Origin of the sequence: Lysinibacillus sp. VIII_CA (genome assembly GCF_049943995.1) — a bacterium.
Classification (GTDB): Bacteria; Bacillota; Bacilli; order Bacillales_A; family Planococcaceae; genus Lysinibacillus; species Lysinibacillus pinottii.
Genome location: NZ_JBNFXM010000011.1, coordinates 57672 through 115342 on the forward strand (window position 1 = coordinate 57672; position 57671 = coordinate 115342).

Consider the following 57671-nt stretch of genomic DNA (forward strand, 5'->3'; position numbering starts at 1 on the left):
ACAGGAACATTTACTAAATTTGTTGGACTTAGACCACCTGTATATTGTGCCCACCAAGATTTATTGGAGAAGTGCGCCCATGTTTTAGGGTCCTCCAATATCTCTATATCCTCCATAGCTTGATCAGCTAAGCCGGGATTTGAAAGTAAAATATGATAATGCCATAGTAAATAGCCAAAGAAATTTTCCCAAATAGTAAGAGGGGAGATTGAAGTCACTTTTCGAAGTTGTTGTACAATCACATGACCGTCGTATAGGATTTTCTCAATGACCGTCTGACGTTCATCCTCTTCAACATAGCGCCAATCATTTGGATTAACAAACATAGCGACTGTAAAGCTGTTGAATTCCTTGGCAGCATCGAAGCGTAATTCAATTGGCTTGCCATCCCACACCTCGTCATAAGCGGCGAGCATATAAAGCTGCATAGCAAAAAACATCCCATAGCGACGTGCGAAGTGAGAAATTGCGGCAGTCTCCGTAGCGGCGTCTGTGATACCCATCATGAGATTTAAAAAATCGGGATGGTAAAAGTCTTTATGTATATCAGCTAAAGTAAATAACGTTCGTTTTGGTTCTGTTGTATAAATACTATAGGAATTTAATTGTTGAACTTGATCCATCGTTAAAGCTGGCATGATGATCCCCTTTTCTTAAGAGCTTTCTTAATACAATTATAAAGTAATCATTTTTGCTTCACAAATGGAATGCCATATAGTAAAATACATTAAACATATAAGAAAGGTGGGTTTTAGAATGTCATTGCCTCATGCGATTCCAAGACCACTGGTACGACTTAATCAATGGACGATTCTATTAAGTGTGTTTGTCACATGGATAACAGGAGCCATATGGGTTTTAGCCATCCCATTGGTTGCGAATTTAATGGGAGTATTCTGTAACTATAATCCTATTATTCGTTTTGGGAGGTTGTTTCTTAAAAAAGCTCCATCTACCTATATACCAGAGGATGCGCAGCAACAAAAATTTAATGCCAGTATAGCTAGCTTTTGTTTATCTGGTGGCTTGTTAGGCTATCTATTAAATTGGCATGTAGTAGGTCATATCTTTACGGCAATGGTAGCGATAGCTTCTTCCATTGCTATAGCTGGTTTCTGTATAGGCTGTTTTTTATATTTTCAACTGAAGCAATGGCAGTATCGCCGCTCGTTAAAAAAATCTTTTTAAAAAAATTATTAGATTATTGTTGACAATTTAATTGATAATGATTATCATTATCGTATAAAGATTATTCCTCCACTACAATACAGTGTAGAGAGGATGAACTTTAGCTACTTTTCTCCAGAAGTTTGCTAGTTCATGATTACGCTCCTAAAACCCCCCTCATTTTTTGGGAACGTGAAAATCTCAGACGACTCTTTCTATTATAGAATGGAGTCGTCTTTTTTTATCTTTTATTTTAATGCAGCTACGGAGCTGTTAGGCAGAAGGCGTTTGTTGGACCGACCTTTTTTTTCCTAGAATCATTGTGTAATAACTGTGCAGTAGCATTCCGACAATAATGACGCCTAGACCTGCGAGAGCAATTGAGTTAGGGAATGGTATACCTAATAGTATTACTTCACCAATAATGACAAAAAGAATTTCTGTTGACTGTGTCGCTTCAACAGCAGCTAGTTTGCCCTGATGATCTCTCACACGATCTGTTGCAATGAAAAATAAAATAGTTGCAATGACGCCTGAACTAATACCAACAAGTAATGATTGGAATAACTGGCTTGTGGAGGGAAGGCCGACTGTGAACAGGGCATAAATAGCCATGATAATCCATGCTGGCATCGATGCGATTGTCATACCAAGAACGCGTTGGAAGGTATCAATACGCCCTCCACAGACGTGCATCATTTTACGATTGCCGAGAGGATAAGCAAATGCAGCGACGATGACAGGTAAAATTCCAAGCATTAAACTTTTAAACGAAACTGATTGTGCCTGAGGTATTTGGATTAGTAAAATACCTACTAATATGACGCAAGAGATTAGAAGTGAAATGAAGGGTATTTTTTGACGTACTTTTCTCTTTGCAATAACGGTCATAAAGAGTGGAGCTAATAATACACCAGCAACAATGGTAAATTGCCAAGTGCCAGAAACCAGCCAGCCTGGACCAAATGCTGCTGCATAAGTTAACGGTGCATAGAATAAAACAAATCCTACAAAGCTCCAAAGAAGCCAAGCTGTAGGTTGTGCTTTTATTTCGCTAGATAATTGTGAAAAGCCTTTGCGATAAAACACAATGATAAGTAAAAAGGGTAGCATAAAAAAATACCGTAATGATGCACTCCATAGCCAGCTACCTCCTTGCATTTCCATGGCATGATTTAAAATAAATGTTACAGCAAAGAAAAGGGAAGCTACTATGCCTATAGCAATTTCTTTCATAATGATCACCTCAATTTGACTCATAATTCAAATTATTTATGTAATTAGAATATTCAGTAATTAATAGTGAGAAAATGACGAAGAAAGGATAGTACCTTCCTCCGTTATCTTTCAATTCTGTTTAAAAACTTCTTGGGCACAAGGTAAATTATTTTGCCCGTTGTTCAAATAGCTGAACGATTTCAATGATGACTTGTGTTGCCTTTTCCATTGTTTCAGCGGATACATATTCAAATTTACCATGCATATTTTCGCCACCGGCAAAAATATTTGGTGTTGGTAAGCCCATATAAGATAATTGTGATCCGTCAGTACCACCACGTATAGGTAAGGTAATTGGTGTAATATCTAATTTTTCCATTGCCTCACGAGCGATGTCCACGATTTCTTTTACAGGTTCTATTTTTTCACCCATATTATAGTATTGATCTTCAATAGTAATGCTTAAAGCATCCTCACCAAATTGAGCTTGAATTTTGGCTGCAGCAGCTTGCATTAACTGTTTCTTCTCTTCGAACTTTTGACGATCATGGTCACGAACGATATATGATAGCTCTGCATGCTCGATAGCCCCTTTAAAGCCCATTAAATGAATGAAACCTTCATAACCTTCAGTCTTTTCAGGAACCGCCTCTGTAGGCATTTCATTTTGGAAGGCAATAGCCATTGTAATCGCGTTGACCATTTTATTTTTTGCAGATCCAGGATGGACGCTTGTTCCTTTTGTTATCACTTTTACCCCAGCAGCATTGAAGCTTTCGTATTGTAGTTCACCTAATGGTCCGCCATCCATTGTATAGGCATAGTCTGCTCCAAATGCAGCCACATCAAATTTATGTGGGCCACGGCCGATTTCCTCATCAGGTGTAAACGCCACACGTAATTTACCATGCTTAATACTTGGGTTTTGGATAAGGTACTCCATAGCTGTTATAATTTCTGCAATACCAGCCTTATCATCTGCTCCTAACAATGTCGTACCATCTGTCGTAATAAGTGTTTGACCAATGTAATTTTGAAGCTCAGGGAAATCAGCTGGTGACATTACTAAGTTTTCGTTTAGCTGAATATCTCCACCATCATAATTATCTAAGCGCTGCGGATTTACATTTGTTCCTGTAAAATCCGTAGTTGTGTCCACGTGTGCTAAAAAACCGATAGTTGGAACGTCTTTATCTGTATTTGCTTCTAGCGTCGCAAATAAATAGCCATTTTCATCTAATGTAATGTCTGTTAAACCTATAGTAGCAAGTTCATCTTTCAAAACATGTAACAGATCAAATTGTTTTGGTGTAGAAGGTGTAGTTTCACTTGTGAAGTCTGATTGTGTATCAATTTTTGCATAACGTATTAACCGCTCAATTACTTGTTCTTTCATAAGTATGGCCCCCTAATGTGTATGTGTAATTATTGTAACACTTTACTTCGGATTTCGGAATATTGAAGAATACTTAAAGCTATTAGTAATTGGGCACTATAGTAAGTCAGCATAATTACTTCATGAGAAAGAGGTAGTGGCATTACAAATTTATTAATAGATAAATAGGAATCTGAGGCAATAAATAACAAAGCACCTATTGTTGCGAATTTAGAGCCAGTTTTAATTGCTGTCCATCCCATCGTTAAAATGACTGCGATATAGGCGATTACTGCGATAGCTAGAATCGTTTCACCAGTTTTGAAAACTGATCCTGCAATCCAAATGGCCATCCCTGCTCCGTAAAGTAATAAGATTATTTTGGCCCATCTGGGTATCGGTCGCTCGTTTGCAGATGAGAAGGCAAAAATATAAAAGATATGACCGATTAGAAAACTAGTTAGGCCAACTAAAAACCATTGCAGTGTATAGTCACCAACCATACAAAATACTAGACCTATGATAATCAGCAGTTGATATTTTTTTATATGTGCTGGTTTTTGAATAGCTGCTAAAATAATTATCAACAACATAGGGATGACTTTAAAGATTAGTTGTAAACTTTCTGGAATATGGTAAAAAAGAAAAATATAATACAACCCAAATAAAATAATGAATGCCATGAATAATTTCTTAACCAATATATTCAGCTCCTTTTCTATTGAAATTCTTTCTTTCTGATAGAATTCCTTTATTTAACTATGCAGCAAATGTTTTGTGAGGCGAAGGGACTCCTTCTGCGAGGTTGAAATAATCTGAACATAATGACGCCGACATGTATTTTAATATACCCTATGTATGAAACTTTTTTAGTATGTAACCGTAAATAAGAAGACAGAAAGCTTTAGGAGAGGATGAACCAAATGACTAAGCTACTACTAGCTTCTGCAGTCATTGCAATAATCGCGAGTGTGTTAGTAACACCGCTTATTACTAAGAAGCGAGAAGATGGAAAATCTAGAAAGGTGATTGGATACTTTTTTATTGGTGTCTTTGTGTTAGGGTTTTTAGCAACAGGACTCACTTTGTATGTAACAAAAATTGACGTCAATTGGCTTGTTTTCTGGCCAGTTATTATTTTATTAACGTTAATTGGTGCAATGCTAGCAAGTGGCATTGAACGAAAAATAAAAGGTGTTTTATTTTTAGCAAGCTTAGGTGTTGCAGTCTATGTTCTATCAGCACCATTATGGAACGCGAATGAGAAATTTAAGTCTTCAGAGATGAAGGAAGAAGTGGAGCTAAAGCCGTTTGATGAGACACAGACACCTGCAAGTGTTCCACCAAAATTTGCTCGTAATAAAATGAAAAAGGCATTCGGGCAAGTACCGAATACAAGCTATTATGAATTAGGTCGTTTACAAATTCAAAAAGTAAAAGGTGAATATGTTTATATCGCTCCAGTTGAATTTTCTGGATTCTTTAAATGGATGAATGGTGATACAACACCTGGTTACTTTATTATGAGTGCTACAGATTCAGCAGATAATCCTAAATTTGTAAAAGAGGAAATGAAATATGTTCCTTCAGCCTATTTAAATGCCAATTTAGAACGTCATATTCGTTTACAACATCCATTCCTTATATTCTACGGAGATGTACAACTTGAAGTAGATGATGAAGGGAAGCCTTATTACATTCGCTCATATGGTGAATTTATTTCGGGGCGTAATGGCTTTGATGTAAAAGGTATTGTCTTGGTCGATGCACTTACAGGGAAGTCGGAAGTGGTTAAGCTTAATGCTATACCTGAGTTTATTGATGGTGCAGTTTCACCAGAGACTGTAAGCTTACAGAACAGTTATTTCGGTAATTATGTTCATGGTTTTTGGAACAGTATGTTTGGTAAAAAAGATGTAAAAATTCCTTCGGACGAAGGGACAGAATCGAATGTCAGTCCTATTTTTGATGAAAAAGGCGATATGTATTACTTCACAGATTTTACAAGTCCTAAAGAGGGCGTAGATTCTATGTTAGGTTATTCCTTAACGAATGCAAGAACAGGGGAAGCAACCTATTACACAGGTAATCTAGATTCAAGCTATATGGACTCACAGGGGAATTTGCAAATTATCGAAAAGAAATTTATTGAGAAAAAATGGGCTGGTGAAATGCCAGTACTCTACAATTTTTATGGAGAAGCTAGCTGGCTGACGGCGGTGCTTGATTCAAATGGATTTTTACAAAATTATTTCATCGTGTCAGCAGCCAATCCGGAAATTTCTGTTTACGCTACTACTCCAAGAGAAGCGCTGAAGCTATATAAAACTGCTTTAAGTCGTGGAGGAAATACGGTAGATGGTAGTTCAAATGCAGAAGAGAAACAGGCTAGCGGAAAAGTTGTCCGAGTTTACAAGGAACGACTTGGTGATTTTACAACGATTTCTTTCTTATTAAGCAATGGTGAAAATTACTTAGTAAGTGCCGAAACAGAACCTTTAGCTATTTATTTACAAGAAGGTGACGAGGTTATTATCAAATATGGTGAAACAGGGGAGCAATTCCTGCCAGTCCGTTCTTTAATTATTAAAGGCTTACAATAAAAAAGTAAAAGACGATCTTGTTCGTATTTCAAGGTCGTCTTTTTTATGTTTCTTCGTTTTGAATATAGCTAAGCATTTTTTCTCGATGGTTTATAAAGAGTGTTTTTGCATGATCGTTTAATGTGAAAGTATCTTGTATGTATCCTTTTAGCAATTTTTCCTCGTATGCAAAAGACTGGTTGCCCTCAGTTTCTAAAATATAGGATAGTAGAAGAGCGTGTAATACTAACACCTCTAAATTTTGCGTATTAGTAATAAATTTTAAATTGAGGATAGAGGTATGGGCAACAAATTGATTGACATAATCTATCGCATATTTATAAACGGTTATATCTGTTTCACGTTCAAGTCGTTTTCGTAGTTGGGTGCAAGCAGCATTAAGCTCTTCAATTTTTAAAAATAAACCTCTTACACTTCTCTTATGTTGTTGTTCTAAGGTACGAGCAAGATGTTTATTGATATAGGACATTGCTTGTATAACTCCTTTCGTAAATACATAATCATTTATTAATATGAATGGAATTGTTGGAAAATGGAAGAGTCTTTTCGTTTAATTTAATATTGTACTTAATAGATATATCGAGACATAATGACTAGAGTTAATACAAAGAGGTAACGAAATTATGAAAAAAATGGGGTTATTATCATCCGATAGTAACCCCATTTCAGTGGAAGTGATTTATTTCCAGTTAAATCCTTTAGTAGCTAAAAACTCTTTTATATGTGGACGACGTTGTTCGATTAAAAAATCAGCCATTTGCTTTGTCCAATTATCGATTTTTCTGTTAGATGATCGACTATTATAATACGCTTCCATTGTCTCATTATACGCTGGTAAAAGTTCATCATACTTTTCTGAATTGTATTCATTTTCATGTAGTACAGCAGACACAGGCAACCGTGGCTTTACCTCATTACGGCGAACAGGTATGCCGATTGTTAGACCGAACAACGGGAAAACGTGGTCTGGTAGATTAAATAATTCACTTATTTCTGAAGGGTTATTACGGACTCCTCCAATATAGCAAATACCATATCCCATTGATTCTGCAGCAATAACAAAATTTTGCGCAAACAATGATACATCAGCAACTCCAACAAGGACATTTTCTGCTGAATCAGCCACGATGTCTACTCCCTCTAATTTACCAGCCATTTGTAGGCGCTTGAAATCAACGCAAAAAACAAATGCTCCACCAGAAGTATCATACTGACGGGGATTTCCAGAGAGTAATCCCAATTTTTCTTTTTTATCTGCATCTGTTACCCATATAACACTATATGCTTGTACAAAATGTGACGTTGCAGCCATTTGAGCTGTTGCGATTAATTCTTCAATAATTTCTTTTGAGATTGGATTTCCATCATAGATTCTTACTGAAGAATGGTTTCGTAATAATTCTTTAACCATTTGTCTACTCTCCTTTGTCACTTATATATTAAGAGCATAGCACGCTTTCTAATCAAAATCGATGAAGAGGGGCATATAACTATATTTAAATAGTTTGAAATGTAGAATTTATCTCGGAAAGTTAAATATTTCTTTTAATATAGATTAAATATTCTAAATAGTATAAAATTATATAATCGGCTGTTTATTTGGTTGTGCTACCAAAAATTAGAATATCCTTATGCTGAAGAGGAGTGGGGTAGCTCTTTTGATTAAGGATAAAGCCTCCTGCAGATTTGTTTGAAGCAGAGGTAATTTTGATGACAGAGATCATGGAACCAAATACTAGTTGAACAAAAATAAAGTGGGATGGAGGAATAAGGAATGGAAGAAAAGTTAGCGAAAAAGCTTCGCCATGAGCAATTACAGGGCAAGGTTGTAACAGCAGAAGAAGCAGCATCTTGGATTAAGGATGGTATGGTATTAGGGATGAGCGGTTTCACTCGTGCTGGGGATGTAAAAGTCGTACCTCTTGCGCTTGTAGAGAAAGCAAAAAAAGAGAGCTTCCAGGTAGATATATATACAGGCGCATCTCTTGGCCCTGAGGTAGACCAATACCTAGCGGAAGCTGGCGTTATTCGCAAACGAGGACCTTTCCAGGCAGATGCTGGTATTCGTAATAAAATTAATAGTGGTGATATCACATTTGTGGATGCGCATTTATCTCATAATGCGGAGTTAGTTCGTCAAGGCATTATAGGACCTATTGATTTTGCAATTATTGAAGCGGCTGCTATTACAGAAGATGGCTTATTAATTCCTACAACTTCAGTTGGTAACTCTCCGATTTTTGTGCAAGAGGCAGATCAAATCATCATAGAATTAAACGTAGCACAGCTAGATGCATTAGAGGGCGTACATGATATTTTCGTTCCTGCACAACAAGGGAAACGTGACCCAATTCCTTTACAAAATGTGTCTGATCGTCTTGGTACAATTGGTATTCCATTAGACTTGAATAAAGTAAAAGGTATTGTAGTTTCTGACATTTTAGATGCCCCATCAACAATTGTTCCTGCTGACGAGGAAACAGATATTATGGCTAATCACCTGTTAAACTTCCTGCGTGAAGAGATTAAAGTGGGCCGTTTAACAACAAGCCTGCGTCCAATTCAATCTGGGGTTGGATCAGTGGCGAATGCGGTATTACTTGGATTTAAAGATTCTGAGTTTGAGAACTTAGAAGTATTCTCAGAAGTACTTCAGGATGCAGTATTTGAATTAATCGATGCAGGAAAAGTGAATTTTGCTTCTGCTACTTCCATTACCCTCTCTGAACAAGTAGGAAACCGTGTTTATGGGAACTTTGAAAAGTATGCGGATAAATTAGTATTGCGTCCGCAAGAAATTTCAAACCAGCCAGAAATCATTCGTCGACTCGGTTTGATTTCAGTGAATACAGCATTAGAAGTTGATATCTACGGAAATGTTAATTCTACGCATGTTTCTGGTACTAAAATGATGAATGGTATAGGGGGGTCTGGTGACTTTGCTCGCAATGCACGTTTGGGAATTTTTGTAACTAAATCCTATGCAAAGGGTGGCAATATTTCGAGCATTGTCCCAATGGTATCGCATGTGGATCATACAGAGCATGATGTTGATGTTATCGTAACAGAGCAGGGAGTAGCTGATTTACGAGGGCTTGCTCCAAAGGAACGTGTGGGACTAATTATTGATCATTGTGCACACCCTGATTATCGTGAGCAGCTATGGCAATACTTTAATGACGCTAATGAGACAACTGGTGGACATCATACACCGCATGATCTTGAAAAAGCGCTGTCATGGCATGTCAATTACGCAAAAAGTGGAACAATGAAAGACCCAGCTTTATCAAAATAGAGTTCTAATACAAAAGGCCTTGAAGGACAGCTGCTCCCTCAAGGCCTTTTAGTTAATAAATCTATCTAAGACGATTAAAGCTTTACAATAGGCCAATCCATTTCCAATAAGTTGCAGAGAACAGCAGAATTAGGAGGAAGCCGAGAATCGTTAATGGAATACCTGATTTCAGGAAATCCTTTGTTGTAAATGCTCCTGTACCGTAGGCAAGCATATTTTGTGGTGCGCTAATTGGCAATAGGAAACCAAAGCTAATAACAAATTGTTGGACGATAACAAAACCAACCTGATCTACATTAGCAGTTAATGTGGAAGCTAACACGATAAACACAGGTATAAGTGCAGAGGCTAGGCTTGTTGCACTGGCAAAACCTAAATGAATAAGAATATTAAATAATGTTACGATAGCAATGGTAGCAAGAATTGGCATTGTATCTAGACCGAGTGAACCAAAAACTTTATCTGATAACCATGATGCACCTTTTGTATTCAGTAAAATAGTTCCGAGCATAATACCAACTGCAAAGACAATGATTGTTCCCCAAGGAATATGAGGTTCAACTTCCTTCCACGAATAAACGCCGATTTTAGGCATTAGTAGAACAGCAATGGCGATAATTGTAACCGTTGTTGTATCAAATGGATGGAGCTTGCCTTCCGTAGCCCAGAAAAATAGTAAAATTAATGATGTAATGATCAATCGAATTTCAGGTGCTTTTAATGGTCCAAGCTCAGCAAGCTGTTTCTTGATGACTTCTTTACCACCATCAATATTGCTCGTCTCAGGCTTAATAAGCGTAATCATAATGAAAAATAAGGCTACTGACATAATAATCGAGAATGGGGCAGCATAAAGTAACCAAGCACCCCATGAAATATTTACATTAAATTGCTCTTGGATGAAATTTAAAGCAACCATATTTTGCGCTGCCGCAGTTTTAATACCGATATTCCAAATGGAAACAGCTTGTACAGAAGTAATAACAAGCAAAGCAGCAAGTCGACTATCACGCGGTAAACCAAATGCTGCGACCATTCCAAGAAGTATAGGGACTACTGCGCCAGCACGTGCAGTAGCTGAAGGAACAAAAAATGCAAGGGCAATGGAAACTAATATAGCACCGAAAACAATAGCTTTTGTTTTTGTTCCTACAAGTGAAAGAATCCAGAGAGCAAGTCGTTTATGCAAATTGGTAATTTGCATAGCTGCTGCTAGAAAAAGAGCAGCTGCTACTAGGGCGACAGCAGAATTACTAAAACCACTTAATGATAGTTTTAAGGCGCTAGCGGTACCTAGTTGTGCTGTGGGATCATCCATGGAGGGGGCAAGACCTAGTAAAACGGTGACGAGTGCAATAATCATTGCAGAGCTAACAGGATATGAAACGGCCTCAGTTACCCAAAGGATGACCGCGAAAGCTAAGATGGCTAAAGCGCGCTGCCCAGCTACAGGTAACTCACCGTTATTAGGTAAAAAAATAATAATAATTAATAAAGCAAAAGCCAACCCAATCCATAAAGGCTTTAGATTACGCTTCGTTGCTGCTTGTTTAGGTGAAGACATATTTTCTCATCCCTTCTACGTCTACGTAAAAATGACGGTTATTATCCTTAACATCGGTCAACAAAATGTTTTTTTAAGATAAGAATTCATCCATTTATTATATAGAATGAAAGGAAGAAAAATATGTCAGTTTACAGCTTTAATAGTAATTAAAGAGAAAATTTGTGGTCATAAAAAATACAAATCTCTCTCGGGAAATACTATTTCTTTTTCTTGAAGGCAGAAGTAACTTTAGGCTCTGTTCCATTGGTTAAACGTTTAATATTTTCAAAGTGCAAAATAATAGCAATACCAAAAAGTAGAATGGCAATAATGGTTGGGCCTAATCCAGGAATCCATAAATAAGTAGCTGTACAAAAAACGAGGTAAAACTCTAATACACCAACAATTAAATAGTTCGTTGCGAAAGATAAAATAACAAATAGAATAAGTGCAAATAAACCAATCTTCCAATCAACCGCAAGTAAAATTCCAATGATGGAGGCAGTTCCTTTTCCACCGTTGAAGCCCATATAAAAAGGGAAATTATGCCCCAAAATAACCCCTGCAGCTATCAAGTAGGTGAGGAGCCATATTTGTTCTGCTGTTAAATGTGTTGCATCTGCTAAATAAAAATGTGCACCGACGATGGCTACGACGCCTTTTCCAATATCGATAAGAGCTACTAAAACGCCATATTTCCAGCCGAGTGAAAGCGTAGCATTAGAGGCACCAGCATTGCCATGGCCAGCTTTTTTTAAATCAACCCCGGATAAAAATTGTGCCACTTTAGAGCCGTGAATACAGCCAATCAAATAGCCAACAACTAGAAAAAAGATCACGGCTTTTACCATAAAAATACTCCTTTCAAATTTTTTTCTAAAATAGTGTATGCGTTCATATTACGTAAAAGAGCAGACAGAAGTTTCGGAAAAAATAAAATTTAGATGTTGACAGAAAAAAACTCTATGCTTATACTTTGTAACAACGATGGAAATTGAATCTCATACTCTTATCAAGAGCGGCGGAGGGATAGGCCCTATGATGCCCGGCAACCAGTAGGTGATGAACTTACTAAGGTGCTAATTCCTACAGATTCTTACTTGGATCTGGCAGATAAGGGGAGGAAAACTTGCAACCGCAACCCTCTTCTTAGCTGAAGAGGGTTTTTGTTTTCTACAGAAAAATCCTCCTCATCTCCGGTACCATCGTAAAAAAAATAACCAAATGGAGGTACACAATGACAAATTTTAAACCAGAAACACTGCTGTTACATGGTGGTCAAGAGCCCGACCCTGTGACAGGTTCTAGAACAGTTCCTGTCTACCGTTCAACTGCTTTCGTTTTTAAAGACACTGCTCATGCGCAACGTCTTTTTGCCTTAGAGGAAGCTGGAAACATTTACACACGAATTACGAATCCGACAGTGGATGTTTTTGAAAAGCGTGTGGCTTTACTAGAAGGTGGAACAGCAGCAGTAGCACTTTCATCTGGTGCAGCAGCTATTGCATTTTCTATTTTAAATTTAGCTAGAGCAGGTGATGAAATTGTAGCTGCTAGTTCTTTATATGGTGGTACGTATAATTTATTCGCTAATACATTACCAAACTATGGTATTAAAACGATTTTTGTAGATGAAACAAACCCAGAAAATTTTAAGGCTGCCATTACCGATAAAACAAAAGCTGTCTTCGCTGAAATTTACGGTAACCCAAGCTTAAAGGTTTTAGATATTGAAGCAGTAGCTAAGATAGCACATGACCACAGCTTGCCATTAATTATTGATAGTACATTTGCTTCTCCTTATGGTTCCACACCTATTGATTATGGTGCAGATGTGGTAGTTCACTCAGCAACTAAATGGATAGGTGGTCATGGTACAACTTTAGGTGGTGTTGTTGTAGACGCTGGTAAGTTTGATTGGACTAGTGGTCGATTCCCAGGCTTTACAGAGCCGGACGCTTCTTACCATGGTTTACGCTATGGAATCGATACAGCCTCTGCAGCTTTTGCTACAAAGCTACGTGTACAGTTGTTACGTGATTTTGGCCCAACATTAAGTGCAGATGCAGCTTTCAATCTATTACAAGGTTTAGAGACGCTTCATTTGCGTATCCCTAAACATAATGAAAATGCTTTAGCTGTAGCTGAATATTTACGCAACCACCCATCTGTGGAGTATGTAAATTATAATGGCCTTGAAGATTTTCCAACACATGAGTTGGCGAAAAAATATTTAAAAAATGGCTTCGGTTCAGTGCTTACCTTTGGCATTAAAGGTGGACGTGAAGCAGGACGAAAGCTTATTGATCATGTAAAGCTGTTTTCACATGTGGCAAATGTAGGTGATGCTAAGTCGCTAATTATCCATCCAGCATCTACTACGCACCAACAATTATCAGCAGATGAACTAATTCAAGCTGGTGTAACCGAATCGCTCATTCGCCTATCAATCGGTTTAGAGGCAGTGGAGGACATCATTGCAGATTTAGAGCAGGCTATTACTCAGGCAACAGCAGTAGCTGAACAAACAATAGAAGCTTAATATAGAATAGAGCGGTGAATGTTGTAGCGTTTACGTATTTTCTCATTCGAATAGCCTCATTTGGTATATGTTAAACGTTGCTACATCCACCAATTATTGCACCCGTTCATTGTCAGAACCTTTCAAAAAATAATACCGAGTATTTTTATATGCATTATTGACTTTGTTAAAACCTTGTTATATACTTGGAAATAAGTTAAGTGTACGGAAAAACCTCTTGGAAAAGGTAACTGTTTTCATAAGTGCTCCCCCACTTTTGAATAGATAGGAGAGTAGTTACATAGCCAGTGGCTACTCTTCAAAAAACTAATGATAAAGGAGTGTTTAAAATGGGTAATGTCTATAGTGCGCAAAACATTGCATCTTATTTAATTTATGAACTAAATGAAGGCCATGTATTTGTCAACAACCAATCCATTCAACACATCCTTACATTAGTAGAACGTAAATGGCAACAAATTTTTGGTCATTCAGCGTATCAGGAACAGGTATGCACAGATGATAATGGCTTTATGGTTAAGGAAGTTTATGAGACATATGAGAAGTATGGTGTGAGCCACATCCAGCTTCCAGCAACAGAATTTTATTTGAAATATGGTACATTTCAATTAGTGGAACGTACGTATGCAATACCAAATTTTACAGAAGAAGAAATTTGTATTGTTCAACAAGCTTTAAAACAATATCGTTATCAATTGCTTTCAAAAGCGAGCTAAAAAATCCCTCATATATTTAAGCTCATTCTCTGCTGCTACAGGGAATGAGCTTTTTTTATAGCGGTTTGATTATTTAGCTGGTTTATGGGTGTCTGAACATACATATATAATAGAAGAAAGACATCATAATTTGAATGCAAAGAGTCAATATTTGTTCAAATCTTATCGAAAAACTTAAAAAACGTATAGTAAAGGGAATGAAAACGATTTCCTTTGCACGTCTAGGGAAAACAAATGTCCTTCCTAGAAAGATTTTTCTTGTGTAAAGTATATATATACGTTACAATTTTCTTTAAGTTAAATTTCGAATTATTTGAATTTGTATTTGTTCTAACATGTACTGAATAACAAAATTTACCCCAAAAATAAGGGGTGGCTAAGGCCTGCGGTTGGTGTCAATCAATTTGACACAACCCCATGGAGAGATTGGCTTGATGAAACTGCGGAATGTAAGTTGGAGGGAATAATAAGAATGGCAACTATAAAGGCAGCGATTTTAGGATTTGGAACGGTAGGTCAAGGGATCTATCATATATTAAAGGAAAAGCGAGAAGACCTTAAAAATAAATTAGGTATTGAGTTGGAAGTAGCGAAGATTTTAGTAACAGATGCTAGTCGCGAACGTGTCCCAGGCACAGCACATTTAATGACTACAAGCATGGATGATGTTTTGGCTGAACCAGGTATGCAAGTAATATTCGAAGCAATTGTGAACGAAGAGCCTGCGTATAGCTATTTAAAGCGAGCAGTAGAGCATAAATGCCATGTTATTACTGCCAACAAAGTCATGTTTGCAAAGCGTGGATTAGAGTTACAAGAGCTTGCAAAAGCAAATGGTGTTTTTGTAGGTTTTGAGGCTACAACTGCTGGAGGAGTACCTGTTATTAAAACGATGAAAAATATATTACTTGTTAATGACGTAAGTCGTATACAAGGTGTTTTAAATGGTACGTGTAATTATATTTTAACCAAAATGCGAGCTGAGGGCTGGTCATTTGAAACAGCTTTAAAAGAAGCACAAAGTTTAGGTTATGCAGAGGCAGATCCGTATAATGATATTTCTGGTCAAGATGCCTTTAAAAAGTTAATGATTTTAAGTGCCTTGGCATTTGGAGAACAACCTGATTGGGCGGATGTAGAAGTGATTGGCATAGATAGTATATCAGCTTCGCAAGTTCATGAAGCATGTGAAAAGGGTCTACGTTACCGTCATGTAGCTGAGGTAGAAAAACTAGCTAGTGGGAAAATTGTAGCAAAGGTTGGTCCACAACTGGTTGATAAAGAACATCCACTTTATCCAGTCGATGATGTGTTCAATGCAGTTGCACTAGAAACTAATTATATTGGCACTTTAACCCTAGTAGGTCCTGGTGCTGGAATGTACCCAACAGCAAGTGTGATGGTAGAAGATTATGCTGAAATCATCGGGAAAAGGGCAGGGTTTGTTGTAACGATTTAATAATTATTGTTTTATAAAGTTAACCCGCCATTCAACAATATTCTATTGTTTGAATGGTGGGCTTTTTAATCCTCGTCTTTTACGTCAATATCCTCTGGTATGGGAGTAGATCTCCATATTTCGATTTCCTCTTTAATACGCTCCAATTGATTAAAATACGTACTAAATTGCCCACTATTTATGAGAATCATATTTCCATCGAAAACGGAACGGATGCGTCCCTCATAGACTAGGCGTAATATCTGTTCCTTAGACATACCTAGTTCAATAGCTGTTTCTTCAATTGTTTTGTACATACAATCGCTCCTTTAACTGTATTTATTATAACGTCCATTTAACCGAATGCATACTTGGTGAATGAAAATAGTAAAAATGTTAATTGTTTGATTTTGGATAAATATGTATGATAAGTATGGAAGAAGGAATAAGGCGGAGGGGTCTACATGTTAAATCCATTGTTTGTATTGTTAGCAGCTATTTTATGGGGAATGACAGGAACTGCCCAAACATTTTTAGATAATAATGTATCTCCGATTGCAGTCGCCACTATTCGTTCTGCCATTGGTGGTGGGCTCCTCTTAGCTATTACAATTATTTTCCGTAAAATTAATTTCCTAAATTGGTCATGGAAATGGACGATTTTAGCTGCGGCAAGTATTGCTCTTTTCCAAGGTCTTTTCTTTTCATCTATTCGTCTAACAGGTGTAGCGGTTGGAACTGTTGCGACCATTGGAAGTGCACCAGTATTTTCAGGCATTATTGAATGGTTGATATGGAAAAATCGACCGTCTGGTATTTGGGGCCTAGCTACATTGATGGCAATCATCGGCTGTTTTTTATTATTTATTAATAATGGAGAAGAAACTGTACAAGCGAGTGGCTTTGGTTTAGCGCTTTGTGCAGGGTTATCTTTTGCGTTTTATACAAATATTAGCAAGAAATTAATGGCGCAGGAAGATGCGTTACCAGCAGTTGCTATGACATTTTCCCTTTGTACTTTATTTTTATTCCCTTTTTCACTCTCTAATGGGTTTACCTGGTTAGAAAATATGCAAAATCTATGGACGATATTATTTATGGGAATTATGTGTACAAGTGTAGCTTATTTATTGTTCTTGAACGGTTTGCAAAAAATAAATTCATCAACAGCTGTCACTCTATCGTTAGCTGAGCCATTGACAGCCGCAATTCTTGGCGTTTTTCTAGTTGGGGAACAATTCAGTGGATTGTCCTGGTTAGGTGTAGCAATGCTATTAGGCGGCATTGTTGTATTGACAATAGGTGGGAGGCAAAGCAGGCTTCATAATAAGCTGAAACCTTAAGAAATTCTTCATTTTTTTACTAGCTGGTTTTTAAGATTTGAAAGGTACACTTATATTTGAGAGCGAGGTGTCTATCATGACGAAACTAACAGTTCTTGTTACAGACGACGATCAAGATATTCGTGATGGTATAGAAATTTATTTGAAAAATGAAGGCTACAATGTTATTAAAGCTGCAGACGGCTTAGAAGCATTAGACAAGCTAGAAAATAATGAAGTACATTTAATCATTTTAGATATAATGATGCCCAATATGGATGGGATTACTGCGACATTTAAAATTAGAGCAGAGCGCAATATTCCTATTATTATGCTTAGTGCAAAGGCAGAGGATGGCGATAAAATTCATGGACTATCGGTAGGCGCGGATGATTATGTAACAAAGCCATTCCATCCATTAGAATTATTAGCGCGGGTGAAATCACAGCTTAGACGCTATGTACAACTAGGAACGTATAGTGAAGGTGCAACAAAAGTAGAAATTGACGGACTTATTCTTGATGAAGATGCTAAAGAGATCATTTTAGAAGGAGAACCAGTTCGACTAACACCAATAGAATATAAAATTACGGAATTATTAATGAAAAATGCAGGGCGTGTTTTTTCGATTCGTGAAATTTATGAACGAGTTTGGAATGAGGAAGCCTACAATGCTGAAAACATTGTAGCCGTACATATTCGAAAAATTCGTGAAAAAATTGAAGCGGACCCAAAAAACCCACGCTATCTAAAGGTGGTATGGGGCGTTGGCTATAAAATGGAAAAATAAAATAGAGAAGTATATGACTATTGCAGGGTTCATTGCAGGTGTTGTTGGACTTATTTATTTTGGCGTTTATGCTTATCAAATCGTCGATTCTCGCTCCTCAGAGGTTTTACAATTATTAGAAAGAATTTTTTAGAGGAGTGTTAGAGTCATGATGAAAAAATGGAAATCTCTACTAGTGTTAATGAGTCTCATTTGGACTATTTTCGGCATCTTTACTTTTTGGCATGTAGGTTATCAGTATATTGGTAAGTCCTATTTTGAATCAGAAAATTTCCAACATGAAATCGATAATTTTACTTCAGAACTTGGGCCGTTAGTAATAAATTTACCGAGGGCAGAAGACTTGAAAGGGAAAATAGAGATTACGCAGGCGGAAATTGAAGAGCATCGTAATTATTATGGTACATTAGGACAGCAAATCGATAATATTAAACAACAATACGAACAGCGAATTCAGGAAGCAATAGATGCCAATGCGGGAGAATTACAAATAAAGTTAGAAACTGAACGCGATAATAAAATTAAGGACATTACAGCCAATTTCGAAAACGATGAACATGTGCGAAAAAAGATTCTTGCTGGAGAAGAAGCACTTATCGATAAATATATAAAGGCAGCACAGGATGAAGCGAAAACCTTTAAAAAGTCTTATGATTACTGGTCTTATGAGTTGACGAATTCTGAAACAGGAGAAACATACCGTGCAGGGGATGTTTCAGAAAGTAGCGCCTACAAAATAAAGTATTCTGAGCGAAATCCTTTATATGTAGGGAACATTAGTAATAATGTAAGAGATATTTTTTACCGTACAGAAACTTATGTGAACGTCGATAATCTTTATGAAACAGCAGAGTATACAGGAGTCTTAACCATCTCTAAAAAAGCAGTTCAATCATTAGGGGTTATGCAGGATTATAATCGTTTTCATCGTAATCAATATACCTATTTCTTTATATGGCTCACTAGTATAATAACGGCAATTTTCGCTTGGAGAGGTCGTAAGGATGTACTGCAAACTGTCAGAGGTATGAAGGAAAAAGATATTTTAAATAAGGTGAAATTTGATTTTCAAGTTGCCTTATTGTTAATCACTGGGTTTATGTATCTTATTTCTTCTCAAATTGTTTTCGAATCGATTGAATACACTTACGATTACAATTTTCAATATAATTATGTACGCTCTATCCTAGATTTCGCCTTTAAATTAGGTGTGTTAATTGTTATAGGAATTGCTTTCTTTATTCAATTAATTTGGCTTTATACAAGAATAGATACGATAAAAAAGTTAGAGCAAAATGTGAAATCCAGTTATTTATGGTCACTCGGGGATTCACTTACGGATTTATTTATTAATCGCTCTATAGCGTTGCACGCACTGTTCATGTTAGCGGCGGCCTTCTTTGGAGGGGGAAGCCTTGTCGCTTCTATGTTAAGGGGAGGAGCTTTCCCAGTCCTTGTTCTAGGCATATGTATGTTCGTAGGGTTTCCAACCTTGATTGTATTCTTATCAAGAATGGGTTATTTAAACCGTATTATGAAGGATACGAAAGATATGGCCAATGGGCGACTGAATCGTGACGTGAAGGTGAAAGGTAAGTCCCCGCTCGCTAGTCATGCGGAAAATCTTAATCATTTACGAGAAGGCGTTCGGACATCCATGCATGAGCAGGCTAAAAGTGAACGTTTAAAAACAGAGCTTATTACAAATGTGAGTCATGATTTACGAACACCGTTAACTTCCATTATTACTTATACAGATCTTTTGAAAAAATCTAATCTTTCAGAGGAAGAACGTCAACAATACATTCATATTCTTGATAAAAAATCTGAACGTTTAAAAGTATTGATTGAAGATCTTTTTGAAGTATCGAAAATGGCAAGTGGTAATATTGAGCTGCAACGAAGTCGTGTAGATTTGACACAACTCATTCAGCAGGCAGTAGGGGAGCATAAGGAAGATTTAATTCAGTCGCGTTTAGATTTACGAATGGCGATGCCGCATGAGCCTATTTATGCCTATGTAGATGGTCAAAAATGGTGGAGACTCATTGATAATTTAATTGTTAATGTATTGAAATATGCATTAGAGGGCACACGCGTCTATGTGACGTTAAAACGAACAGCAGATGGCGATGCTGAATTAACAGTGAAAAATGTAGCGAAGTATGAAATTAATGAAGATGCTGAGGAATTATTTGAGCGTTTTAAACGTGCAGATGCTTCACGTCATACAGAGGGGTCTGGACTTGGATTAGCCATTGCACAATCTATTGTTGATTTGCATGGAGCTCGAATGACAATTGATGTGGATGGCGATTTATTTAAAGTGACAGTTCGAATTTCAGCAGTATAGGGAGGAGATGGTGGCAGAGGATGGCCACCATCTTTTTTCCATTACACCATTACAGGCCTAAATTCTTGGCGATAATTACTTTCATGACTTCATTGGTGCCTGCATAGATGGACATAACAGGGATGTCTCTATACCTTCGTGCAATCTTATATTCCTCCATATAACCATAGCCCCCATGAAGCTGCATACATTGTGTGGCTATCTCACGGGCATTTTCAGTTATCCAGTATTTCGCCATGGAAACTTTTGTTACTACATCTTTTCCTGCGAGATGCTCTTCAATCAACGTTTCCAAAAATGATTTACCGAGCTCCATTTTAGTTGCCATTTCGGCTATTTTAAATTGTGTATTTTGAAAATCTCCAATTGACTTACCAAATGCTTGGCGTGATTTTACATAGTCGAGTGTTAAGGCAAGCATATCCTCAATTGCTGTTTGTGCAGCAATCGCTACAGCTAAGCGCTCTTGTTGAAGTTTTTCCATCATATAAACAAAGCCCTTGCCTTCTTCACCAAGTAAGTTGTGTGCTGGCACTCGGCAATCTTCAAAGAATAGCTCAGCTGTATCTTGAGCATGCATGCCGACCTTTTCCAGCTTCCGCCCTTTTGTAAAGCCTGGTGTACCATCTTCAATGACAAGCAGACTTATACCTTGGTGTTTTTTTTCAGCGGACGGATTTGTTTTAACGGCGACAACCACTAAGTTGGTATGAATTCCGTTTGTAATAAAAGTCTTTTGGCCATTAACAATATAATGGTCACCATCGCGAATAGCAGTTGTTTGAATATTTGCTAGGTCTGAACCTGTACCTGGCTCAGTCATGGCGATTGCTGTAATATAGTGACCTGAAATACATTTTGGCAGCCACCGAGATTTTTGCTCGTGTGTACCGTAGGACTCAATATAAGGTACAACAATATCATTATGCAGACCAATCCCAATAAGACTTGAACCTATACGCTCAAGCTCTTCTTGAATAATAACACCGAAACTAAAATCAAGTCCTAGTCCACCATATTGCTCTTCAACTTGGGGGCACAGATAGCCCATATCACCAAGCCTCCGCCAAAATGTAAGCGGAATGAGATGATCTTTTTCCCATTGTGCATAATGTGGTTCAGCTTCTTCTGCTAAAAACTTACGAAAGGTTTTACGAAATAACTCATGCTCTGTTGTTTCAAATTTATAACGTGTCATTTGAATTAGCACCCCTTTTTGCTCGTAAATACGTAAATTTCTTCTATCAACTATTATGTTACTGGAATATTTGTGAAAATAATAGTAGCACTTTATACTAAAATGACGAAATTGTCATTTATGTCCAGTGGAATGTCACGTTAAACAAGAGAATGATAGGAAATAATAAGCTATGCTTACCATGTGGCGGTTAAAGCAGTTAGTCCCTCTTTTTTTAGAAGATTATTCAAGTACTTCATGCAATATGACTGTTACTTATAAATGATATAATCAACTAAATATATAGGAAGGTAGAGGACGAAGATATGCCAAAAGTAATCGGTGGTATACTTTTAATTAGTATTTATAGTGCGTTGACTTTCTATTTGGGGTGGGGAGTAAAGCAGTGGCTAGTGGCTATGGGGTGGTTCCGTTACCCAATCATATTTTGGTTAGTATTGTACCTTATCGCTCTCAGTATAATTATCGGAAGATTGCATGAGTCCTTACGGTTCTTTTCAGTTTTTGGTAATTACTGGATGTTTGTTTTTGAATATGGCTTATTGCTATGCTTAGTAGCACAATTGATTTTTTGGCTAACACCCTTTAAAAATGTACAAATAATTGGTAGTATAGCAGTTGCTGTATTATTTATGCTAAGTATTATCGGCTCTTATTTAGCCTATTCTCCAGTCGTTCGTCATTTAGAAATAACAGTTGATAAGAAGGGTAGTGAACTGAAGTCATTGAGAGCTGTTGTGGCATCTGATTTCCATTTAGGTGTTTTATCACATAAAAAGCATTTACAAAGCTTTGTCAACTTATCGAATGAGGCGCAACCAGATATTGTGTTGCTAGCTGGAGATATTGTGGATGATGATCCAAAATGGTTTGTTCAAGGGGAAATGGCAGATGTCATGAAACAATTAACATCTACATATGGAACCTATGGTATATTGGGTAATCATGAATACTATGGTAAAAAAATTCCTGAGTTTATAAAAGAAATGGAAAATGCAAATGTAAAAATACTACTTGATGAAACAATTCGTATAGAGGATGCGTTTATATTAACAGGGCAAGAGGACAAGACGAATAAAAATAGAAAGTCACTAGAAGAATTAAAGTCTTCCGATAGCTTACCGTGGCTCGTAATGAATCATACGCCTGACGATTTGTTAACACCTTCTAAACTGGGGGTGGATTTACATATATCAGGTCATACGCATAAAGGTCAATTATGGCCAAATCAGTATATTACCGCTCGAGTATTTGAACTGGATTATGGTTATAAGTTGAAAGACCAAATGCATACACTTGTTTCATCAGGCTATGGCTTCTGGGGTCCGCCTATGCGAATTGGTAGTAGGTCAGAGCTTTGGATAGTGGATATGAAATTTCGTTAATGGCTAGGGCTGTGGATGACTTATAGGTGAAATAGCAGTAGTATATGAAAATAGAGTAATTTATAATAAGTGAGTATTTGATTAATAAAGGTAAGGTGACAAGGTGGAAATTATAGAGTTATTAAAAGCGTTGATTTTAGGCTTTGTTGAAGGTATGACGGAGTTTGCCCCGGTATCCTCAACTGGCCATATGATTATTGTTGACGATATGTGGTTAAAAACAGAGGAGTTTTTAGGGAAATATCCTGCCAACACATTTAAAATTGTCGTACAATTAGGCTCCATTCTAGCTGTTATCGTGGTGATGTGGAAGCGTATGTTAAGCTTAGTTGGATTATACAAAATTGATGGTCAGTCTCAGTCCATAAATAGACGTTTTAACCTATTGCATGTTATTGTCGGTATGCTACCAGCAGTTGTTTTAGGGTTTGCCTTTAAGGATTTTATTGACGATCATCTTTTTAAAGTAGAGCACGTTGTTTATGCACTAGTAGCAGGGGCAATTCTGATGATTGCAGCGGATAAATTGGCACCAAGAAAACCAAAAGTAGATTCTTTAGATAAGATTTCATATGGTTTAGCCTTTAAAGTTGGGCTAGTTCAATGTCTATCTTTGTGGCCAGGATTTTCTCGTTCAGGTGCGACCATTTCTGGTGGCGTATTATTCGGTATGAGTCACCGTGTTGCAGCCGATTTTACATTCATTATGGCGGTACCTATCATGGCGGGAGCTAGTTTAGTATCTGTTTTGAAAAACTGGGATACATTATCGATGGATTATTTTGGATTCTATGCTGTCGGTTTTATTAGTTCATTTATCTTTGCGTTATTATCAATCAAGTTTTTCTTAGCGCTTATTTCAAAAGTGAAATTAATGCCTTTCGCAATATATCGTTTAGTTTTAGCGGCAGTTCTTTGCGTAATTATTTTTATGTAAACAAAAAGTCACTCTTCTTTCACAAGAAGCAGTGGCTTTTTGCCTTAATTTTATTGGTTTTTCAATCCATCTTTCACTTAAAGTGAATGAAAGTGGGTAAAAAGTATCTTTTTTGATGTAAATTGAGTATTGAATTTAATAAATACAGACAACATTTACCTGTATATTGTTCATTTAGTAGTTTTGAGATTATAATTGATACATAAACTATCTATCGATTTGTTATTTTTTAATAGCATATAGGATAATAGACTTAGTTCGGTATATGATTATAATATGAGGTGGAGAAAATGTTTCAAATTGTAAGTAGATCTAAGAAAAATACAATTGAAATAAGTAATGAAGCTAATATAGGTATTTTTATTAAAGATGCTGATCGTTTATTGCAATTGAATCTTGTGGAATTAAGTGTATATGATCTTCAATTAATTAATAGTTTGAAGCCATATGTTGAAAGAAACGTTGTGGAAGTTGTAGCAGCATTTTATCATGCTATTGAAAGTGTGCCAGCATTACGTGAAGTCATTCAAAGTCATAGCTCCAGTGAACGTCTACGTCAAACATTACGCCATCATATTATTGAAATGTTTGAGGGGAGAATCGATGAAGCCTTCCTTGAAAAACGTAGACGTGTGGCAAAAATGCATGTGAAGATCAACTTATATCCGAAGTGGTATTTAGCAGCCTTTCAAATTCTAGAAAAATCTCTACGTAAGATCATTTTTGAACTTCACTTATCTAAAGGTGAGGAAGAAAAACTATGTGATGCAATCAGTAAAATATGTAATTTTGAACAGCAAATTGTTTTAGAGGAATACGATAACTATGCAAATACATTGATTGAGGAACAACGCAATAATGTTCGCGAACATGTAAAGGATGTAATAGGGGGAATCTCTACTCACTTAGAGGTTCAATCACAAAATACATCTGATACAGTAACAGAGCTCGTTAATAGTGCCCAAAAGGTGAACGATTCATTGAAAGATAGCATTCATGAGGCAGAATCGATGCAAAAGGTTTCAAGTGAAGGCTATGCAAAGATTGTTTCAATCAATGAACAAACAGGGAAAATTCATCATAAGACGTATGAAATGGCAAGTATGGTTGAACAGCTAGACGAATCTTCTTCAAAGATTAATGCAGTAGTTGAAATGGTTAAAAGTATATCTGGTCAAACAAACTTATTGGCATTAAACTCGGCAATTGAAGCGGCACGTGCTGGAGAGCATGGCAATGGTTTTGCCGTTGTTGCCAATGAAGTACGTAAGCTTGCGGATCAAACGAAAAGTTCAGTTGAGCAAATTGCTGAATTAATTCAGATGTCTAATGGAATTACAGCACAGGTAGTTCAAGCTATACAGGACATACAGGAGCTCGTGAATAATAGTATTGAACGGAATGCCGAGTCCCTAAAAGCATTCGACGCAATATCAACCTCCGTGGAAGATTCCATAACCAATTTCCAAAACGTAGGAAAGCAAATATCAGATTTAGCAAATATTATAGAGACAATTGGTGCATCCTCTGAGGAATTAGAGAGAGTTGCCAATCGTTTGAATACGACCATCAGAGAATTTTAAATGAGATGTAGCTAAGCTATGCATACAGGTTATGCATAGTTTCTTTATGCATTCAAAGTGGATAAAATAATCGATTTCACGGATAAATAAAGTCTTCAGGTTGATGAAAAGGAAATTTATCAATTCTAATGGAAGGCTGCAAACTAGAAACCTCTAGAAAATGCTTCCCATAAGTGTTACGCTATAGGCGAATTAGGGAAATGAGTAGTGAGGTGTTTGGAACATGAAAAAGAAATTATTTATTACACGTAAGTTTCCTACACATATTGTTGAGCCATTAAAAGAGTTTTATGAAGTTTCTCAGTGGGAAGAGGAGGAGATTGTCATCCCGCGTGATAAACTACTTGCTTCTGTCGCAGATTGTGAAGTACTGTGGGTAACAATTGCAGATCAAGTGGATGAGGAGTTACTTTCACATGCACCAAACCTAAAGCTAGTAACAAATTTAGCAGTTGGTTTTAACAATATTGATGTGAAGGCTTTACGACAAAGAGGTATTATGGCGACAAATACGCCTGGTGTCTTAACGAATACAACGGCAGATTTAGTATTTGGCTTACTGCTTGCAACTGCTCGTAGAATTCCAGAAAGTGAAAGATATTTACGCGAGGGAAAATGGAAAAGTTGGTACCCGATGCAACTCGTTGGTAAAGATGTATCAGGAGCGACAGTTGGAATAATTGGGATGGGTCGAATTGGTCAGGCTGTTGCTAGACGAGCAAAAGGTTTTGATATGAAAATTTTATATAATAATCGAAGACGTCGACATGAGGCGGAAGAAATGTACGGCTTTCGGTATGTATCATTGGAAGACCTCTTAAAACAATCTGATTTTGTTGTAATTATGACACCCTATAATAGTGATACAGAGGGTCTCATTGGAGCAAAAGAATTAGCTTTAATGAAAGAGGATGCTGTCTTAATAAATGCTTCACGCGGTGGAATTATTGATGAGGCGGCTCTATACGATGTCTTGAAAAGTGGCAAGTTATGGGCAGCAGGGCTAGATGTCTTTGAACAAGAGCCGGTTGCTATGGATCATCCTTTATTAACGCTCCCAAATGTTGTGGCACTTCCACATATCGGAAGTGCGTCCTTGGAAACAAGGACTGCTATGCTCATGTTAAATGTCAAAGCATTAGCTGCTTATGGACAGGGCAAGGCTATTTCAAATCGAATTGATTAAAAAATGGAGCATATCACTGATAGATATGCTCCTTCTTTTTATCTATTGAATAAATCGAATAAACCACCAATACCGCCTTCACCTTTTGACTGGCCACCACCGCCTTGTGAAATGGGTGCCGCTGCAAAGACGCGACTTGCTAAACGGCTGAATGGTAATGATTGTACCCAGACAGTTCCTGGCCCACGTAATGTAGCGAAGAAAATTCCTTCACCACCAAATAGTGCCGTTTTTACGCCGCCTACAAGTTCAATATCATAATCTACATTTGAAGTCATTGCAACTAAACATCCTGTATCTACACGTAAAACTTCCCCAGGTTGCAATGTTTTTTCATGAATGGCTCCTCCTGCATGTACAAAAGCCATACCATCGCCTTCAAGTTTTTGCATTATGAAACCTTCTCCACCGAAGAAGCCTACACCGATTTTTTTCTGGAATTCTACGCCCACAGAAACACCTTTAGCTGCTGCTAAGAAAGCATCTTTTTGACAAATAATTTTCCCGTTTAATTGACTTAAATCCATAGGAATAATCTTACCTGGGTACGGGGAAGCGAAATAAACATGCTTCTTACCTGAGCCAACATTTGTGAATGTCGTCATGAATAAGCTTTCTCCTGTTACTAAACGTTTACCAGCCCCTAATAATTTCCCCATAAGACCACTTTGTGAGCCGCCTTTTGAACCATCGCCAAAAATAGTTTCCATATGAATGGAATCATCCATCATCATTAAAGCGCCTGCTTCCGCCACAACTGTTTCTTGTGGATCAAGCTCAACTTGCACATATTGCATGTCGTCACCAAATAACTTGTAGTCAATTTCATGATTATTCATAAAGGGATTCCTCCAAAAGTAAATTTAATGATATTCTATACGATTATAAAACACTTTGGTTTCAATGAAAAATTAAATAATTTAGAAAAAAAGGGAATTAAATAGAAAATGTCGAATATAAGAAACTAGAATGTGTATTATTTATTTTCATTTAACTAAGGGTGTTATGAATATACTTAGCTTTAACCGTATCCTCTTTTTATTAGAGGGGAAGGCAGTTAAGTGAAAATAAAGCCTCTGGCAGTTGTCGCTGATAATCATAGTATGACAGGGTATATCACATCTTGAAAATTCGGAATATTGAAGTATTTTATTCTACTAATATTCATAGATTCTGTACCTGAGGAATGCAACTGGTTACAATAGCCGAGGCATCATAGAGTATTTCAGGGGGTGTATGTAGTGGAGATTAAAAACTATATTGGTGGTAAATGGAGCACACATTCACATTTACAAAGTATAGCAGTGACGAACCCTGCAAATGGTGAGCAACTTGCTACCATACCACTATCTACTTCTAATGAGGTAGATGAGGCTGTAGTAGCTGCAAAGCAAGCACAAAAGAGCTGGGCACTTGTGCCTGCGCCAAAACGTGCAGAATTTTTATATGCCATCGGTCAAAAAATGAAAGAAAAAAAGGAATATTTGGCGACCGTTTTAACAAAAGAGATGGGGAAGGTAATTGAAGAAGCAAGAGGAGAAGTGCAAGAAGGAATTGACATGGCCTACTATATGGCAGGTGAAGGTCGTAGGTTGTTTGGTGAAACGACACCTTCTGAACTGACTAATAAATTTGCGATGAGTGTAAGGGCGCCAATTGGGGTTGTAGCGCTTATCACACCATGGAACTTCCCTGTTGCAATCGCGACATGGAAATCATTCCCTGCTATTGTGGCTGGAAATACATTTATTTGGAAACCATCAAATGAGACGCCTATGATGGCTTATGAAATGGGTAAAATTTTTGAAGAAGTAGGTTTACCTGATGGTGTAGCAAATATTGTTTTTGGTACAGGGCCGACAGTAGGGACTGCACTTATTGAACACCCTGACGTTAAGGTCATTTCCTTTACTGGGTCAACGACAACAGGTAGTAAAGTAGCGGAGCTTGGCGGTAAGCATTTGAAAAAGATTTCTTTAGAGATGGGTGGAAAAAATGCTGTCATTGTTATGGATGACGCAGATCTTCAACTGGCTACAGAGGGCATACTCTGGAGTGCCTTTGGTACTGCTGGACAAAGATGTACAGCATGTAGTCGGGTGATTGTGCATAAAGATGTAAAAGAGCAGTTAGAAAAGCGTCTCTTAGATGAAATGCAAAAGCTCACAATTGGGGATGGGCTAGACGAGGGAGTTAAAATTGGGCCGGTGATTAATAAAGCAGCATTGGAAAAGATTAATCACTATGTACAAATAGGCAAGCAGGAAGGTGCCACGTTACTAGCTGGAGGCAGAATTTTAAATGAGCCACCATATGACAATGGGTTTTATTACGAGCCTACACTGTTTACGAACGTAAAGCCTGACATGATTATTGCTCAAGAAGAGATTTTTGGTCCTGTCGTTTCTCTAATTGAGGTAGCAAGCTTAGAGGAAGCAATTGAGGTAAATAATGGCGTGAAATTTGGCTTATCAAGCTCAATTTTCTCACAAAATGTTAATACTATTTTCCGCGCACAGCGTGATTTAGACACGGGTATTGTCTATATAAATGCAGGCACGACAGGTGCTGAAATCCATTTACCATTTGGCGGTACAAAGGGGACTGGAAATGGACACCGAGATTCAGGTGTTGCGGCCTTAGATGTATATACGGAGTGGAAGAGCATTTACGTAGACTACAGCGGTAAATTACAAAGAGCACAAATCGATACAGAGTAACAGATCAACGAAAGGGGATGTTCTTGATGAAAGTTGTTGTATTAGGTGCAGGTTTAATGGGTAAAGAGGTAGCTCGTGATTTAATAAAGAATGATAAAGTCGAACATGTATTTTTAGGTGATATCGATGTAAAAGTGGCACAGGATTTTGTGGATACTTTAAATACTGATAGAGTCGAAGTTGTAGAGCTTCATGCAGAGCAAGATGATTCATTAATGAAGGTCATCTCTAAAGGTGATGTTGTGATTAATGCATTATTTTATTCCTTCAACGAGCGTGTTGCAAGAGCAGCCATTGAAGCGGGTGTACACTCTGTAGATTTAGGTGGCCATATAGGTGGTGTTACCGAAAATATATTAGATCTTCATGAGCAAGCAAAAGCAAAAGGGGTCACAATTATCCCTGACTTAGGTGTTGCTCCAGGTATGATCAATATTCTAGCAGGCTATGGTGCCTCTAAATTAGATGATGTTGAGTCTATTAAACTATTTGTGGGGGGCATTCCAACTGAACCAAAGCCTCCGCTCTATTATACACGTGTATTTTCTTTAGATGGTGTTTTTGATCATTATACTGAGCCTTCAAAAACGATTCAAAAGGGCAAATTACAAGAAGTCCCTTCCCTTTCAGGTGTTGAACCTATTTATTTTGATGATTTTGGTGTGCTTGAGGCATTTTATACATCTGGAGGCATCTCCACATTATATAAAACATTCCCAAATGTCCGCACATTGGAGTATAAAACAATTCGTTATAAGGGGCATGCTGAGAAGTTTAAGCTATTAGCAGATTTAGGCTTCCTTGATTCAGCGAATAAGGTAGAGGTTGATAACCAAGAGGTGCCTGTTCGTTCTGTAGTGCGTGAGGCTCTTAAAAAGAAACTGGAGCTGGGAACAAAACCAGATGCGGTTCTATTACGTGTCATTGTGGCAGGTGAAAAAGCGCAACAGCAAGTGACATATGAATATGAAATGGTTGTACGTAAGGATATGACCATCAATGAAACAGCGATGGCTCGTGCTACAGCTAATACTATTTCGGTTGTAGCTCAGATGATAGGTGCGGGTGTTATTAAAGAGCACGGTGTATTCCCACCTGAATCTGTAGTGCCTGGTGATACGTATATTGAAGAAATGGCCAAACGTGGTGTAGTAATAAAAGAGACGTCTCATAAGTCTGCTATGATTGTGAAATGGTAGGTGCTGAACATGAATTTTGACATGTCCACTGAGCATGAAATGCTACGAAAAACGGTAAGGCAGTTTGTTGATGAAGAAATTATACCCTATATAGCAAAGTGGGATGCCGAAGGTGGCTTTGATGCTAAAATTTGGTCGAGGCTTGCGGAGCTTGGGCTAATGGGGGTTTGTGTGCCAGAGCAGTATGGCGGAAGTGGAATGGATTATAACTCCCTTGCTATTGTGTGCGAGGAGCTGGAGCGGGGAGATACAGCATTCCGAACGGCGGTATCCGTTCACATTGGCCTAAATAGCATGACATTAATGCAATGGGGTACTGAAGACCAAAAGCAGCGCTATCTTGTTCCACAGGCAAAAGGAGTAAGAATCGGTGCATTTGGTCTTACTGAACCGGGTGCTGGATCTGATGTAGCAGCTATGTCGACTACAGCTGTCCGTGATGGAGACCATTATGTCATTAATGGACAAAAAACATGGATTTCTTTATGTGATATAGCGGATCACTTTATCGTTTTTGCTTATACAGATAAGTCGAAGAAACATCATGGTATTAGCGCATTCATTGTAGAACGTTCAATGGCAGGCTTTACATCAAAGGCCATTAAAGGGAAGTATGGGATTCGTGCTGGCAATACAGGTGAGCTTTTCTTTGAAGATTTACGTGTACCAGCAGAAAATCGACTCGGTGAAGAGGGAGAAGGCTTTAAAATAGCCATGTCTGCCCTAGACAATGGACGTTTCACCGTAGCTGCAGGAGCTGTAGGCTTAATCCAAGCGTGTTTAGAGGCAAGTGTTAAATATTGTCATGAACGAGAGACCTTCGGTAAGCCTATAGGAGAGCATCAGCTTGTTGGACAAATGCTAGCTAATATGGATGCTGGTTACCAGATGAGCCGTTTATTGGTCTATCGTGTGGGTGAATTGAAGAATAAAGGTGTTCGTAATACTAGAGAAACATCCTTAGCGAAATGGCAGGCGTGTGATTTTGCCAATAAGGCTGCTGATGATGCGGTACAAATTCATGGTGCATATGGCTATTCAGATGAATATCCAGTTGCGCGCTATTTGCGGAATTCGAAAGCACCTGTTATTTATGAAGGTACGCGAGAAATTCATACCATTATGCAAGCAGATTATGTATTAGGCAGACGCCAAGATAAGCAATTAGCCAAAATGCTACCAAAATGGCCGTTTGAAGAATAAACGAGGGGGAAATTATTCCCTTTCGTTTTTTTGGTGTAGGGTGTAATCCATCTTTAAAAAAATTTCAGAACAATGTAACTTTCCGTCTTTTTCCTAGTCTAATGGATAAACAAGTATATGAAGGAGAGGTAAAATAATGAAAAATAAATGGCTGGCATTCATTTTGATAGCTGTTATAGCGATTGTGCCTGGTATTTTCACATGGGCAGTAAATACAGAGGTAACTGCTAAGGCTGCTAGTGTGGGGATGGCTACCCAAAGTTGGCAAGCATCATTTTCTGTAAGCTTAAAGAAGAATAAACTTACTGACAATGTGTATGTAACGACAGAAAAAGGGAAAAAAGTCCCTGCAACGATTGCATTGTTAGAGGATCAAAAAACATTAGTTGTAAAGGGACTTGTACCAGGCAGTTATCAATTACATGTAAAAAAAGAAGCCTTTGCACAGAGAGGACTGAATGTAACTGCACAAGTTATTCCATTTACAATTATTGAGACGTTAACTGCCGTTCAATCAGAAAAAGAATTAGAACAATATTTCAATAACTTGCTAAAGGCCCCAAGAGGTGGAATTGCAGAAGAGGAGATGTCAAGTGCTAAAAGCGAAGACAAAGCAACAACCAGTAACGAGTCTACTACTAATAATCAAGTGGAAGGTGTAGAAGAGGGCGATATTGTTGTTGTAAAAGATGGCTTTATTTTTACTGCAAAAGACCAAAGCATTACAGTTGTTAACGCTAAAGACCCCCAGCATTTGAAACAGGCTGCAAATATTAAGCTGAAGGAGTCGCAATATATTTCAAAGCTTGCGCTATATGATAATTTATTAATAGCTATAGGGGACCAATATATTGAAAAAGCAGGCACAGGAATGGTCACAGCTTCATTTTATGATATTTCCAATCCAAACAACCCAAGACATATACGCGATGTGGGGCAAGAAGGATATTTACGGGATATCCGCATTACCAAGGACACACTCTATTTAATTGGTAATATGTATCCAAACTATTGGGTATTACAACAAGAGCAAAAAGTAGATCTAAAACCAAAAACATATGATAGTTTGACGGGAGAAGTGTTCAAAAGCTTACCTTTAGAAAAAATATCAATTTTGCCTAATACAATGGATGGTACCTATAGTTTAATAACAGCTGTTGATTTAAAAAATGGTGCTACAACAACGGCTAATACAAAAGGATACTTGGGCGGCAGTAGTGGACTTTATATGTCAGAGAATGCGCTATATTTAACGACGCCCATTTATGACGGGAATAACGCTATTCCATTAGAAAAACGCGCGATGGATATGATATGGATGCCAAGAGCAGCTGACACGCAAATTTTTAAATGGAATGTAGATGGAACAACATTGAATTTCACTGGTAGTACTGAAGTAAAGGGGACTGTATTAAATCAATATTCAATGGATGAGTATAAGGGCAATTTACGAATCTTTACGACAGAAGGAAATATATGGGATGAGAAAAGCACCTCCTATAACCACCTCTTTATTTTGGATGAACAGTTAAAAACACTAGGTACAGTGAAAGATATGGCACCTGGGGAGAAAATTTATTCTGCTCGATTTATGGGTAATAAGGCATATGTGGTGACATTTAAGGAAGTCGATCCATTGTTTGTCATTGATGTAGCAAATCCGAAAAAACCAGCAATCCTTGGAGAGTTAAAGATTCCAGGCTTTAGTAATTACTTGCATCCATTAGATGACACACATTTAATTGGTATTGGCTATGATACAGAGCAACGCTATGATTCGTTTACGAAGCGTAATTTTACGGTGACAACTAATATGAAAATGTCATTGTTTGACGTATCAGACTTCAAAAACCCGAAAGAACAATCTACCGTGAAAATTGGCGGAAAGGGTTCCTATTCTGAAGTTCAATATAATCCAAAAGCGCTATTCCGAAATAAGGAATACAACTACTTTGGCTTCCCAGTTGTCCAATACGAAGCGGGTAAAGGGGATAATATTCTTTATAAGGGTCAGGGTGCTCAAATTTATGAAATTACAGCAAATAAAGGAATTGTTCTAAAAGGAAATATTATGAGTGCTACAAACGGTGAGCCATATGAAAATTGGGAGCAGGTTGTACAAAGAGTTGTTTATATAGAGGACGCTCTTTATACAGTAGCGCGCAATGAAGTGAAAAGCTATCAGTTAAAAGACTTTAAACCTCTGGATACATTAATCCTTAAATAACAGAAAAAGTCCAATGAATTCAACTTGAATTCATTGGACTTTCTTTAAAATGCATATAGTTTTTTACTTTTGACGATAGGGCAAAATCTCAGAAACCGTTACAAATTCATAGCCTTGACCTTGTAAATAGGCAAGGACAGCATCAAGCCCATCTGCAGTAGATTGATGGATATCATGCATTAGTACTATTGCATTGTTGTGTAAATTATTTTTTACATTTGGCAATAATTGTTGTGCATTACGATGCTTCCAGTCTAATGTATCAATTGTCCAAAGCACGACGGGAACAGGAATCTCAGCGTCAATTGTGTCATTAGTCGCTCCATACGGCGGTCTGAAAACCGTGGCACCGTGATTAATGGCCTTCTCTATTTCAGCGGTAGTCGTATTATATTCTTTCATCACTTGTTCTTGCGTAAGCTTCGTTAGTACTGGGTGGTTCCATGAATGATTTCCTATTTCATGGCCACGTGCAAGTACATCTCTTGCAATATCAGGATAATATTGTACACGACTACCAAGCATAAAGAAGGTTGCTTTTGCGTGATATTTATCGAGAATGTTTAATATTTGCTCCGTCACCTTTGGGTGTGGACCATCATCAAAAGTCAGCGCAATTCTTTTTTTATTTGGATCACCAGTCGGTGGTGGATTAGTTGGTTTTACATTTTCCATAGCAATTTGAAACTCAGAGGCTAACAATGGGTTAATGAGCGAGAGGGGTAGTTTCACTATTGGGGCACCTGCCGATCCGCTAGCAATCTCGTATTCATCGAAATAGAATTGTAACGCATCGTCTGCAATTGCAAAGCGAGTGAAATTAGACCATTTTGGCTCAGTTGCTTTTAATAGTTCATCTTTTAAAAGCTCATCCTTTATTTGAAGGTTCTTCTGTAAATCTTTTCGCACACTTGCGGCTAACGTAGATAAATTATTCTCGTCATTTTGTAATAATGTTTGAATAGTAATTTGCTCGCCAGTTTCATTATTAATGAAGAATGTTTTCGTTGTGACCTCATGGTTAGCTCCACCTACGTAAAGCATTTTTGTTAGCACAAATGAATAGTAATGCTCTCGATATGGAAATGTTTCAAGACTAATATTTAATTCACCCATAACTTCTTTATCTTTTTTCATAGAGGCTAGATAGTTTTCTTTTGAATCCGTTATGTATTGTAATACGGCATCATTAAAAACTTCGTTATCTGTTTGTGGGTAATGAATGGCAAAAGGTGTACGTTTATCATTAGAAACGTCTGTTACAATTCGTATCCCTGGAAACGCAGAACTTTCCGTTGATATATTACTATTAACCGATTCTGTGTTGCTTTCTTTTGAAGCACTAATTTTTTGAAACTTAAATTCATCCTTTGATAGGATAATAACAAGTATAATAGTTGTTAAAGCTACAATGAGGCCAAGTAATAAAAAATCTATTATTGGGCCGCGTTTTTTTCTGCGTTCCTGCATGGTGTTGGATACGCTCCCCTCATTTTTATTTTCTATACAATCAGACGTGCCAATCATGAAAAAAGTTATACAAATCTATAAACTTTTATTGTGAATTTATAGAAATTAACGCTAGCCATTTTTCCTTCTTGAAGTAGTATGATGAACGTGGTTATACTACTGTATTAGTGGATATAGAACCCTTACCAAAATAGAACAACCGAAGATCAATAAGTAAAATTAAATTTTAAAAAAAGCCAAATTTTTTGCTGAAATTTTCAGTTGTGTTTTTAATGGCAGTTCGATACTATTGGCAAGGAACCTTTTGAAGGAGGCAGATAGCTGTAATGGTCTTACAAGAAGCGGATAATGAACTTACGATTGACTGTTTGTTGCTTGCAGGGCGTATTATGATTGAAAGTGGTGCAGAAACATACCGTGTGGAGGATACGATGCTGAGGATGGCACATTCTCAAAATATGCCAAATGCTCAATGTTATGCCACACCGACTGGAATCATTTTTTCGTTAGGCAAGACACAGCCAACGAGAATTTCATCAATTTCCAGTAGGGTTACAGATTTACAAAAAATAGCCTTGGTAAATTCAGTATCTCGGAGACTCACATCTCACATGATAACATTAGAAGAAGCTTATGACGAGCTAAAGTCGATACAAAAAACAAATTATTTTTTACCAACCTATTTACAAGTTATTGCCGCCGCTTTTGCAAGTGGTTGTTTCCTTATTATGTTTAAGGGAGGGTGGTCCGATTTTCCTATCGCTGTTGTAGCAGGAGGGTTAGGCTTCCTAGTGCTTGTAATAATGAATCATTTAACTAAAGTTAAATTTTTCTCTGAATTTACAGCATCACTCGTTCTCGGCTTTGTTGCCTTCTTTGCGGTAAAGTATGGTTACGGGACCGAGCTAGATAAAATTATAATTAGTTCTGTTATGCCGCTCGTACCAGGAATTTTGATTACGAATGCAGTTCGTGATTTAATGGCAGGTCATTTTATGTCAGGGATGGCAAAAGGAGCAGAAGCCTTTTTAACTGCCTTTGCCATAGGGGCAGCTATTGCCGTCACCCTAGGATTTTAGGAGGCCACTAGCATGCACATAATGGACATTATCATACAATTAGTTGTTAGTTTTTTTGCTACGGCTGGAATTGCCATCATTTTTAATGTACCTAGGAAGACGCTACTTCATTGCGGTCTCGTTGGGGTAATTGGCTGGATTATTTATTATATTTTAACGGAGCAAGGAATGGATGTTGTTAAAGCCTCTTTCTTTGGTTCATTCGTCATTGCCATCGTGGCTCATCTATATGCGCGGCGCTTTAAAATACCGATGATTATTTTTATTGTTGGTGGAATTATTCCGTTAGTGCCAGGAGGCATGGCTTATAATGCCATGAGAAATGTTGTAGAGGATGATTATTTACAAGGCTTACAGTATGGTTTAAAGGCATTTTTAATAACAGGGGCTATTGTGATTGGGCTGGTCTTTGCAGAAGTAATTATTCAACTCATTTTCCGTTCGGTCCGTTCAAGTAAAGTGAAATTCCAAAAGGTCTATAAAAGGTAAAAATAATAGGAGGCTGCGTATATGCTATGATACGCAACCTCCTTTTTATAATATCATTTTTTTATAAGCAATGCTTCGATTTCATCCGGTGTTACAGGCTTACTAATATAGTAGCCTTGAATAGCATCACAACCATAAGTAATTAATAAATCAGCCTGTTCAGCTGTTTCTACACCTTCAGCTACAACTTTAAGTTCCATAGATTTACCAAGCTGTACCATACCGTTCATAAGCTTTTGGCTCTTTTCGGATTTTAGCAGAGAATTCGTAAATGTTTGATCGATTTTCACTGTATCTATTGGTAAAATTTGCATATACCTAAATGATCCATAGCCCGTACCGAAATCATCTAAAATGAAAGATATGCCTTCGTTTTCTAGTTTGCGCATTTGCTGAGCAATAGATGTTGCAGCTTCTGCCTCTAAAGCAAATTTTTCAGTGATTTCAATTTGCAGAAGGTTGGCTGGACATCCTGTTTTAGCTATCATTTCAAGAATGGACTTAGCCATATTTTTATCACGGAACTCACGTACAGAAGAGTTGATGGATACTTTTAATTCATGGCCAGCTTTTTTCCAAATTAACGCCTGCTCACAAGCTCTCTCTAGCATAAAGGAACCGATATTATTAATTAGTCCTGTCTCTTCTGCGATAGGAATTAATTCATCTGGTGAAACCACGCCAATCACTTCATCTTCCCAACGTACAAGTGCCTCAACAGCTGTAATTTTCCCAGAATAAACATCGATTTGTGGCTGGTAAAGAACCTTTAGATTTTTTTGATCGAGTGCTTGTAATAATCGTTTTTCAATTAATGCTTTACGATTTAAAGCTTTATGTGTCGCTGTTGATAGTGACACAATTTTATCTCCACCAGCTTCACGCACAGTAGAAATAGTAGCAATAGACGCTTTCATAAGCTGCGAAAATGTTGTTTGATCCTCTGGATATCTTGTGATACCACCACTAATAGAGATGGGTACTGCGATATTACCACTATAAATAGGGTGCTGTTGTAAGTATGATAAAAAGCCTTGAATAAACCATTCACTTAAAGGAGTGATAACCACAAAATCATTTTCATTGATACGAGCCATCGTGCTATCCTGGAAATACATCTTTATACGATTTGTAAATTCAATAATTAAGCTTTGATCGATTTGTTGGTCGTGCAGTTCTTTTAAAGTATAAAATTTATCAATACTTAAATAGACAAATGAAAAGTGTCTGTCATCCTCAATCATATTGCTAATGACCTTTTCAAGTCGGTGGGCATTCATGAGCCCAGTTTCTGTATCGATATAAGCTATTTTCTCAAGCTGGTGTTGGATAGTTTTTGATTTAGTAATATCCTTTTCAATTAAGAAAAATTGCTGTTCACCTGTTTCTAGATTAAAAGTTGGGATAGCCGTTAGTAATACCCAATAGGATTGCCCCGCTTTTGTGATTTTTTCAACTTCACCTTGCCATGTGTGACCATTGTTTAAATTACGCCAGATAGTATTTGTCACTTTTTCACTAGTATCATTATCTGGAAACAGCTGCCAAAAAGTTTTGCCGATAACACGCTTGGGTGTCCATTGACTTGTTTTTAGAAACTCATTATTACATTCTAAGATAAAACCATCATGATCGAGTGTTACAGTCATAAATGTAGCATCCAATCCTTGTTTAAGGTCTACAAATGTACTGCAATGAGAGACAGCATTAGTCATTAATTCTGGCGGCATAAAAACCATGAGAATCAAACGTTCTCCTTGTTCTGTATAAGGTTTAGCAAGTAGTGCTGTCGACATTTCTGTTTTTGAAGCGGTGTGAATTTGAATTTTCTCTATAAACGTGCTGTCCTCGTTTTGTAGGATAGCTTGAAAAGTTTCTACTGGAAGCTGACGTAGTAGATTTTCGTGTATAGATGGAGTAGTATTTCCTGTAATATCGTTAGTTGATAAACCAATCAGATGTTCAGCGCTCTTTCCCCAGATAGTGGCTTGTCCATCTTGATTTAGAATTATTGCAGGAAAAGGAAGTGAATTTAAATAATGTTCATCAATCGTAAATGATTTATGCATATGACTCATGAGTTTTCGATCTCCTTGGGTAATCAATATATACTAATATTATAGATAATTATATGGAATTAGTCATTATGAATATATTTGTAAATATTTGATAATGAAAAGAATTAGGACTTTTCTAGTGATATTCAAGAAAAGATTTGAAGAAAAATAACATTTTTTAGTACGTATATAGGAAGCAGGATTTGTATGCAACGTTTAAAAGGAATACTATTTATCGTCTCAGGTGCTATGTTATGGGGTGCGACTGGCCCCTTGATGGAGTGGTTACTAAACCATACATCATTGACAGTTTCCTTTATGTTAACAATCCGTTTATCGGTTGCAGGTATGATACTACTTACATATTTATTGTTAACTGGAAAAAACATTTTTGGTATTTGGCAGCACAAACTATGGGGTAGACAGCTCATTGTTTTTGGTATTGTAGGTATGCTAGGTGTTCAATTTGCATTTGTAGCAGCAATTCATGAAAGTAATGCTGTGCTAGCGACCTTGCTACAGTTTCTAGCGCCAATATTTGTTGTGGCATATGTCTCTCTTAGTTTAAAGAAATGGCCACCAAAATATCAAGTAATAGGAATTATTGGTACCCTTATGGGGTTATTTCTACTACTAACGAACGCTTCATTTAATAGTTTGCTTATTAGTCCAAAAGCATTGCTATGGGGTGTAGCAGTAGGCTTAACCTTTGCCTTTTACACATTATATCCTGCACGTTTAATGAGAGAGTGGAATGTCCTGTTAGTTGTTGGTTGGGGGATGCTAATAGGTGGTCTTACATTAGGCATTGTGAGCCGAGTATGGCTGTCCGACCAATGGACCGTTTTTACTAATTTTAAGACGCTTCTGTTGATGTTTGCTTTAATATTTTTTGGAACAGTCGCTTTCATATTGTTTTTAAGTAGTATGAAATATATAACAGCTGTGGAAACGAGTATCCTCTCTAGCATTGAACCATTGACGGCTATGATTATATCAGTTATTGTCTTCGGTACTTCTCTAGGATTTTGGCAATTAATAGGGGTATTCGTTATGCTTGTATGTGTAACATGGCTTTCAATCGCAGGTGAGAAAGCATAAATATACTATTGTGTAAGAATTTTTAACTAGCTATGAAATTTTATCTTAGGACAAGGGGGAAAGAATGTGAAAGAAGTTTTTTCCTATGTAAGACCTTATAAATGGACTGCTATCTTTGCTTTATGTTTAATGTTGTTAGAGTTATTTGTGGAGCTTGTACAGCCGCTTATTATGGCTAAAATCATTGATGATGGAATAAGGGCTCAAAATCACGAAATGATTGTGCAATGGGGTGCTGTTTTACTTGGACTTTCATTTGTTGCCTTTATGGCGGGTATCATTAATTCATACTTTTCATCTCATACTGCTCAAAGCTTTTCTTATGATCTACGAAATGCCATGTTTGATAAAATCCAATCCTTTACACTAGCAACCTATCAAAAATTTTCTACGGCATCCTTGATTACGAGATTAACCAATGATGTTACACAGGTACAAACGGTGCTGTTTATGAGCTTACGTATTATGCTTCGGGCACCCCTTGCTGTGCTAGGAAGTATAGTAATGGCTTTTATTGTGAATGCAAAATTAGCCTTGTTTTTAGTCATAGGTGCACCTATCATTTTAATTTTCCTTATTTTTATGGTCGCAAAGGGCGTGTCTTATTTTGGCAGAGTGCAGAAAAGAGTTGACCGTTTAAATAGGGTTTTACAGGAGAATTTACAAGCTATACGTTTAGTAAAGGCATACTTACGAGGGACATATGAGGCTTCACGCTTTGATGAGGTTGCATCTCGTTTGAAATTGGATACTGTAAAGGCTTTACGCATAATGGAATACATTATGCCAGTTCTTTTATTCATTATGAATATGAGTCTACTCGCCGTCTTATGGTTTGGTACAAAACAGGTTGCAGCTGGGACAACACCACTTGGAGATATTGTTGCGATTGTCAACTATGCGATGCGTATGACAGGCTCGTTTTCAATGTTCGCTTTTATTATAATCTTTTATGCGCGTGCAAAGGCGTCAGCTGAGCGTATGGCAGAAGTTCTTTCCACAGAAAATGAGGTGGAGGAAGTTTCATTTTCAGAAGAAATCAGTCAAGGTATACGCTACGGTGAGTTAACATTTGAACATGTTAGTTTTACTTATCCAGGAGGAGAGGTGCCAGTCCTATCAGATGTTAATTTCCAAGTTAATTCGGGTGAAAAATTAGCGATATTGGGGGCGACTGGTGCTGGTAAATCCACTTTGTTACAACTTATTCCTCGTTTTTATGAAGTAACTGAGGGAAGAATATTAGTAGAGGGACAGGATGTTCAACAGTGGGATTTACAAGAGTTACGTGAAGTTATAGGTTATGTCCCTCAGCAGTCTTTGTTATTTACAGGCAGTATTGCGGATAATGTGCGTTGGGGAGATACGCATGCTGAAATGGATACTGTACTACAGGCTACAATGCAAGCTCAAATACATGCATCTGTTGAGGATTTTCCAAATGGTTATGACACTAAGGTTGGGCAAAAGGGGGTCAACTTATCTGGAGGGCAAAAACAAAGGCTATCCATTGCGAGAGCACTCTTGAGAAAAGGGCATATATTAATGCTCGATGATAGTACAAGTGCATTGGATGTCAAAACAGAACAGGCGCTTTGGGAGGCACTGAGCGAAGAACAGGCTACGATGCTGGTGGTCACGCAAAAAATTCGTACAGCTAAAGGTGCAGACCGTATTTTACTTATTGATGCTGGAAAAGTAGTTGCATATGGAACCCATGAAGAGCTTTTACAATCCTCAACGCTTTATAAAAAAATTGCAGTCTCTCAACAGGAGGTGGAGGAATAATGGGATTTTTCCAAAAACCTTTTGGCTATGAGCCGATCTTGACTAAAGATGATCTTCAGCAGGCTGTGAAGAAAAAGAAAGGGCCACGAGCAAGTGATTGGAAAAGTACATTGCTACGGTTATGGAAAATTGTTGATGAGCAACGAGCACTTCTAGTAGTAGTTCTTTTACTAGTCATGACGAGTTCAATTTTGGCTTTAGTTGGCCCATATGTGATTGGCCGAATGATTGATCACTATGTTATGCATGGAGAGCTAGCTGGCTTAGGCAAGGGTATTGTTTTATTAATGGGCATTTATATGCTGCTAGCCGTCTCCCTGTTCCTGCAAAATTATTGGATGATTGGTATTGCTCAGCAAACGATTTACAGGCTAAGAACAAGTGTATTTGGTCATTTTCAACGACTGCCGATTGCGTTCTTTGATCGACGTCAACATGGCGAATTAATGAGCCGAATGACGAATGATATCGAAGCGGTCAGTTCAACGCTAAATAGTTCTTTTATTCAGGTGTTTTCAAGTGTATTAACGCTTGGAGGAACCATTATTATTATGCTGAGCTTAAGTCCGTTGCTAACCATTTTAACCATGACCATTATTCCCTTTATGTTTTGGGCAATGCGGTGGATTACACGTAGAACGGCTCCCTTATTTAAGGAGCAGCAAGCAGCTATTGGGGCCTTGAACGGCATGATAGAAGAAACCATATCTGGACAGCGCATTGTGAAAGCTTTTTCCCAAGAGGAAAGAATGAAGATAGAGTTTCAGGAAAAAAGCTTGAGATTAAGAAGAACGGGATTTTGGGCACAGACATATTCTGGTTATATTCCAAAGGTCATGAATTTCTTAAATAATATGAGCTTTACTATTGTTGCGGGAATAGGGGGTGTACTTGCTTTATATGGGCATGTGTCAATAGGGGTTATCGTTATATTTACTGAATATGCTCGCCAATTTACACGTCCATTAAATGATTTAGCAAATCAATTTAACACAGTGTTATCAGCTATTGCTGGTGCTGAAAGAGTATTTGCGTTACTGGACGAACAACCAGAAGTAGAATCTACCTCAGCGAAAGATCACCAGTTATTGGGTCATGTAGCATTTAAGCAAGTGTATTTTAAATATGCACATGACCAGGAATCTTACACATTAAAAAATGTTGATTTTCAAGTGGAGCCTGGACAGACGGTAGCTCTTGTAGGAGCTACAGGAGCAGGGAAAACGACAATCCTTCAACTTATTGCCAGGTTCTACGAAGTGTTAAAGGGCGAAGTGTTATTTGATGGCATTAACGTTCAGGAAATTGATCGTCCATCCTTGCGTTCCCAAATGGCTTTTGTATTGCAGGACCCATTTTTATTTGAAGCAACTGTTCGTGAAAATATCCGATATGGCCAATTAAATGCAAGTGATGCTGATATTGAGGAAGCCGCTAAGCGTGCTAATGCACATGACTTTATTATGAAGCTCAAAGATGGATACGATACGATTCTTGCTGCAGATGGACGAGAAATTTCCCAAGGCCAAAAACAATTGCTATCAATTGCACGTGCACTTATTGCGGACCCTAAAATTTTATTGTTAGATGAAGCGACAAGCAGTATCGACACAGTAACAGAAATGGCGATTCAAGAGGCACTTGATACATTAATGCAAGGACGCACAAGCTTTGTTATTGCACACCGATTAAATACAGTGCATAATGCCGACATGGTTTTAGTCATGCATAAAGGTGAGCTAGTGGAAGCTGGGCCACAGCAAAAGCTGATTGAATCGGGTGGTTTATATGCGCAAATGCTGCATTCATCCTCTTATCATTTAGAAGAATAGCTAATAGCAACTATTACAAGAGTAATTTCATTTGAAATTACTCTTTTTTAGTAGGATTAATAAATGTAATTAATTTGAATAAATAGTATAATTAATATAGAGAAGTAGGGAATAGTATATAGTTTGAAAGTAACTAGATGAAAAGAGTAATAATGATAGTAAGAGTTTGTTAGGTTATTATAAATCTAGTATTCATAGTAAATTTTAGTTGTTTTTGTGAACTTTTATAGTAAAAATCCTTTTATTATTAGATTGATTAAAGTAAAATTCTCATTAATAGAGGGTGATCATATATTTAGTTGCCAGCTTATTTTCATTCTTGCTACAATAGGGCAATAGTCTGATACAGGAACGGAGTAAACAATGAATATTTCAGTGATGACAGTGTCTTTCCCATTGGATGGAGAAACATTAAAGGAAGTAAAATTATTATGTGAAGAAGCGACAATTCATGATTATCGAGTATACGAAACTATTATGAATGTGCCAATGGCTAGCTCTTTTGAATCGAAGGGCTTTATGGTATTGGCGTATGAGGATGATCATGATTTGTTAGTTGGAGCTGCAAGTGCCATAGATTTAATTGGGGTCCATACGTATGAGTGGTCACTAGTGGTGACACCTGCATATCGCCAAAAGGGGATTGGGACTGCATTAGTTGAAGGGATACAAGTTGGGCTAAAAGAACGAGGGGCAGAGGGGCAGTTAGCTGTTGTTATTGACGGTTCCCCACATGGACACACATTTATTGAAAATAAAAATTATGTTTACAGCTTCTCAGAAGCGACCTTAGAAACAAAAGCGGAACCTGTAGCATTACAAAACGATATTAGTATTCTTCCCTATAATGGCGAACAGGCTGAGCTAATTGCTATTTATAGTAAAGCATTTGGAGATTTACCAGAAGAATCAACAGAGCTCATTGCCTTCAATACGTCCACTAATGGAAGAAAGCTATGGGTAGCTTACCGAGATGGTGAAGTTGTTGGAACGGTGACGACAGCTCAGGAAAATGAAATACAATGGGTGACAGCCCTTGCCGTCCACCCAAATTGTGAAGGACAAGGTATTGGGACGGCTTTACTGTCCTTTACGAAGGATTATGCGAGTAAAACGGGCGCAACTTTTGTGATGTTAGATGTTGAAGTAGACAATAAAAAAGCAATATCTGTTTATGAAAAGGCTGGTTTTATGAAAGCCCAGCAAATTGATTATTATGTAAAGCAATAATAAAAAGGGCGAGGAGTGATAGGAACTCATCGCCCTTTTTAGCATAATTGCGTACTATCTTCATATAGTATTAATAAGCCTTATGAAAGGAGTCGTGATTATGCGCATGCCAGCATTGCCTAAAAAGAAGTCTCCTCCGAAGGAAGCACCAAGTTCGTGGTGGAAAGTGGTTAAGGCCTATCTATCGAAAGGAAAGTTCTATCGATTACCACCGAGAAATTAATGAGGTATGAAAAAAGTCGCCTTATAGCGACTTTTTAATTTTCTAATAAGAATGTATTTTTGGAGGGACCTATTAGGTAAAGCTCATGCATGGCCCGTGTGAGTGCTACATAGAGTAGCTTTCGGTCAATGGGCGTGTCGTAAAAGGGCGTATGAAACGCAGCTACAATAACGGCATCAAATTCAAGTCCTTTCGCTAAATGGCTTGGAACAACGAGTAACATTTCCTGATTAATGGAATCATTTTCAGTTAGGAGCTGTGCAGGTAATTGGTGAGCGGTTAAATCGTTTTGCATCATTATTGCTTCAACAGTCGTTTTGCATATTAAAGCAATGGACCGATGTCCATGTTGACGAATCGTGTCAAAAATTTCTTTAATTTTTAAGGCGTCGAACTGTTCCGCTTGAATAAAACTAGGCACATTGCCATGACGAACAACTGGCTCCACCAACGGAAGTTGTTCATCCATTTGCGCTAAAATTTCATTAGCGACTTCCATAATTTCAATGGTTGTACGATAGCTTTTTTGCAAAGTTCGAAAGCTTGCTCGTGGGAATAAACCTTGGACAGGCTCCCAAGCAGTTAATGAGCGATAGCTATGAATTCCTTGAGCTAAATCACCAACCATTGTAAACATATCAGTATCCAAACCTGTTTTTAAAGCAGCGAGCTGAAAAAGACTATAGTCTTGTACTTCATCGATAAAGACAACGCGCATCTTCCATTCATCTGGGATGCCTTTTAAGCGTGCCTGTAAATAATAAAGTGCAGCTAAATCTTCAAGTGCCCATTGTTCCTTGCGATGTGATTGTAAAAATTGCTGTTGTTCGAGATAATGCCATTCAGGTGCCAACTCCGCTAAAAGTTCAGCGTTGGTGAGCAGTGAACGATAGAGAGTTTTAATGTTGTGTTTCGAAAAGCGACGCATATATGCAGCTGCCGTTGATTTGGCTTCTTTTTCAATGGCAGGAATTCGCTCATCTCGTTCATCGATAAACTTTGTTACAACACGTCGCCGTTTTTCATCATCTCGAATTCCATTTAAGGCCTTGCCTAGTGCTTCATCATATTTTTTATGGAGTGTAGCTAAGACAGACTGCTTTTTCTGACGAACATGGCTAGCTAACACCTTTTTAATATGTGCTAGTCGTTTTTCGATTGGCATATAAGAAAATTCATATAAAAATAGCTTCTTAAGGTGAGAAGCTCGCATGATACAGTATCTTTCAATGTAAACATCTTCAAATTGCTCTGCAATATCTTGCTCTAGTTTTTGGATATAGCGTTCGATAACATCGCGATAATAAAGAGAGCCTTTCATTTCAGCTATCCAAGCAGTTGGCTGAGAATTTCCTCCTGCCACAAGCGATTCTAATTGTTCATTTGGATTTTGAAGTTTTAATTTTAGTTTAGTGGCGGATAGAACGTAATCGGTAAAAGTAGTTTGGCATATTTTATCGACGCCTAGTTCTGGTAAGACATCTCCAATATAATCAATAAATAACTTATTCGGTGCTAAAATCATGAGCTGCTCAGGATTAAAATGCTCACCCATTGTGTAGAGGAAATAGGATATTCGGTGTAGGGCAATGGTAGTTTTTCCACTGCCTGCTGCTCCCTGCACAATTATTGGTTGACGAAGATGTGCGCGAATAATTTCATTCTGCTCTTTTTGGATTGTCGAGACAATTTCGGTTAGACGAACATCAGCTTTACCAGCCAATGCTTCTTGTAACAGTTCATCGTTCGTAGTTAAATCAATATCACGTATATCGAGCAAATCGCCATTTTCAATTTTATATTGTCGCTTAGCAAATAGATGCCCTTTATGAATTTCTCCACGGACATCGTACTCCATATCACCAAGGCGGCCATCATAATAGACATTCGCTACTGGTGAGCGCCAATCGACAATAATCGGCTCATGTGTTTCACGATGAAATAACGAGGTTTTTCCAATGTAAAGAAGTTCTTCAGGGTCACCTGTCTTTTGAAAATGGATTCTGGCAAAATAAGGCTTCTTTTGAACGGCTTCTAGCCCTTCCTTTTGATTACGGGCCATTTCAAAGAATCGGGCATTGGTTAAGATGTTTAAATAACTCAAACTAGAATCTAAGTAATCAAGATCTGCCATCGACTTCCGAATATTTTCTTGAGCGGATTTTAAATCTCTTTGTGACTCATTTAAAATTTGTTGCATATAACTTTGGGTATACGCTAATCGCTCTACTTCTGTCTGAAAATCTGGATGTTTTACAGTCATTTTTTAGCACCTCCTAGGTACTTACAATTTCAAAGTAGATTATCATACTACTATATATAATATTTACCATCAAGTGAAAGCTTAAAAGCTGAATATGTTACTATTACGTTGGGGTTTTAAAGGAATATTACTAAAAGAGGAGGTTTAATATTTTGGATATTTTTGCACACAGAGGTGTTTCTGCAAGCTACCCGGAAAATACAATTGCTGCATTTCAAGCAGCATCTAAGCTTCCTATAGCAGGGATTGAGCTAGATGTTCATTTAACAGCAGATAAAGAGGTCGTTGTTATTCATGATGAAACCATTAACCGTACCTCCAATGGTTCAGGCTATGTAAAAGATTTTACGTTACAGCAATTACGTACATTTGATTTTGGCTCATGGTACTCATTGGATTATAGTGGAGAAGTGATTCCGACCTTAGGGGAGGTACTAGAACAATTTGTAGGTACCAATCATCGTATTAACATTGAGCTAAAAACAGATGTGTTTGCCTATGAAGGAATCGAGACATTAGTACTAAAGGAAGTAGCAGCCCAACAAATGACTGAGAGGGTTATTATCTCTTCTTTTAATCATGAATCGTTGCAAACAGTCGCTCAAATTGCACCATATATTGAAATTGCTGCATTGTTTGCAGAAGTTTTAGTGGATTTTTCGACTTACGTTGCGCTCATTCCTGCTAAAGGCATCCATGTTAGTTTGCCTACAGCGTATCGTAAATCAGTAAAACTAGCGCTCGCTGAAGGGGCATCTGTACGTGTTTATACAGTCAACGAGGAGCAGGATGCTCGATACTTACAGCAACTAGGAATACAAGCGATATTTACTGATGATCCAGAGAAAATATTAAAAGCCCTTACTTAAAACAATGTGAGGAGAGGCGCTCGAATTCCGTGGAATGTTTATGTAAGTATAGCCCACGGAACGCGGCGTCTTCTATAAGGTTCGTATTACCATTTTGCTTGGTGTTCCTCAATGCATCCAAGCATTTGTCGAATAACTAATGTTTCACCATTGTCGAGCAAAATGGAACCGTCATAATAACCAAATAATTGATGTACTTCTGATTTTACTAGCTTTGCATTTGTATAGGCTACACGTTCAAAAAACGGAGAGAAGGTTAGTGACACTTGATGAGAGAATTTGGTTTTAACTTTCCAGCGCTGCATGTAATCTTCTGAATCATAATCAAACAATAAATCCTCATGTATTTTTGTCATTTTACCATCAACAAAAACAGCATTTTCAGTCATACCTGTTCCATCTGTCCATTTTCCTCCTAAATTAAGTCCAATCCTTCTTCCACGGACCCGTTGAGAGGCCATTCCCCAATTCCATACCGCTTCACGCGGCCATACACCTCGACCGTAATCTAAGACAGCAAAATTTTCTTCTGCCGAAAAATTATAACGACGAGTACCAATTGTGACAACACCTGAAGTAGGGAGTGTATGATGCTTTCCTGTAAATTGAAATGTTTTACGATTCCAAGGGATGACAACATTTAAGGTTTCGTCTGTAGCGGGATGTTGAATGATAAGCTTTGCACGTAAAATATCTCCATCAAAATTTGGAATAGAAACGGATAGGTGCGTTTCATTTTGTACATATAGTATATCAATCATCATTTCGCTATTTTTAAACGATACAGATTCTAAAACCTGTGTAGGCATTTTTAATTTACCACCGAAGGGAATGGTAATCGTTTTTTCGAAATAGCGCTGCGTTTCATATTCAAGGAAATAGACGAAGCAGACTGCTGCATAATCTAGATGACTAATCGTAGCGGAAAATAAGATTTCATCACCGTAGACACACCAATAGTTCCATTTCTTTTTGCGCATGAGATGGCCGCTTAAATTGCTATTGATAAATGGTTTACGTGCAAATCCGATGGCTGCTGGATTTAAATTACCCTTTTTATCGCATAAAAGAGTAGGCTGTAAAATTTCTTTCTCAGCATGCTGCTTCACATTTAACATCCCTTCTGGTCCTAAAATAAAATCATACATTTCTTTTAATCTTATTGTAGCAAAAATGATCTTAAAAATGGAAAGGAACATACTGATTATACCTATTTTCGACAATAATATGAGTAAGGACCTAACTAATAGAAATACTTGAAGAGACATATGATGGCATAAGGAGGGGGTGTATGGCAAAGATGTATAATAGGCAAGCTGCTGTACAGTATGCCAATTTGTGGTGGAATAGACGTAATCCAGCTTTTCCTAACTTTGATGTAGACTGTACCAACTATATATCACAATGTTTATTAGCAGGTGGGGCACCAATGCGAGGGGCACCAAGTAGAGAGAAGGGCTGGTGGATTCAACAAGGAAATTGGAGCTTTAGCTGGTCTGTTGCACACTCTTTAAGGTGGTATTTAGAAGGCTCAACGATAGGGTTGAAGGGTACACGTGTTCAAACCGCTGAAGAGCTGGAGTTGGGTGATGTTATTTTTTATGATTTTCAAGGAAATGGGAGAATCGATCACTCTGTTATTGTTACTAGTATTCAAAACGGGATTCCCTATGTAAATGCCCATACTTCAGATAGTATTAATCGACCGTATTTTTATGAGGACTCCACAGCCTATACACCAAGCATGACTTACTTTTTCTATCATATAGAGGATAGCTTTGCTTAGGATGAGGTAGTTTTAAAGCATATCATTTTATGATAATGTGAGGGTAGAAGAGATAAACTTAAAAGGTTGTCTTGTGGTAGAAGGAGAATGGATATATGAGCAAACAATTTTTATCGGTTAGAGATGCAATTATTCAACGTCGTTCCATTAAAAAATTTAATGGTCAACCTGTAGATCGGGACGATTTATTGGCCATTATCGACGATGCAGTTTGGGCACCCAACCACGGTAACCGTGAGCCTTGGCGCTTAGTGGTAGCCTGTGGGAAGGAATTAGAAGACCTACAACATTTATTACGCGACCTGACGATTCCGAAATGGCAAGAGCTTTTAAGTGAAGACTTGGCAAAGCAGATGTTGAAATTTACGTTACCTGGTGGCTATGCCTTTGTTATCGTACCTGAGGATGCTCGTCAAAAAGAGCGTTTAGAGGATTATGGTGCAGCGAGTATCTTTATTCAAAATATGCAACTGTTAGCATGGGATAGAGGGATAGGCTCTTGCTGGAAAACACCAGGCTTTTTAGATAATCCAAAGTTCCGCGAAGCCTTAAAGGTACAGCCGGGTGAACGTGTTATTGCGATGCTACAAGTCGGTTATTTTGATGAAGTGCCAAAAGGAAAAGAACGGAAAAAATCAGCTGAAATTGTTACAGTTTTTGGCCAGTAATTGCATAAAGCACCAAAGAAAATCCCCTCACTGAAGTAGTTGAGGGGATTTGTTATGGAATCAAAAAAAATTATTTTTTTAATTCCGAAACTTCATATAAATAATCACTTAAAACGCGTAAACCTTTATCAAAGTTTTCTAAATGGAAATGCTCATTAGGAGCATGGAAGTTTTCACTAGATAAACCGAAGCCCATTAATACTACAGGGATTTCTAAAATTTCATCAAATGCAGCAACGATAGGGATAGATCCACCACCACGAGTGTAAGCAGTAGGCACATTATAAACTTTTTCATAAGAACGTCCAGCTGCTTGAATGAAAGGATGATCAAATGGTGTTAAGAATGCAGGGCCTTTATCAAATTCCGAAATGTTAATTTCTACTCCAGCGGGCTTATGCTTTTCAACGTGGGCTTTTAATAGGGCCACGATTTCATCAGGCTCTTGATTTGGGACGAGACGACATGTGATTTTAGCGCCTGCTTCAGCAGGTAATACCGTTTTGATGCCTTCTCCAGAGAAACCACCAAAGACCCCATTAACCTCTAATGTTGGACGAGCCCAAGTACGTTCTAGGTAGGTAAACCCTTGTTCACCAAATAGTTCTTTAACACCGACCTCTTGTTTAACTGACTCTTCATCAAAACCAAGCGCGCGATAAGCTTCACGTTCTTCTTCTGTTAAAGGTAATACATTGTCGTAGAAACCCTCCACCTGGATTGTGCCATGCTCATCACGGAAGGATGCTAATATTTCAGCTAATGCATGGATGGCATTTTGCACGCCTCCACCATAGAGACCTGAGTGTAAATCTCCTTTAGCTCCACGCACATCAATTTGAATACCTGCTAAACCACGTAAGCCATAGCATACTGCAGGTTTACCAGGACCATAAAGACCAGTATCAGAAATTAAAATTAGATCCGACGCTAATTTTTCCTTATATTCTTCAACAAAGGAAGGTAAATGTGGACTACCAATTTCTTCTTCACCTTCATAAATAAATTTAACGTTCACGGGTAAAGTTCCTGTTGTTGCAAATAAAGCTTCAATCATTTTTAAGTGCATAAATACTTGCCCTTTATCATCACTGGCACCACGAGCGAATAATTTATTGTCGCGAATGGTAGGATTGAAAGGTTCGCTCTCCCATAAATTTAAAGGATCAACAGGTTGTACATCATAATGACCATAAAACAATATAGTGGGTTTGCCTTCCGCATGTAACCAATCAGCATAGACAACTGGATGACCTGCAGTTTGAGTAATAGAGATATTCTCAAGATTTAATTTTTCAAATGCATTAGCGAGCCATTGTGCTGCATGTTGGATATCTTCCTTATGCTCAGATAAAGAACTAATACTTGGAATTTGTAAAAACTCTTTCAATTCGTTTAAATGAGCCTCACGATGTTCAGCAAAATAAGCATCAATTTGCTGTAAATTTGTCATCTAGCATCCCTCTTTCTAATATATTTCGATAATAGAAACAGTATAGCATAATGTGGTTGGGGAATCTTGTTATAGCAATGGTTCCTGCCATATACGTTAATGATTAGCCCCAATTTTAGCCCCACTATCCTGTAAAGTTTGACTAAAGAGTGATACAGATTCAGCTTCTAATTCCTTTAGAACATGGCCGTATACATCCATTATCATTTTTGGTGTATTGCCTAATCGCTCAGCAATAACTTTCACATTGAGTCCACGGTTTAACAAGATAGTGCAATGTGTATGCCTTAAACCATGTATTGTTGTTTTTGACAGTCCAGTCCGATCTAAAATTTTATTGAAAGCATAAATAGGACTTGTTGGAGCAATCGGATCTGCAGCATGTTCAAATATAAACACAAACGTATCATCTTTTGATAAATCGTCTTGCAGTTTCCGGCCGTTTTTAAATAATGCTTTTTTACACCATTTTAAATATGTCTCTAGTTGCTTCATAACCATTTCATCCACTAGAATAGTTCTATAGCTATTCATTGTTTTTGGTGTATGGATACCAATAACATCCCTGGTACACTCAATTGTAATGGTGTTGTTTTGAAAGTCTATATTCTTCCATTGCAATCCTAATGCTTCACCACGGTGGATGCCTGTATAAGCGATCGTAAGGAAAAAAGTATAGTGGGTAAGATTTTCATTCTGTTTGGCATCATCTAAAAAAGTTACCAATTCAGTAGGAGTAAGGAAGTTGGCAGCTTCCTTTTTCTTTTTTGCTTCTGTTGGAATTGTTACTTTTGTGAAGCGATTCCGGCTAAGGATTTCTTCTTCAACCGCTGAATAATTGCAATTTTAAAGATGGTATGCCAAGCAAGTATTGTACTAGGCCGGTAATCACCAACAAGAGCATTGATAAATATTCTTTGATATGTTTGTTTGTCTAATTTTTGAAGCTTGTAATGGCCGAGTAGGGGCTTTAAATGTACACGTACAATGATTTCCCGCTGTACTTGTGTACCAATTTTCCACTTTTTATGATTCATTTCATACCATGTATCGAGCCATTCACTAACGGTCATTTGGTCATTCTCTACAAACTTCTTTTCACCACGCAGTGTTGCAGCCTTTACTTCCAAAAGGCCTTTCAATGCTGCTTTTTCTGTTTTAAAGCCACTTTTCTTCTTCTCTTTCCAGCAGCATCATAATACTTATGTCGAAACATCCATAGTTTTTCTTCATTTGCATTGAAATAGTGATATATTTCAGGTTCTTTTGTTGATTTATATAGTTTCACCTTGTCCATTCCTTTCATGCTTGGGCGAAGCGTGTGTACAGGAATGAGTGATTTTAACAAGTGTAAAACTCAAGGTGGTGAAATAGATGAATGAAGAATATTTAATTGGTCATATAAATGTGTGAATGAAAAACAAAAGCTCTTAACATTAGTCAATTCATTTAATAATATTGTATTCGATTCAACACCTGTGCAAAAAGGGTTGGATATGTTAGATAGCTTAATTCAACAGTTAACGTCTTATAAAGAACAAGTCTCACGTGAAAAGTAGATGACCACTCAACAACCAGCATTAGAAACTATATTAAAACGTGTAAATGCTGATACTCAACTGGTGAATGCCATCGTTACTTATGAAGCTCGTCAATATATTAAAGAGACTAAACAACGCAACCTACACAATTATTCAGAAACCCGATTTGTAGCAATGTGGTTAAATGATGAGCAAAGTGGTACATTCACAGAATTCTGTCAGAAATATCATCACACATTATCCAATCCAAGTAATGAATTAATCTATAATGTAAATCGAGATCTTCGACACAATGGTGATCAATACAAAATAGGTAATGTATTAACAACATATGATTTAAAACGATTTAAACCTGAAGATATTGAGAGTTTAGTGGAAAGTGTTGCAATTAACTTAGAATAGTAAGAAGCATATTCCTCTCTATTTGAAATTAGTCATAACTCTATTTAGCTGGCAGAGCCACTCTCTATGAGTGGTCTTTTCACTAGTGGAAGGATGCGACATCAAACGAGTGACCAAGTATTTAAAACAATCAGCGGAACAGTACCGGGTGTAATTAAAGGACTAAACGACTCGCTTTAATGATCATTGCAGAGAAAGAGAACAGGAAGCGACAAATAGACCTTTTAGAGAGGGCGTATGAGCGTTTTTCTTCATCTTGGATTTATACCCAAACAAGCTTTAGAAGTGATTTAAAGAGCGAGAAAAGGTTGATTATGAGTTACCACTGGGTAGTGAAAAAGCATCTTAAATTTATCGAGGCATACTATGATGCAGATACAGAAGCAACGGAGAAACGTTCAAGAAATCACAAAAGATATTGAAGGGCCAGCACCAAAAGTTAAGCTGACATCGGTGCAACAACTGAAGAAGAATAAAAAGAGAGCAATGAAGCAATTGAATAAACTGTTTATATAGACACTTACCTTTGGGTAGGTGCTTTTTATAGTGTGCGGAAGACAAAAAGGAGGAAATTAAAGTGACTCAAACATGGAATCCAGGTTTACCAGCTATGAAAACTGAAACAGAAAACTTTATTACACCGGCTGTAAAGGATGGTATTATTCAAGCTTCACACTTGATGGATTTGCAGAATGGTACTATGACTACGGACCGTTTGATTGGTTTGTATATTACTATTCAGCAACGTAGAAGCAAATAGAAAAAGCGAAGACCAAGACAGCACTAAGGTTGTCTTGGTTATAGTTAACTTATTTATTTTTTTAGTTTCAGATGGTGATAGAAGAATAAAGTCGTACCGTATTAGCCATTTATAAAAAGGATTAACCGGAAGTTGCACTTCTAAAGTGTTTTTTAATTATTGAAGTAATTAGAGTTTTTGTTTGAATTTGTTTATTTTATAACAATTATTTGTCCTTCTTATAAAGATGAATGATTCCTATCACTATAAATATTATTGAAGCGAATGACAGCTGAAAACCATGAATTTCCCTAAAAGCTGTACCAAAAACCCCATATTCTCCACTCCATTCATCTAGTGTCTGAGCGAATTGGGCTGCTGTAATGTATGTAAAACCAAAAATTAAAACCCCTGAAATTAAAAAACTTAATCCCTTGATTACATTTATCAAATTCCGTCAATCCTTTCATAAATTAAGGCCATTTACGATCCAAATTTTGTTTTGTAAATGGCCTTAATTTTTATAGACTATATCTCATAAACAACATAACAGAAACCTACATGTCTATATGCGGCTCCAGAACCTTTATATTCATGCGGTTTTTGCCAAAGACCAAAAGGGTCAAACCAAACTTCAAAATTTTGTACTTCATAATCATCGTACGCAATGATTTGATAATTATACCCGCCTGTTTTTACGCTATGGTAAGCATTCTTTTTAGTTTTTGACGTCACATCATATCCTACCGCACTCGTTATCAAGCTTGAGTCAACTGTTGCACTTGTGTTGTACATATTAGCGACTTGTACATTTTTTTGATCTAAAACAAGGGTGCTGTTACTAGCAACTCCTGTACCAGATGCTCTTGCGCGAACAGTCGTACCGCACGAAGCTTTCTCGCTCCCAATTTTTTTAATGTATAAACCATTTCCATTTCTTGGAGTAATGTTAACCGTATTGTTTTCTACATCTTCTGCGGAATCAAGATCTGGATGCTTAACATGAACCACTTTTACTAATTTTGCATCAGGAGTTGGTTTCTCCCAATTACATTCTCTTATATACTCTTCTGGATTTTCTGGAACGAATTCATAAGATGAATTGTTTTTTGTTCCAGTATCTTCAGTACTAGCCTTAGCAGTATAACTGTTAACAAAAAGACTTGCTACAATAATTAAAAAACTTGTAAAAAAAACTAGATATTTTTTCACTTTTTACCTCTCCTTTTATGTATGTTTGAAATTATAATTTCTATATTATAGTAACATATCTATTTATTGTATTAAATGACTATTTTAACCTTTTTAGTAAAAATACAAAACACTTTATTACACAATTAAAAAATACTCCCTTAAGATAAACAGATTTTATTTTTTAATCTGTCTACTTAATAGGGAACATATCACAGTATATTAATGAGTCCTGGTCTTATTTTTGTTATTCATCATATGGTCTGAATTTTTTTCAAAGCGATTCAAGTTCATCTTTTTTCTCTAGTAGTACACATTTTAAAACCATTTTTGGTTATTCTTTTGCAACATAAATAGTCTTTATCAAAACACCTACTTCGGTAGGCGTTTTTTCTATTACTGGAATTTGATATATAATACCGGTAAATGATTGGAGGGGTGAAAATGGATTTTGCCCATCTTATTAACGTCACAAAAACAGTATATCTACTTGCTTGTAATAGACGAACTAGCAGAAGCACTGAAGCAAGTAGAGAGCTAGAAAAGTATGTAAATCAACTATCATTTGATGAAATAAAATTTATCCAAATTATTATGTATTTAGGAAGAGAAACAACAGATGAAGATCGATTGAAATATTCTAATAGAGAATTATTTGAGAGTCAACATCGCTATCTTGTAAAGAAATCTTGGAGTATAAGAGAGCTTGAAGCTGACCATACCGTTGCAAAAATGCCCTTAGATGAGTATCTTGAAAAGGGACTAGAAATAGCTGGAAATTTAAACATCCAAATAGGTTTTAATAACGACTTAAATAATAAAAATGTGAATGTAAAAAATGAGGAGGGAGCTATTTTTATGACAAAATATTGTAGAATTCAAACAATGGATGCTAATTTTGTAGATTCTTATTTAGCAAAGGGGTGGGAACTCATAGATACCACTAAAGAATTATCAAGTTTTGGAGAAACAACAATCACATATCATATGGGATACCCTATACATTCTTATATTGCTGATCTAAAAGGGATAATTGAGAAATATGAAGAATTAGGCTTATTTGAAGAGCTCAAAAAACGTTTATGTGAAAAAGAAGAGATAAATATTAAAGGTTTAAGAGAAGAATCGTTTTATTTGGGAGATAGTCCAAAAAATGAAGCAGTAAATTTTTTAAATCATTATGTAAATGTAATAAAGAATAAAAAAGGCAACTATATATATGATGATTCTGCTAACAACAAAAAAGAAGAATCAAAAATAAAAGAAACTGCATCGTTAACAGTAAATGAAGATGATTAGCCATTTTAAATAAAATAGTAGTGATAAGCCAAATCTAACAAGATAGTTTCTACTTCATTATCAACTATTAAAGTAAGTGTAAATTGGAGAATTGTTATGCAAAGAAGAGTTATGATATTTAAAAATATACGTATTCAGAACATGGCAGAATTTATAATATTGTTAGGATTGTCTATTGTTTTTGCTTT

51 protein-coding genes, 1 pseudogene and 1 riboswitch (2 of these 53 cut by a window edge) are annotated in these 57671 nt (G+C 37.2%); of the genes and pseudogenes, 33 read left to right on the forward strand and 19 right to left on the reverse strand.

Annotated elements, in window-relative coordinates:
- Window positions 1-638: the 5' portion of a Fe-S oxidoreductase gene (locus ACP3VS_RS15440; RefSeq protein WP_031418362.1), read on the reverse strand. It extends 73 nt beyond the left edge of the window; the window shows 638 of its 711 coding nt (coding positions 1-638); its start codon is at window positions 636-638; the stop codon falls past the left edge of the window.
- Window positions 639-756: 118 nt separating this feature from the next.
- Between ACP3VS_RS15440 and ACP3VS_RS15445 the strand changes: the two genes are divergently transcribed.
- A complete protein-coding gene (locus ACP3VS_RS15445; protein WP_426389152.1) occupies window positions 757-1188 on the forward strand; it encodes a DUF4395 domain-containing protein in 432 nt (143 codons plus the stop codon).
- A 252-nt stretch (window positions 1189-1440) separates the two neighbouring features.
- Here ACP3VS_RS15445 and ACP3VS_RS15450 read toward each other — a convergent pair whose 3' ends face one another.
- From ACP3VS_RS15450 to ACP3VS_RS15460, 3 genes are all read right to left on the reverse strand, one after another.
- Window positions 1441-2403: a DMT family transporter gene (locus ACP3VS_RS15450; RefSeq protein WP_036166689.1), complete on the reverse strand. Its 963-nt coding sequence runs from the start codon at window positions 2401-2403 to the stop codon at window positions 1441-1443.
- A gap of 148 nt (window positions 2404-2551) precedes the next feature.
- Window positions 2552-3781 (reverse strand): peptidase T, encoded by a 1230-nt coding sequence (pepT, locus tag ACP3VS_RS15455; RefSeq protein ID WP_012292598.1) that lies wholly within the window; start codon window positions 3779-3781, stop codon window positions 2552-2554.
- A gap of 29 nt (window positions 3782-3810) precedes the next feature.
- Window positions 3811-4461 (reverse strand): lysoplasmalogenase, encoded by a 651-nt coding sequence (locus tag ACP3VS_RS15460; protein WP_036166693.1) that lies wholly within the window; start codon window positions 4459-4461, stop codon window positions 3811-3813.
- A gap of 222 nt (window positions 4462-4683) precedes the next feature.
- Here ACP3VS_RS15460 and ACP3VS_RS15465 point away from each other — a divergent pair, with 222 nt between their 5' ends.
- Window positions 4684-6363, forward strand: a complete 1680-nt coding sequence (locus tag ACP3VS_RS15465) for a hypothetical protein (RefSeq protein ID WP_281486761.1) — start codon at window positions 4684-4686, stop codon at window positions 6361-6363.
- Between the two features lie 43 nt (window positions 6364-6406).
- Here the strand turns inward: ACP3VS_RS15465 and ACP3VS_RS15470 are convergent, their stop codons facing one another.
- Together ACP3VS_RS15470 and chrR are read right to left on the reverse strand one after the other, a co-directional pair.
- Window positions 6407-6832 (reverse strand): hypothetical protein, encoded by a 426-nt coding sequence (locus ACP3VS_RS15470; protein WP_012292601.1) that lies wholly within the window; start codon window positions 6830-6832, stop codon window positions 6407-6409.
- A gap of 210 nt (window positions 6833-7042) precedes the next feature.
- Window positions 7043-7774, reverse strand: coding sequence for a class II chromate reductase ChrR (gene chrR, locus ACP3VS_RS15475; protein ID WP_012292602.1), 732 nt, complete (start codon window positions 7772-7774; stop codon window positions 7043-7045).
- Window positions 7775-8137: 363 nt separating this feature from the next.
- Here chrR and ACP3VS_RS15480 point away from each other — a divergent pair, with 363 nt between their 5' ends.
- Window positions 8138-9658, forward strand: a complete 1521-nt coding sequence (locus ACP3VS_RS15480) for a succinate CoA transferase (RefSeq protein WP_012292603.1) — start codon at window positions 8138-8140, stop codon at window positions 9656-9658.
- An 82-nt stretch (window positions 9659-9740) separates the two neighbouring features.
- Here ACP3VS_RS15480 and ACP3VS_RS15485 read toward each other — a convergent pair whose 3' ends face one another.
- Both ACP3VS_RS15485 and ACP3VS_RS15490 read right to left on the reverse strand, forming a co-directional pair.
- Entirely contained in the window at window positions 9741-11222 is a 1482-nt protein-coding gene (locus tag ACP3VS_RS15485; RefSeq protein ID WP_012292604.1) for a DASS family sodium-coupled anion symporter, read from the reverse strand.
- A 200-nt stretch (window positions 11223-11422) separates the two neighbouring features.
- Window positions 11423-12055, reverse strand: coding sequence for a glycerol-3-phosphate acyltransferase (locus ACP3VS_RS15490; RefSeq protein WP_012292605.1), 633 nt, complete (start codon window positions 12053-12055; stop codon window positions 11423-11425).
- 155 nt (window positions 12056-12210) lie between these two features.
- Window positions 12211-12324: riboswitch (SAM riboswitch) on the forward strand.
- A 117-nt stretch (window positions 12325-12441) separates the two neighbouring features.
- Between ACP3VS_RS15490 and ACP3VS_RS15495 the strand changes: the two genes are divergently transcribed.
- The 3 genes from ACP3VS_RS15495 to ACP3VS_RS15505 all read left to right on the forward strand — a co-directional run bounded on the left by ACP3VS_RS15495 (window position 12442) and on the right by ACP3VS_RS15505 (window position 15921).
- On the forward strand, window positions 12442-13746 hold the full coding sequence (locus ACP3VS_RS15495; RefSeq protein WP_012292606.1) for an O-acetylhomoserine aminocarboxypropyltransferase/cysteine synthase family protein: 1305 nt from the start codon (window positions 12442-12444) through the stop codon (window positions 13744-13746).
- Between the two features lie 329 nt (window positions 13747-14075).
- The gene (locus ACP3VS_RS15500; RefSeq protein ID WP_031418370.1) at window positions 14076-14462 is read left to right on the forward strand and encodes a hypothetical protein; all 387 of its coding nucleotides are present in this window, start codon (window positions 14076-14078) and stop codon (window positions 14460-14462) included.
- 472 nt (window positions 14463-14934) lie between these two features.
- Complete coding sequence (locus ACP3VS_RS15505; protein WP_012292609.1) at window positions 14935-15921, forward strand: homoserine dehydrogenase; 987 nt, start codon at window positions 14935-14937, stop codon at window positions 15919-15921.
- A gap of 65 nt (window positions 15922-15986) precedes the next feature.
- Here the strand turns inward: ACP3VS_RS15505 and ACP3VS_RS15510 are convergent, their stop codons facing one another.
- Complete coding sequence (locus ACP3VS_RS15510) at window positions 15987-16217, reverse strand: hypothetical protein (protein ID WP_012292610.1); 231 nt, start codon at window positions 16215-16217, stop codon at window positions 15987-15989.
- A 147-nt stretch (window positions 16218-16364) separates the two neighbouring features.
- On the opposite strand from ACP3VS_RS15510, the gene ACP3VS_RS15515 reads away from it, so the two are divergent.
- From ACP3VS_RS15515 to ACP3VS_RS15530, 4 genes are all read left to right on the forward strand, one after another.
- Window positions 16365-17243: a DMT family transporter gene (locus ACP3VS_RS15515; protein WP_012292611.1), complete on the forward strand. Its 879-nt coding sequence runs from the start codon at window positions 16365-16367 to the stop codon at window positions 17241-17243.
- Between the two features lie 76 nt (window positions 17244-17319).
- On the forward strand, window positions 17320-18012 hold the full coding sequence (locus ACP3VS_RS15520) for a response regulator transcription factor (protein ID WP_012292612.1): 693 nt from the start codon (window positions 17320-17322) through the stop codon (window positions 18010-18012).
- Window positions 17990-18145 (forward strand): hypothetical protein, encoded by a 156-nt coding sequence (locus ACP3VS_RS15525; protein WP_008176206.1) that lies wholly within the window; start codon window positions 17990-17992, stop codon window positions 18143-18145. The genes ACP3VS_RS15520 and ACP3VS_RS15525 overlap by 23 nt, the downstream gene beginning before the upstream one ends.
- Window positions 18146-18160: 15 nt before the next feature.
- The gene (locus ACP3VS_RS15530) at window positions 18161-20365 is read left to right on the forward strand and encodes an MFS domain-containing histidine kinase (RefSeq protein ID WP_036218114.1); all 2205 of its coding nucleotides are present in this window, start codon (window positions 18161-18163) and stop codon (window positions 20363-20365) included.
- Window positions 20366-20414: 49 nt separating this feature from the next.
- Here ACP3VS_RS15530 and ACP3VS_RS15535 read toward each other — a convergent pair whose 3' ends face one another.
- Window positions 20415-21563 carry an acyl-CoA dehydrogenase family protein gene (locus ACP3VS_RS15535; RefSeq protein WP_012292615.1) on the reverse strand — a complete coding sequence of 383 codons (1149 nt, stop codon included), beginning with the start codon at window positions 21561-21563 and terminating at the stop codon, window positions 20415-20417.
- A 305-nt stretch (window positions 21564-21868) separates the two neighbouring features.
- Here ACP3VS_RS15535 and ACP3VS_RS15540 point away from each other — a divergent pair, with 305 nt between their 5' ends.
- The 4 genes from ACP3VS_RS15540 (at window position 21869) to ACP3VS_RS15555 (ending at window position 26654) form a co-directional block, all read left to right on the forward strand.
- On the forward strand, window positions 21869-22948 hold the full coding sequence (locus tag ACP3VS_RS15540) for a metallophosphoesterase (protein ID WP_422762590.1): 1080 nt from the start codon (window positions 21869-21871) through the stop codon (window positions 22946-22948).
- A 103-nt stretch (window positions 22949-23051) separates the two neighbouring features.
- Window positions 23052-23885, forward strand: coding sequence for an undecaprenyl-diphosphate phosphatase (locus ACP3VS_RS15545; protein ID WP_012292617.1), 834 nt, complete (start codon window positions 23052-23054; stop codon window positions 23883-23885).
- A gap of 290 nt (window positions 23886-24175) precedes the next feature.
- Window positions 24176-25468 (forward strand): globin-coupled sensor protein, encoded by a 1293-nt coding sequence (locus ACP3VS_RS15550; protein WP_036160684.1) that lies wholly within the window; start codon window positions 24176-24178, stop codon window positions 25466-25468.
- Between the two features lie 223 nt (window positions 25469-25691).
- A complete protein-coding gene (locus ACP3VS_RS15555) occupies window positions 25692-26654 on the forward strand; it encodes a 2-hydroxyacid dehydrogenase (protein WP_031418379.1) in 963 nt (320 codons plus the stop codon).
- A gap of 38 nt (window positions 26655-26692) precedes the next feature.
- Here the strand turns inward: ACP3VS_RS15555 and ACP3VS_RS15560 are convergent, their stop codons facing one another.
- Entirely contained in the window at window positions 26693-27493 is an 801-nt protein-coding gene (locus ACP3VS_RS15560; RefSeq protein WP_012292620.1) for a TIGR00266 family protein, read from the reverse strand.
- A 402-nt stretch (window positions 27494-27895) separates the two neighbouring features.
- Here ACP3VS_RS15560 and ACP3VS_RS15565 point away from each other — a divergent pair, with 402 nt between their 5' ends.
- From ACP3VS_RS15565 to ACP3VS_RS15580, 4 genes are all read left to right on the forward strand, one after another.
- Window positions 27896-29374 carry an aldehyde dehydrogenase family protein gene (locus ACP3VS_RS15565; RefSeq protein WP_031418381.1) on the forward strand — a complete coding sequence of 493 codons (1479 nt, stop codon included), beginning with the start codon at window positions 27896-27898 and terminating at the stop codon, window positions 29372-29374.
- A 26-nt stretch (window positions 29375-29400) separates the two neighbouring features.
- Window positions 29401-30573: a saccharopine dehydrogenase family protein gene (locus ACP3VS_RS15570; RefSeq protein WP_012292623.1), complete on the forward strand. Its 1173-nt coding sequence runs from the start codon at window positions 29401-29403 to the stop codon at window positions 30571-30573.
- A 9-nt stretch (window positions 30574-30582) separates the two neighbouring features.
- Entirely contained in the window at window positions 30583-31776 is a 1194-nt protein-coding gene (locus ACP3VS_RS15575; protein WP_036166707.1) for an acyl-CoA dehydrogenase family protein, read from the forward strand.
- A gap of 136 nt (window positions 31777-31912) precedes the next feature.
- Window positions 31913-34003, forward strand: a complete 2091-nt coding sequence (locus ACP3VS_RS15580) for a beta-propeller domain-containing protein (RefSeq protein WP_200990823.1) — start codon at window positions 31913-31915, stop codon at window positions 34001-34003.
- 63 nt (window positions 34004-34066) lie between these two features.
- Here ACP3VS_RS15580 and ACP3VS_RS15585 read toward each other — a convergent pair whose 3' ends face one another.
- Complete coding sequence (locus tag ACP3VS_RS15585; RefSeq protein WP_036160688.1) at window positions 34067-35473, reverse strand: polysaccharide deacetylase family protein; 1407 nt, start codon at window positions 35471-35473, stop codon at window positions 34067-34069.
- A 326-nt stretch (window positions 35474-35799) separates the two neighbouring features.
- Between ACP3VS_RS15585 and ACP3VS_RS15590 the strand changes: the two genes are divergently transcribed.
- Complete coding sequence (locus tag ACP3VS_RS15590; RefSeq protein WP_012292627.1) at window positions 35800-36552, forward strand: threonine/serine exporter family protein; 753 nt, start codon at window positions 35800-35802, stop codon at window positions 36550-36552.
- A gap of 12 nt (window positions 36553-36564) precedes the next feature.
- Window positions 36565-37041, forward strand: a complete 477-nt coding sequence (locus ACP3VS_RS15595) for a threonine/serine exporter family protein (RefSeq protein WP_036160690.1) — start codon at window positions 36565-36567, stop codon at window positions 37039-37041.
- 53 nt (window positions 37042-37094) lie between these two features.
- On the opposite strand, the gene ACP3VS_RS15600 is transcribed toward ACP3VS_RS15595, so the two are convergent.
- A complete protein-coding gene (locus tag ACP3VS_RS15600) occupies window positions 37095-39119 on the reverse strand; it encodes an EAL domain-containing protein (protein ID WP_012292629.1) in 2025 nt (674 codons plus the stop codon).
- A gap of 186 nt (window positions 39120-39305) precedes the next feature.
- Between ACP3VS_RS15600 and ACP3VS_RS15605 the strand changes: the two genes are divergently transcribed.
- The 5 genes from ACP3VS_RS15605 (at window position 39306) to ACP3VS_RS15625 (ending at window position 45272) form a co-directional block, all read left to right on the forward strand.
- Entirely contained in the window at window positions 39306-40199 is an 894-nt protein-coding gene (locus ACP3VS_RS15605) for a DMT family transporter (protein WP_012292630.1), read from the forward strand.
- Window positions 40200-40265: 66 nt separating this feature from the next.
- Complete coding sequence (locus ACP3VS_RS15610) at window positions 40266-41987, forward strand: ABC transporter ATP-binding protein (RefSeq protein WP_426389163.1); 1722 nt, start codon at window positions 40266-40268, stop codon at window positions 41985-41987.
- Complete coding sequence (locus ACP3VS_RS15615) at window positions 41987-43819, forward strand: ABC transporter ATP-binding protein (protein WP_426389165.1); 1833 nt, start codon at window positions 41987-41989, stop codon at window positions 43817-43819. Before ACP3VS_RS15610 ends, ACP3VS_RS15615 begins: the two co-directional genes overlap by 1 nt.
- A gap of 363 nt (window positions 43820-44182) precedes the next feature.
- Window positions 44183-45049 (forward strand): GNAT family N-acetyltransferase, encoded by an 867-nt coding sequence (locus ACP3VS_RS15620; RefSeq protein ID WP_012292634.1) that lies wholly within the window; start codon window positions 44183-44185, stop codon window positions 45047-45049.
- Between the two features lie 100 nt (window positions 45050-45149).
- A complete protein-coding gene (locus ACP3VS_RS15625; protein ID WP_255350390.1) occupies window positions 45150-45272 on the forward strand; it encodes a hypothetical protein in 123 nt (40 codons plus the stop codon).
- Between the two features lie 34 nt (window positions 45273-45306).
- On the opposite strand, the gene helD is transcribed toward ACP3VS_RS15625, so the two are convergent.
- A complete protein-coding gene (helD, locus tag ACP3VS_RS15630; RefSeq protein ID WP_012292635.1) occupies window positions 45307-47535 on the reverse strand; it encodes an RNA polymerase recycling motor HelD in 2229 nt (742 codons plus the stop codon).
- 152 nt (window positions 47536-47687) lie between these two features.
- On the opposite strand from helD, the gene ACP3VS_RS15635 reads away from it, so the two are divergent.
- Window positions 47688-48404, forward strand: a complete 717-nt coding sequence (locus ACP3VS_RS15635; RefSeq protein ID WP_012292636.1) for a glycerophosphodiester phosphodiesterase — start codon at window positions 47688-47690, stop codon at window positions 48402-48404.
- Window positions 48405-48490: 86 nt separating this feature from the next.
- Here ACP3VS_RS15635 and ACP3VS_RS15640 read toward each other — a convergent pair whose 3' ends face one another.
- A complete protein-coding gene (locus tag ACP3VS_RS15640) occupies window positions 48491-49513 on the reverse strand; it encodes a DUF2804 domain-containing protein (RefSeq protein ID WP_031418389.1) in 1023 nt (340 codons plus the stop codon).
- 182 nt (window positions 49514-49695) lie between these two features.
- Between ACP3VS_RS15640 and ACP3VS_RS15645 the strand changes: the two genes are divergently transcribed.
- Entirely contained in the window at window positions 49696-50190 is a 495-nt protein-coding gene (locus ACP3VS_RS15645) for an amidase domain-containing protein (protein ID WP_012292638.1), read from the forward strand.
- A gap of 95 nt (window positions 50191-50285) precedes the next feature.
- On the forward strand, window positions 50286-50858 hold the full coding sequence (locus tag ACP3VS_RS15650) for a nitroreductase family protein (protein WP_281486757.1): 573 nt from the start codon (window positions 50286-50288) through the stop codon (window positions 50856-50858).
- 70 nt (window positions 50859-50928) lie between these two features.
- Here ACP3VS_RS15650 and ACP3VS_RS15655 read toward each other — a convergent pair whose 3' ends face one another.
- Both ACP3VS_RS15655 and ACP3VS_RS15660 read right to left on the reverse strand, forming a co-directional pair.
- On the reverse strand, window positions 50929-52311 hold the full coding sequence (locus ACP3VS_RS15655; RefSeq protein WP_012292640.1) for a dipeptidase: 1383 nt from the start codon (window positions 52309-52311) through the stop codon (window positions 50929-50931).
- Window positions 52312-52407: 96 nt separating this feature from the next.
- Window positions 52408-53608 (reverse strand): annotated as a pseudogene (locus ACP3VS_RS15660) (tyrosine-type recombinase/integrase).
- Window positions 53609-53870: 262 nt separating this feature from the next.
- Here ACP3VS_RS15660 and ACP3VS_RS15665 point away from each other — a divergent pair.
- The 3 genes from ACP3VS_RS15665 to ACP3VS_RS15675 all read left to right on the forward strand — a co-directional run bounded on the left by ACP3VS_RS15665 (window position 53871) and on the right by ACP3VS_RS15675 (window position 55014).
- Window positions 53871-54254 carry a hypothetical protein gene (locus ACP3VS_RS15665; RefSeq protein ID WP_036217807.1) on the forward strand — a complete coding sequence of 128 codons (384 nt, stop codon included), beginning with the start codon at window positions 53871-53873 and terminating at the stop codon, window positions 54252-54254.
- 366 nt (window positions 54255-54620) lie between these two features.
- Entirely contained in the window at window positions 54621-54770 is a 150-nt protein-coding gene (locus ACP3VS_RS15670; RefSeq protein ID WP_155273088.1) for a hypothetical protein, read from the forward strand.
- A gap of 61 nt (window positions 54771-54831) precedes the next feature.
- Complete coding sequence (locus tag ACP3VS_RS15675; RefSeq protein ID WP_036217809.1) at window positions 54832-55014, forward strand: hypothetical protein; 183 nt, start codon at window positions 54832-54834, stop codon at window positions 55012-55014.
- A gap of 205 nt (window positions 55015-55219) precedes the next feature.
- On the opposite strand, the gene ACP3VS_RS15680 is transcribed toward ACP3VS_RS15675, so the two are convergent.
- On the reverse strand, window positions 55220-55444 hold the full coding sequence (locus ACP3VS_RS15680) for a hypothetical protein (RefSeq protein ID WP_051800310.1): 225 nt from the start codon (window positions 55442-55444) through the stop codon (window positions 55220-55222).
- Between the two features lie 77 nt (window positions 55445-55521).
- Window positions 55522-56205 carry a hypothetical protein gene (locus ACP3VS_RS15685; RefSeq protein WP_036217811.1) on the reverse strand — a complete coding sequence of 228 codons (684 nt, stop codon included), beginning with the start codon at window positions 56203-56205 and terminating at the stop codon, window positions 55522-55524.
- Window positions 56206-56628: 423 nt separating this feature from the next.
- On the opposite strand from ACP3VS_RS15685, the gene ACP3VS_RS15690 reads away from it, so the two are divergent.
- A complete protein-coding gene (locus ACP3VS_RS15690; RefSeq protein WP_426389169.1) occupies window positions 56629-57483 on the forward strand; it encodes a hypothetical protein in 855 nt (284 codons plus the stop codon).
- A gap of 96 nt (window positions 57484-57579) precedes the next feature.
- On the forward strand, window positions 57580-57671 hold the 5' portion of the coding sequence (locus ACP3VS_RS15695; RefSeq protein ID WP_036217863.1) for a hypothetical protein. 439 nt of this gene lie beyond the right edge of the window; 92 of the gene's 531 nt are visible here — the first part of the coding sequence; it begins with the start codon at window positions 57580-57582; its stop codon lies off the right edge, out of view.

What these genes read in the sequence shown, in the direction of transcription:
- ACP3VS_RS15445 (WP_426389152.1), top strand. Translation starts at nt 757, where the DNA reads ATGTCATTGCCTCATGCGATTCCAAGACCACTGGTACGACTTAATCAA.
- ACP3VS_RS15450 (WP_036166689.1), bottom strand. Translation starts at nt 2,403, where the DNA reads ATGAAAGAAATTGCTATAGGCATAGTAGCTTCCCTTTTCTTTGCTGTA.
- pepT (WP_012292598.1), bottom strand. Translation starts at nt 3,781, where the DNA reads ATGAAAGAACAAGTAATTGAGCGGTTAATACGTTATGCAAAAATTGAT.
- ACP3VS_RS15465 (WP_281486761.1), top strand. Translation starts at nt 4,684, where the DNA reads ATGACTAAGCTACTACTAGCTTCTGCAGTCATTGCAATAATCGCGAGT.
- ACP3VS_RS15470 (WP_012292601.1), bottom strand. Translation starts at nt 6,832, where the DNA reads ATGTCCTATATCAATAAACATCTTGCTCGTACCTTAGAACAACAACAT.
- chrR (WP_012292602.1), bottom strand. Translation starts at nt 7,774, where the DNA reads ATGGTTAAAGAATTATTACGAAACCATTCTTCAGTAAGAATCTATGAT.
- ACP3VS_RS15480 (WP_012292603.1), top strand. Translation starts at nt 8,138, where the DNA reads ATGGAAGAAAAGTTAGCGAAAAAGCTTCGCCATGAGCAATTACAGGGC.
- ACP3VS_RS15485 (WP_012292604.1), bottom strand. Translation starts at nt 11,222, where the DNA reads ATGTCTTCACCTAAACAAGCAGCAACGAAGCGTAATCTAAAGCCTTTA.
- ACP3VS_RS15490 (WP_012292605.1), bottom strand. Translation starts at nt 12,055, where the DNA reads ATGGTAAAAGCCGTGATCTTTTTTCTAGTTGTTGGCTATTTGATTGGC.
- ACP3VS_RS15495 (WP_012292606.1), top strand. Translation starts at nt 12,442, where the DNA reads ATGACAAATTTTAAACCAGAAACACTGCTGTTACATGGTGGTCAAGAG.
- ACP3VS_RS15500 (WP_031418370.1), top strand. Translation starts at nt 14,076, where the DNA reads ATGGGTAATGTCTATAGTGCGCAAAACATTGCATCTTATTTAATTTAT.
- ACP3VS_RS15505 (WP_012292609.1), top strand. Translation starts at nt 14,935, where the DNA reads ATGGCAACTATAAAGGCAGCGATTTTAGGATTTGGAACGGTAGGTCAA.
- ACP3VS_RS15510 (WP_012292610.1), bottom strand. Translation starts at nt 16,217, where the DNA reads ATGTACAAAACAATTGAAGAAACAGCTATTGAACTAGGTATGTCTAAG.
- ACP3VS_RS15515 (WP_012292611.1), top strand. Translation starts at nt 16,365, where the DNA reads ATGTTAAATCCATTGTTTGTATTGTTAGCAGCTATTTTATGGGGAATG.
- ACP3VS_RS15520 (WP_012292612.1), top strand. Translation starts at nt 17,320, where the DNA reads ATGACGAAACTAACAGTTCTTGTTACAGACGACGATCAAGATATTCGT.
- ACP3VS_RS15530 (WP_036218114.1), top strand. Translation starts at nt 18,161, where the DNA reads ATGATGAAAAAATGGAAATCTCTACTAGTGTTAATGAGTCTCATTTGG.
- ACP3VS_RS15535 (WP_012292615.1), bottom strand. Translation starts at nt 21,563, where the DNA reads ATGACACGTTATAAATTTGAAACAACAGAGCATGAGTTATTTCGTAAA.
- ACP3VS_RS15540 (WP_422762590.1), top strand. Translation starts at nt 21,869, where the DNA reads ATGCCAAAAGTAATCGGTGGTATACTTTTAATTAGTATTTATAGTGCG.
- ACP3VS_RS15550 (WP_036160684.1), top strand. Translation starts at nt 24,176, where the DNA reads ATGTTTCAAATTGTAAGTAGATCTAAGAAAAATACAATTGAAATAAGT.
- ACP3VS_RS15555 (WP_031418379.1), top strand. Translation starts at nt 25,692, where the DNA reads ATGAAAAAGAAATTATTTATTACACGTAAGTTTCCTACACATATTGTT.
- ACP3VS_RS15560 (WP_012292620.1), bottom strand. Translation starts at nt 27,493, where the DNA reads ATGAATAATCATGAAATTGACTACAAGTTATTTGGTGACGACATGCAA.
- ACP3VS_RS15570 (WP_012292623.1), top strand. Translation starts at nt 29,401, where the DNA reads ATGAAAGTTGTTGTATTAGGTGCAGGTTTAATGGGTAAAGAGGTAGCT.
- ACP3VS_RS15575 (WP_036166707.1), top strand. Translation starts at nt 30,583, where the DNA reads ATGAATTTTGACATGTCCACTGAGCATGAAATGCTACGAAAAACGGTA.
- ACP3VS_RS15580 (WP_200990823.1), top strand. Translation starts at nt 31,913, where the DNA reads ATGAAAAATAAATGGCTGGCATTCATTTTGATAGCTGTTATAGCGATT.
- ACP3VS_RS15585 (WP_036160688.1), bottom strand. Translation starts at nt 35,473, where the DNA reads ATGCAGGAACGCAGAAAAAAACGCGGCCCAATAATAGATTTTTTATTA.
- ACP3VS_RS15590 (WP_012292627.1), top strand. Translation starts at nt 35,800, where the DNA reads ATGGTCTTACAAGAAGCGGATAATGAACTTACGATTGACTGTTTGTTG.
- ACP3VS_RS15595 (WP_036160690.1), top strand. Translation starts at nt 36,565, where the DNA reads ATGCACATAATGGACATTATCATACAATTAGTTGTTAGTTTTTTTGCT.
- ACP3VS_RS15600 (WP_012292629.1), bottom strand. Translation starts at nt 39,119, where the DNA reads ATGAGTCATATGCATAAATCATTTACGATTGATGAACATTATTTAAAT.
- ACP3VS_RS15605 (WP_012292630.1), top strand. Translation starts at nt 39,306, where the DNA reads ATGCAACGTTTAAAAGGAATACTATTTATCGTCTCAGGTGCTATGTTA.
- ACP3VS_RS15615 (WP_426389165.1), top strand. Translation starts at nt 41,987, where the DNA reads ATGGGATTTTTCCAAAAACCTTTTGGCTATGAGCCGATCTTGACTAAA.
- ACP3VS_RS15620 (WP_012292634.1), top strand. Translation starts at nt 44,183, where the DNA reads ATGAATATTTCAGTGATGACAGTGTCTTTCCCATTGGATGGAGAAACA.
- ACP3VS_RS15625 (WP_255350390.1), top strand. Translation starts at nt 45,150, where the DNA reads ATGCGCATGCCAGCATTGCCTAAAAAGAAGTCTCCTCCGAAGGAAGCA.
- helD (WP_012292635.1), bottom strand. Translation starts at nt 47,535, where the DNA reads ATGACTGTAAAACATCCAGATTTTCAGACAGAAGTAGAGCGATTAGCG.
- ACP3VS_RS15645 (WP_012292638.1), top strand. Translation starts at nt 49,696, where the DNA reads ATGGCAAAGATGTATAATAGGCAAGCTGCTGTACAGTATGCCAATTTG.
- ACP3VS_RS15650 (WP_281486757.1), top strand. Translation starts at nt 50,286, where the DNA reads ATGAGCAAACAATTTTTATCGGTTAGAGATGCAATTATTCAACGTCGT.
- ACP3VS_RS15655 (WP_012292640.1), bottom strand. Translation starts at nt 52,311, where the DNA reads ATGACAAATTTACAGCAAATTGATGCTTATTTTGCTGAACATCGTGAG.
- ACP3VS_RS15665 (WP_036217807.1), top strand. Translation starts at nt 53,871, where the DNA reads ATGACCACTCAACAACCAGCATTAGAAACTATATTAAAACGTGTAAAT.
- ACP3VS_RS15670 (WP_155273088.1), top strand. Translation starts at nt 54,621, where the DNA reads ATGATGCAGATACAGAAGCAACGGAGAAACGTTCAAGAAATCACAAAA.
- ACP3VS_RS15690 (WP_426389169.1), top strand. Translation starts at nt 56,629, where the DNA reads ATGGATTTTGCCCATCTTATTAACGTCACAAAAACAGTATATCTACTT.